The sequence below is a fragment of the Novosphingobium sp. G106 genome (genome assembly GCF_019075875.1).
Taxonomy (GTDB): Bacteria; Pseudomonadota; Alphaproteobacteria; order Sphingomonadales; family Sphingomonadaceae; genus Novosphingobium.
The window spans coordinates 1,815,834-1,872,464 of sequence record NZ_JAHOOZ010000001.1; the positions used below are offsets into that span (position 1 = coordinate 1,815,834).

Annotated in this window: 57 protein-coding genes and 2 pseudogenes (1 of these 59 cut by a window edge); 18 read left to right on the top strand and 41 right to left on the bottom strand. The window is 62.5% G+C overall.

Annotated features, from left to right (window positions below; genetic code table 11):
- Nucleotides 1-119: 119 nt before the first annotated feature.
- Nucleotides 120-1,031, bottom strand: coding sequence for an exonuclease domain-containing protein (locus tag KRR38_RS08715; RefSeq protein ID WP_309141000.1), 912 nt, complete (start codon nt 1,029-1,031; stop codon nt 120-122).
- 135 nt (nt 1,032-1,166) lie between these two features.
- Nucleotides 1,167-1,946 carry an MBL fold metallo-hydrolase gene (locus KRR38_RS08720; protein ID WP_217400609.1) on the bottom strand — a complete coding sequence of 260 codons (780 nt, stop codon included), beginning with the start codon at nt 1,944-1,946 and terminating at the stop codon, nt 1,167-1,169.
- A gap of 245 nt (nt 1,947-2,191) precedes the next feature.
- Here KRR38_RS08720 and KRR38_RS08725 point away from each other — a divergent pair, with 245 nt between their 5' ends.
- Nucleotides 2,192-2,371, top strand: coding sequence for a helix-hairpin-helix domain-containing protein (locus KRR38_RS08725; protein ID WP_217407175.1), 180 nt, complete (start codon nt 2,192-2,194; stop codon nt 2,369-2,371).
- Nucleotides 2,372-2,500: 129 nt separating this feature from the next.
- Here the strand turns inward: KRR38_RS08725 and KRR38_RS35895 are convergent, their stop codons facing one another.
- From KRR38_RS35895 to KRR38_RS08760, 6 genes and pseudogenes are all read right to left on the bottom strand, one after another.
- On the bottom strand, nt 2,501-2,875 hold the full coding sequence (locus KRR38_RS35895; protein WP_254514700.1) for a sterile alpha motif-like domain-containing protein: 375 nt from the start codon (nt 2,873-2,875) through the stop codon (nt 2,501-2,503).
- Between the two features lie 688 nt (nt 2,876-3,563).
- Complete coding sequence (locus tag KRR38_RS08735; RefSeq protein WP_217400611.1) at nt 3,564-4,757, bottom strand: IS91 family transposase; 1,194 nt, start codon at nt 4,755-4,757, stop codon at nt 3,564-3,566.
- A 6-nt stretch (nt 4,758-4,763) separates the two neighbouring features.
- Nucleotides 4,764-5,672, bottom strand: coding sequence for a site-specific integrase (locus tag KRR38_RS08740; protein WP_217400613.1), 909 nt, complete (start codon nt 5,670-5,672; stop codon nt 4,764-4,766).
- A 232-nt stretch (nt 5,673-5,904) separates the two neighbouring features.
- Complete coding sequence (locus tag KRR38_RS08745; protein ID WP_217400615.1) at nt 5,905-6,684, bottom strand: phytanoyl-CoA dioxygenase family protein; 780 nt, start codon at nt 6,682-6,684, stop codon at nt 5,905-5,907.
- Between the two features lie 97 nt (nt 6,685-6,781).
- Nucleotides 6,782-7,733: pseudogene (locus KRR38_RS08755) on the bottom strand (alpha/beta hydrolase).
- Between the two features lie 68 nt (nt 7,734-7,801).
- The gene (locus tag KRR38_RS08760; protein WP_217400621.1) at nt 7,802-10,270 is read right to left on the bottom strand and encodes a TonB-dependent receptor; all 2,469 of its coding nucleotides are present in this window, start codon (nt 10,268-10,270) and stop codon (nt 7,802-7,804) included.
- A gap of 205 nt (nt 10,271-10,475) precedes the next feature.
- Here KRR38_RS08760 and KRR38_RS08765 point away from each other — a divergent pair, with 205 nt between their 5' ends.
- On the top strand, nt 10,476-11,120 hold the full coding sequence (locus KRR38_RS08765; protein ID WP_217400623.1) for a TetR/AcrR family transcriptional regulator: 645 nt from the start codon (nt 10,476-10,478) through the stop codon (nt 11,118-11,120).
- 311 nt (nt 11,121-11,431) lie between these two features.
- Nucleotides 11,432-12,019 carry a DUF4118 domain-containing protein gene (locus KRR38_RS08770; RefSeq protein WP_217400624.1) on the top strand — a complete coding sequence of 196 codons (588 nt, stop codon included), beginning with the start codon at nt 11,432-11,434 and terminating at the stop codon, nt 12,017-12,019.
- Nucleotides 12,020-12,095: 76 nt separating this feature from the next.
- Here the strand turns inward: KRR38_RS08770 and KRR38_RS08775 are convergent, their stop codons facing one another.
- A complete protein-coding gene (locus tag KRR38_RS08775) occupies nt 12,096-12,362 on the bottom strand; it encodes a response regulator transcription factor (RefSeq protein ID WP_217400626.1) in 267 nt (88 codons plus the stop codon).
- 262 nt (nt 12,363-12,624) lie between these two features.
- Here KRR38_RS08775 and KRR38_RS08780 point away from each other — a divergent pair, with 262 nt between their 5' ends.
- The gene (locus KRR38_RS08780; RefSeq protein ID WP_217400628.1) at nt 12,625-12,852 is read left to right on the top strand and encodes a hypothetical protein; all 228 of its coding nucleotides are present in this window, start codon (nt 12,625-12,627) and stop codon (nt 12,850-12,852) included.
- Between the two features lie 119 nt (nt 12,853-12,971).
- On the opposite strand, the gene KRR38_RS08785 is transcribed toward KRR38_RS08780, so the two are convergent.
- From KRR38_RS08785 to KRR38_RS08830, 11 genes are all read right to left on the bottom strand, one after another.
- Nucleotides 12,972-13,931 carry an alpha/beta hydrolase gene (locus tag KRR38_RS08785; RefSeq protein WP_254514701.1) on the bottom strand — a complete coding sequence of 320 codons (960 nt, stop codon included), beginning with the start codon at nt 13,929-13,931 and terminating at the stop codon, nt 12,972-12,974.
- A 294-nt stretch (nt 13,932-14,225) separates the two neighbouring features.
- Complete coding sequence (locus KRR38_RS08790; protein WP_217400632.1) at nt 14,226-16,247, bottom strand: M3 family metallopeptidase; 2,022 nt, start codon at nt 16,245-16,247, stop codon at nt 14,226-14,228.
- A gap of 261 nt (nt 16,248-16,508) precedes the next feature.
- Entirely contained in the window at nt 16,509-17,345 is an 837-nt protein-coding gene (locus tag KRR38_RS08795; protein ID WP_217400634.1) for a transglutaminase family protein, read from the bottom strand.
- 129 nt (nt 17,346-17,474) lie between these two features.
- A complete protein-coding gene (locus tag KRR38_RS08800; protein ID WP_217400636.1) occupies nt 17,475-17,798 on the bottom strand; it encodes a hypothetical protein in 324 nt (107 codons plus the stop codon).
- Nucleotides 17,799-17,827: 29 nt separating this feature from the next.
- Nucleotides 17,828-17,959, bottom strand: coding sequence for a hypothetical protein (locus KRR38_RS36990; RefSeq protein ID WP_256449406.1), 132 nt, complete (start codon nt 17,957-17,959; stop codon nt 17,828-17,830).
- A gap of 383 nt (nt 17,960-18,342) precedes the next feature.
- Nucleotides 18,343-18,969, bottom strand: a complete 627-nt coding sequence (locus KRR38_RS08805) for a glutathione S-transferase family protein (RefSeq protein WP_217400638.1) — start codon at nt 18,967-18,969, stop codon at nt 18,343-18,345.
- Between the two features lie 434 nt (nt 18,970-19,403).
- Complete coding sequence (locus KRR38_RS08810) at nt 19,404-20,597, bottom strand: IS91 family transposase (protein ID WP_217400611.1); 1,194 nt, start codon at nt 20,595-20,597, stop codon at nt 19,404-19,406.
- A 6-nt stretch (nt 20,598-20,603) separates the two neighbouring features.
- Nucleotides 20,604-21,512 carry a site-specific integrase gene (locus tag KRR38_RS08815; protein WP_217400613.1) on the bottom strand — a complete coding sequence of 303 codons (909 nt, stop codon included), beginning with the start codon at nt 21,510-21,512 and terminating at the stop codon, nt 20,604-20,606.
- Between the two features lie 90 nt (nt 21,513-21,602).
- Complete coding sequence (locus KRR38_RS08820; RefSeq protein ID WP_217400640.1) at nt 21,603-21,848, bottom strand: hypothetical protein; 246 nt, start codon at nt 21,846-21,848, stop codon at nt 21,603-21,605.
- A gap of 232 nt (nt 21,849-22,080) precedes the next feature.
- Nucleotides 22,081-22,560: an SOS response-associated peptidase family protein gene (locus tag KRR38_RS08825; protein ID WP_375293453.1), complete on the bottom strand. Its 480-nt coding sequence runs from the start codon at nt 22,558-22,560 to the stop codon at nt 22,081-22,083.
- A 437-nt stretch (nt 22,561-22,997) separates the two neighbouring features.
- Nucleotides 22,998-23,627, bottom strand: a complete 630-nt coding sequence (locus KRR38_RS08830; protein WP_217400644.1) for a TetR/AcrR family transcriptional regulator — start codon at nt 23,625-23,627, stop codon at nt 22,998-23,000.
- Nucleotides 23,628-23,777: 150 nt separating this feature from the next.
- Between KRR38_RS08830 and KRR38_RS08835 the strand changes: the two genes are divergently transcribed.
- Both KRR38_RS08835 and KRR38_RS08840 read left to right on the top strand, forming a co-directional pair.
- Nucleotides 23,778-26,156 (top strand): glycoside hydrolase family 3 N-terminal domain-containing protein, encoded by a 2,379-nt coding sequence (locus tag KRR38_RS08835; protein ID WP_217400646.1) that lies wholly within the window; start codon nt 23,778-23,780, stop codon nt 26,154-26,156.
- 38 nt (nt 26,157-26,194) lie between these two features.
- Complete coding sequence (locus KRR38_RS08840) at nt 26,195-27,136, top strand: alpha/beta hydrolase (RefSeq protein ID WP_217400649.1); 942 nt, start codon at nt 26,195-26,197, stop codon at nt 27,134-27,136.
- Nucleotides 27,137-27,449: 313 nt separating this feature from the next.
- On the opposite strand, the gene KRR38_RS08845 is transcribed toward KRR38_RS08840, so the two are convergent.
- Entirely contained in the window at nt 27,450-27,620 is a 171-nt protein-coding gene (locus KRR38_RS08845; protein ID WP_217400650.1) for a hypothetical protein, read from the bottom strand.
- Between the two features lie 146 nt (nt 27,621-27,766).
- On the opposite strand from KRR38_RS08845, the gene KRR38_RS08850 reads away from it, so the two are divergent.
- A complete protein-coding gene (locus KRR38_RS08850) occupies nt 27,767-28,363 on the top strand; it encodes a sugar phosphate isomerase/epimerase (protein ID WP_217400652.1) in 597 nt (198 codons plus the stop codon).
- Between the two features lie 126 nt (nt 28,364-28,489).
- Here the strand turns inward: KRR38_RS08850 and KRR38_RS37700 are convergent, their stop codons facing one another.
- From KRR38_RS37700 to KRR38_RS08875, 5 genes are all read right to left on the bottom strand, one after another.
- A complete protein-coding gene (locus KRR38_RS37700) occupies nt 28,490-28,948 on the bottom strand; it encodes a cytochrome c (RefSeq protein WP_217400655.1) in 459 nt (152 codons plus the stop codon).
- A 415-nt stretch (nt 28,949-29,363) separates the two neighbouring features.
- On the bottom strand, nt 29,364-30,620 hold the full coding sequence (locus KRR38_RS08860; protein WP_217400657.1) for a hypothetical protein: 1,257 nt from the start codon (nt 30,618-30,620) through the stop codon (nt 29,364-29,366).
- A complete protein-coding gene (locus tag KRR38_RS08865; protein WP_217400659.1) occupies nt 30,617-31,390 on the bottom strand; it encodes a hypothetical protein in 774 nt (257 codons plus the stop codon). The genes KRR38_RS08860 and KRR38_RS08865 overlap by 4 nt, the downstream gene beginning before the upstream one ends.
- A gap of 2 nt (nt 31,391-31,392) precedes the next feature.
- On the bottom strand, nt 31,393-32,736 hold the full coding sequence (locus KRR38_RS08870; RefSeq protein WP_217400661.1) for a DUF1552 domain-containing protein: 1,344 nt from the start codon (nt 32,734-32,736) through the stop codon (nt 31,393-31,395).
- Nucleotides 32,726-34,453, bottom strand: coding sequence for a DUF1592 domain-containing protein (locus tag KRR38_RS08875; protein WP_217400663.1), 1,728 nt, complete (start codon nt 34,451-34,453; stop codon nt 32,726-32,728). The genes KRR38_RS08870 and KRR38_RS08875 overlap by 11 nt, the downstream gene beginning before the upstream one ends.
- A 156-nt stretch (nt 34,454-34,609) precedes the next feature.
- Here KRR38_RS08875 and KRR38_RS08880 point away from each other — a divergent pair, with 156 nt between their 5' ends.
- From KRR38_RS08880 to KRR38_RS08920, 9 genes and pseudogenes are all read left to right on the top strand, one after another.
- Nucleotides 34,610-35,605 carry a LysR family transcriptional regulator gene (locus KRR38_RS08880; protein WP_217400665.1) on the top strand — a complete coding sequence of 332 codons (996 nt, stop codon included), beginning with the start codon at nt 34,610-34,612 and terminating at the stop codon, nt 35,603-35,605.
- A 340-nt stretch (nt 35,606-35,945) separates the two neighbouring features.
- Complete coding sequence (locus tag KRR38_RS08885) at nt 35,946-36,401, top strand: transposase (RefSeq protein WP_217400666.1); 456 nt, start codon at nt 35,946-35,948, stop codon at nt 36,399-36,401.
- 206 nt (nt 36,402-36,607) lie between these two features.
- Nucleotides 36,608-37,144, top strand: a complete 537-nt coding sequence (locus KRR38_RS08890; RefSeq protein WP_217400667.1) for a hypothetical protein — start codon at nt 36,608-36,610, stop codon at nt 37,142-37,144.
- A gap of 17 nt (nt 37,145-37,161) precedes the next feature.
- On the top strand, nt 37,162-37,836 hold the full coding sequence (locus KRR38_RS08895; protein ID WP_217400670.1) for a tyrosine-type recombinase/integrase: 675 nt from the start codon (nt 37,162-37,164) through the stop codon (nt 37,834-37,836).
- Nucleotides 37,830-38,714, top strand: coding sequence for a tyrosine-type recombinase/integrase (locus KRR38_RS08900; protein WP_217400672.1), 885 nt, complete (start codon nt 37,830-37,832; stop codon nt 38,712-38,714). The genes KRR38_RS08895 and KRR38_RS08900 overlap by 7 nt, the downstream gene beginning before the upstream one ends.
- Before the next feature lie 132 nt (nt 38,715-38,846).
- Nucleotides 38,847-39,731 (top strand): tyrosine-type recombinase/integrase, encoded by an 885-nt coding sequence (locus KRR38_RS08905; protein WP_254514703.1) that lies wholly within the window; start codon nt 38,847-38,849, stop codon nt 39,729-39,731.
- Between the two features lie 89 nt (nt 39,732-39,820).
- Nucleotides 39,821-40,147 carry an IS66 family insertion sequence element accessory protein TnpB gene (gene tnpB, locus KRR38_RS08910; protein ID WP_217400674.1) on the top strand — a complete coding sequence of 109 codons (327 nt, stop codon included), beginning with the start codon at nt 39,821-39,823 and terminating at the stop codon, nt 40,145-40,147.
- A gap of 31 nt (nt 40,148-40,178) precedes the next feature.
- A pseudogene (locus KRR38_RS08915) lies at nt 40,179-41,749 on the top strand (IS66 family transposase).
- 23 nt (nt 41,750-41,772) lie between these two features.
- The gene (locus tag KRR38_RS08920) at nt 41,773-42,021 is read left to right on the top strand and encodes a hypothetical protein (protein ID WP_217400676.1); all 249 of its coding nucleotides are present in this window, start codon (nt 41,773-41,775) and stop codon (nt 42,019-42,021) included.
- A gap of 190 nt (nt 42,022-42,211) precedes the next feature.
- Here KRR38_RS08920 and KRR38_RS08925 read toward each other — a convergent pair whose 3' ends face one another.
- From KRR38_RS08925 to KRR38_RS08965, 10 genes are all read right to left on the bottom strand, one after another.
- A complete protein-coding gene (locus KRR38_RS08925; RefSeq protein WP_217400678.1) occupies nt 42,212-43,069 on the bottom strand; it encodes an SDR family oxidoreductase in 858 nt (285 codons plus the stop codon).
- Between the two features lie 133 nt (nt 43,070-43,202).
- Nucleotides 43,203-43,625: a GDSL-type esterase/lipase family protein gene (locus KRR38_RS37705; protein WP_375293454.1), complete on the bottom strand. Its 423-nt coding sequence runs from the start codon at nt 43,623-43,625 to the stop codon at nt 43,203-43,205.
- Complete coding sequence (locus KRR38_RS08935) at nt 43,597-44,076, bottom strand: GDSL-type esterase/lipase family protein (RefSeq protein ID WP_217400682.1); 480 nt, start codon at nt 44,074-44,076, stop codon at nt 43,597-43,599. Before KRR38_RS08935 ends, KRR38_RS37705 begins: the two co-directional genes overlap by 29 nt.
- A 103-nt stretch (nt 44,077-44,179) precedes the next feature.
- A complete protein-coding gene (locus KRR38_RS08940) occupies nt 44,180-45,631 on the bottom strand; it encodes an amidohydrolase family protein (protein WP_254514704.1) in 1,452 nt (483 codons plus the stop codon).
- On the bottom strand, nt 45,558-46,172 hold the full coding sequence (locus tag KRR38_RS35910; RefSeq protein ID WP_254514705.1) for a cytochrome P450: 615 nt from the start codon (nt 46,170-46,172) through the stop codon (nt 45,558-45,560). Before KRR38_RS35910 ends, KRR38_RS08940 begins: the two co-directional genes overlap by 74 nt.
- On the bottom strand, nt 46,124-46,795 hold the full coding sequence (locus KRR38_RS35915) for a cytochrome P450 (RefSeq protein WP_254514706.1): 672 nt from the start codon (nt 46,793-46,795) through the stop codon (nt 46,124-46,126). The genes KRR38_RS35910 and KRR38_RS35915 overlap by 49 nt, the downstream gene beginning before the upstream one ends.
- 23 nt (nt 46,796-46,818) lie before the next feature.
- Nucleotides 46,819-48,444 (bottom strand): GMC family oxidoreductase N-terminal domain-containing protein, encoded by a 1,626-nt coding sequence (locus KRR38_RS08950; protein ID WP_309141001.1) that lies wholly within the window; start codon nt 48,442-48,444, stop codon nt 46,819-46,821.
- A 76-nt stretch (nt 48,445-48,520) separates the two neighbouring features.
- Nucleotides 48,521-48,730 (bottom strand): ferredoxin, encoded by a 210-nt coding sequence (locus KRR38_RS08955; RefSeq protein ID WP_217400686.1) that lies wholly within the window; start codon nt 48,728-48,730, stop codon nt 48,521-48,523.
- 140 nt (nt 48,731-48,870) lie between these two features.
- Nucleotides 48,871-49,524: a TetR/AcrR family transcriptional regulator gene (locus KRR38_RS08960; RefSeq protein ID WP_217400688.1), complete on the bottom strand. Its 654-nt coding sequence runs from the start codon at nt 49,522-49,524 to the stop codon at nt 48,871-48,873.
- A gap of 310 nt (nt 49,525-49,834) precedes the next feature.
- Nucleotides 49,835-50,137 (bottom strand): polyhydroxyalkanoic acid system family protein, encoded by a 303-nt coding sequence (locus tag KRR38_RS08965; protein ID WP_217400690.1) that lies wholly within the window; start codon nt 50,135-50,137, stop codon nt 49,835-49,837.
- A 264-nt stretch (nt 50,138-50,401) separates the two neighbouring features.
- Between KRR38_RS08965 and KRR38_RS08970 the strand changes: the two genes are divergently transcribed.
- Nucleotides 50,402-51,706, top strand: a complete 1,305-nt coding sequence (locus KRR38_RS08970; RefSeq protein WP_217400692.1) for a cytochrome P450 — start codon at nt 50,402-50,404, stop codon at nt 51,704-51,706.
- Between the two features lie 164 nt (nt 51,707-51,870).
- Nucleotides 51,871-52,965, top strand: coding sequence for a 3-deoxy-7-phosphoheptulonate synthase (locus tag KRR38_RS08975; protein WP_217400695.1), 1,095 nt, complete (start codon nt 51,871-51,873; stop codon nt 52,963-52,965).
- Between the two features lie 185 nt (nt 52,966-53,150).
- Here the strand turns inward: KRR38_RS08975 and KRR38_RS08980 are convergent, their stop codons facing one another.
- The 5 genes from KRR38_RS08980 to KRR38_RS09000 form a co-directional block, all read right to left on the bottom strand.
- The gene (locus tag KRR38_RS08980; protein WP_254514707.1) at nt 53,151-54,182 is read right to left on the bottom strand and encodes an alpha/beta hydrolase; all 1,032 of its coding nucleotides are present in this window, start codon (nt 54,180-54,182) and stop codon (nt 53,151-53,153) included.
- A complete protein-coding gene (locus tag KRR38_RS08985; RefSeq protein ID WP_375293455.1) occupies nt 54,179-55,057 on the bottom strand; it encodes an aminoglycoside phosphotransferase family protein in 879 nt (292 codons plus the stop codon). Before KRR38_RS08985 ends, KRR38_RS08980 begins: the two co-directional genes overlap by 4 nt.
- Nucleotides 54,948-55,628, bottom strand: coding sequence for a nuclear transport factor 2 family protein (locus tag KRR38_RS37710; RefSeq protein ID WP_217400697.1), 681 nt, complete (start codon nt 55,626-55,628; stop codon nt 54,948-54,950). The genes KRR38_RS08985 and KRR38_RS37710 overlap by 110 nt, the downstream gene beginning before the upstream one ends.
- A gap of 306 nt (nt 55,629-55,934) precedes the next feature.
- Nucleotides 55,935-56,159, bottom strand: coding sequence for a DUF6961 family protein (locus KRR38_RS08995; protein ID WP_217400699.1), 225 nt, complete (start codon nt 56,157-56,159; stop codon nt 55,935-55,937).
- Nucleotides 56,160-56,401: 242 nt separating this feature from the next.
- Nucleotides 56,402-56,631, bottom strand: partial view of a TonB-dependent receptor gene (locus KRR38_RS09000; RefSeq protein WP_217400701.1) — the 3' portion only. The gene runs 2,245 nt beyond the window's last position; only the last 230 of its 2,475 coding nucleotides appear in the window; its start codon lies beyond the right edge, outside the window; the stop codon is at nt 56,402-56,404.

Here is a 56,631-nt window from a genome sequence, read left to right on the forward strand (position 1 = left end):
ACGCCCTCTGCGAAGCGTGGCCCCTATCCTTCGGCGATTTGATGTGAGAATTGCGCCTGCTCTGCGCAGGAAATTCAGGCGAGCCCGCGCGGCTCAGCCGCCGGGCGCCGGGCGCCGGCCTATTCGACCGAGACGACGATGCGCGCGATCCGCTCCCTGAGCTCGCTCTCCGCAACGATCTCGATCGCCTGTCCAGCATCTCGAAGCTCTTCGGCCCGCCGATGGGCAGGACTTGCGTGAAAGTAACGCCCGAACGGCTGATCTGAACTGACGACAAGCATGGTTGAAGTCGTCCCGACGGAAGCGACCACCCGGGCGCCCATCGCCGCCAACCAATGGCCCAGGGCTCGATCGCGCGCCGCGCCAAGGATCGCGATGCGCTCGCCTTTGAGCGGTCCGTCCGGAGCCGGCTTCGGGGCGCGTCCACCCTTGGGGTTAACCGGCGTCAGCCAGGCTGCGAGATCGATGCCTGTATGGTCGATGGCTTTGACAATCACCATCCCGGCGGCCCGGGCGTCGCTCAACGCGTCGTGGTGCTTGTGGCGCAGCCCAAGGTAACGGCTCAGCGCATTGAGCCGGTGGCTTGAAAGCTCGGGCCACGCGCGTTTGGCGACGCGAACACTGTCGAGCCAGGTCGTCTCGATATGAGGCTGGTCGTGGACGTGGCAGGCAGCAGCGAGGGCGCCCTTGTCGAAGAGTGAATGGGCGACGGTGATCCGGCCGGACAGATGCCCGTTCACGATTCCATGGATTTGTGCGTAGGTCGGCTGACCGGCCACGTGATCGCAGCTTATGCCGTGAATACCCGTGTTGAACGGCGAGAATTCGTCGCAAGGGTCGACCAGCGTCTCGTAGGCGAAAACCTCGGCTCCGTTGCGGAAGCCGACGATGCCGATCTGGCAGATGCTGCTGACGCGCGAACAGGCTGTCTCTACGTCGACAACGACGAAATCGGGACCGCTGTCTGTATCGGCCTCGGCAGCGGACATGTCTGCCGGAATTGGTGGCATCGCGATCATCCCATGGAACATACCCTGTCCGGCGCATTGAAACAGCGCCAGCGCAGGGACAACCCTCAACCGATATGCCCTCGAAGAGGATTTGCCCTCGAAGACGGGGCCCGGATCTTCATCACCCGAGCCGGGTGATCATGAGCGAGACCCATGTTACCGCCAGCGCTGCAGCGCCTCTTTGATCAGCGTGACGTGACGTTCTCGCCCGAAGCTCGGATCGTGTCCTGCATGAACGATCCGCACAGGAAGCTCGAGCAGGCGCTCGGGCGAGCGGACATAGGCCGGGATGCTCGAATGGTGGAGCGTGTCGATGAGCGGACCATCATAGAGCGCGTCTCCAGAAAACAGCATGCCGGTCTCCGCTTCGAACAGGCCGATTGACCCCGGAGAATGGCCAGGAAGATGGAGGACCTCGAAACGGCGATCTCCGATATCGACCACGTCGCCGTCTTCGACGGCTTCCACGTTGGCCGCTGGCCGAAGGCGGAAGGCTCGAAGATCGAATTGCGCCGATGGCAGGGCGTCGATGATCGGGCCCTCGATGGCATAGCCGAGCACCTCCGGAAACCGCAGGCTGGCCATTTCGAAGGGATCGAAATCCTCCCCTGCGAGCGTGAAGTCACCGCAGCAGGTGCGCAGCCCTTCCGCCTCGCAGCTGTGCACGATGCAGTGGTCGAATTCGTAGTGACCGCCAATATGGTCGATGTGGGTGTGCGTGGCGACGGCCGTAACCGGCTTATCGAGGATCTCGCGCGCGAACTCGCGCAGGTTGGCAACGCCAAGGCCCGTGTCTACCATAAGGTCCCGGTGGCGGCCTCGGACGTGCCAGATGTTACAGCGGAGCAGAGCCGGGACATGCGGCTCCCAGATGTGGGTAACGCCGTCCGCCAGCCTGGCGAGCTCGAACCATCGATCCGCGACCGTGAACGTCACTTGCTGCTCCGCTTAGGTGTGCGCCGGCAAACATTTCAGGCGCCCAAGAAGCGCCGGCAAGCCCACCTTCTTTTTACACAGCCCATTGGCCGCCGCCAGCATAGGCGGCGGACGGCATTCGAAGGAACTCCCGCAGATGCTCGAAGATACCGCAAGCCATGGCAACCGGCGCAAGCAAGCAGCGTTCTTCCCGGGTGGGCCGCGGCATTTTGTAGAGGCGAAAATGGGAACTCAAGCGGGTCGATATCAACCGGGCCACGGCCGCGGAACTCGACGCTGTTCCGTGCCTGAAGGGACACGGCTTCGAAATCGTGCGCTACCGCGAGGAACGAGGCCGCTTTGCGCAGGTGCGCCAGCTCGACGAAGTCCCGGGGCTCTCGGGCAAAGTCGAACCGGACGCAGGCCTCATCGCCGGAGCCCTTTGAACTCACCCTTGGCTTGCTTGCGAATGCCTTGATGACAGATCACCAAGCGACCAACTGGCAACCTTGGATGGTCGATCGCCTCCACGGCTCCGCCGGCCGCTGGTGAGCAGTTTACCCCCTCGGTCCACATCAGAAGCTAGCCCAGTCCAGCTCCGCATCGTCGAGCGCCTCGAACACATCGCCGTCTGCGCCCATCTGCTGAAGCCGTTTGCGGACCTCCTCCGGTCCGCCGCGCCTGGGAAAATCCCTGTCGGCCTTCGCTGCCTTGGCGAGATCACCTATCCATCCCTTGCGATCCCTTTGCCCGAGCAACCACTCCGCGAATGGCTGGCGAGGTTCAGGTTCAGGCGCCGGGGCAAGGTCCTCGAACTGCCCCATGACCAGCGGCAATTCTTCCGGAAGCGGCACCGGCTCGATACCTGATGCAAAATCGAACTGTACCTGCGGCTCACCTCCGATCTCTACAGCGACGGTGAGCGATTTGGCCTGCGGCGGGCGGTCCATTCCATGTCTCCTCAGCGAATCGGAGACCGAACGTAAGCCGAGAGCAGGACACCGTCATTATGTTTGTTCTATTTATGTTCCACGGAAGCGCCGTTATCGGAGCCGGAATGCAAACCTAGAGCAAGTGCTCGGCAACGAACTCACTCCAAGCGTAACCCCAGCGGATCGACGCTGTGATCAAAGTTGGGAGAACCGTGCGCCGTCACTTCGACTCCGAGCTGTTTCAGCTGGCGCGCGGTGGGGGGAAACAACAAGCCAAGCAACTACCTGGAGCAACGATTCCAACTCGAAGTCTTCTTCAGCCGTTGCCCCTCGATCGCGCGCGCCTTGGGACGTGAATGTATGGCCGGTTTCAGGGAAACCAAATGAGAATCCGAACGGCAGCAATGTCGAAGGGTTTCGGGCGCCGTCAGGCGTACTAAACCCTGACGTGTACGACCCGCGGAGCCGCAGGCGCTGGGCTATGGGGATTTAGGATTCCGGTGCAGCTCGCAAGCGGATGGCCGCGAGCCTGGCCGTATTGTCCAGCCACCAGAAGGCCGATCACGGCCCGGCCGCAAAGGCGCGATCAATGGGCCGACCCACCTTTTGATGGCCCTTTCTGGAAGAGAGTGGCGCATCGGACGAGCCGCATGCTCCCCTGCGATGCGGCTTTGGCAGGGATGGATTGCGTGCAGGCCATGCCGGGTCATGGCGTGGTCTCCCGGATGGGCAATGCTATCGTCGGTGGCGCTCTGGGCTGCTGCCAGCGCTGGAAGGCCTCGATGATGATCATGTGTCCGCCGCAGCATGGGCATGGCGGGCGCTGATCGGGCGGCTCGTCCGGGCTGGGCTCTTCCGTGCTCGCGGGAACGCAGAGAAGCTCGCGGGCACGAGCGATGCTGGCCTTGCGGGTAGAGCCGGCGAGCAGGCCGTAGTGCCGGATGCGGTGGAAGCCGCGCGGCAGGACGTGGAGCAGGAACCGCCGGATAAACTCGTCGGCGGGAAGCGTCATGACGCGCTGGCGCTCTGGTCCCTCGCGGCGATAGTCCTTGTAGCCGAACGTGACGCCGCGCTCGTCGAACGCGATCAGGCGGCGGTTCGAGATCGCCACGCGGTGGGTATAGCGGGATAGATAGGCGAGCACGGCCTGAGGCCCGGCGAACGGCGGCTTGGCGTAGACCACCCAGCGCTTCTTCCGGACCGGGGAGAGGTGGCGAAGGAAGGCTCGCCGGTCGGTCAGGCGCGCCCTCTCGCCGAAGAACGCGAGCCGGCGGGCGTCGTGCAGCTGGATCAGACGGGTGACGAAGATCCTGCGGAACAGCGCGCCGAGCACGCGCACCGGCAGGAGGAACGCCGGTCGCGACGATATCCAGCGTGCGCCATCCGGCGCGATACCGCCGCCCGGAACGATCATGTGCACGTGCGGATGGTGCGTCATCGCCGAGCCCCAGGTATGGAGCACCGCGGTGATGCCGATGCGCGCGCCGAGGTGCTTGGGGTCGGCGGCGATGGTCAGCATCGTCTCCGACGCCGCCCGGAACAGCAGATCGTAGACCACCGCCTTGTTCTGCCAGGCGATGTCGGCGATCTCGGCGGGCAGCGTGAAGACAACGTGGAAGTAGCCGACCGGGAGCAGGTCGGCCTCACGCTCGACCAGCCAGGTTCGCGCCGCCGCGCCCTGGCACTTGGGGCAGTGCCGGTTGCGGCAGCTGTTGTAGGCGATCCGCCAGTGCCCGCAGTCCTCGCAGGCTTCGACGTGACCGCCCAGCGCAGCGGTGCGGCATTTCTCGATCGCCGTCATCACCTTGAGCTGCATGAGGCCCAGATGCCCGGCATGGGCGGCCCGGTAGCCGGGACCAGCAGCGCGGAAGATGTCGGCGACCTCGAGCGAGGTGCGCAAGCCGCCTCAGCCGTCGGGCGCCGCCTGCGAGCCTGGGAACATGCTCAGCCGATCGAGCGGACTGATCACGTTCTTCACCGTCCGGGTCGCCACCCTCGTGTAGAGTGACGTGGTCGTCAGCTGGGCGTGGCCGAGCAGGACCTGGATGATGCGGATGTCCACGCCGTCTTCGAGCAGATGGGTCGCGAAGCTATGGCGCAGCGTATGTGGTCCGACCCGCTTGGTGATGCCCGCCGCATGGGCCGCTTCGGCAGCGATACGATGGACCTGCCGGTAGCAGATCGGCTTCAGGTAATGCTGCCCGGGGAACAGCCAACCGTCGGGATACATCACACCCTGCTGCCGACCGATCTTCCACCACTCGCGCAAAAGTACCAGCAGGTCGTGCGCCAGCATGGCGTTGCGGTGCCGACCGCCCTTGCCGCACTGAACCCGGAGCAGCATGCGCTCACTATCGATATCGCGGACCTTGAGCCTGGTCACCTCCGACGCGCGAAGGCCGGCTCCGTAGGCGACCGAGAGGATCGCCTGGTGCTTGATGCTCGTCGTGGCATCGAGCATCCGCATGACCTCGTCGCGGCTGAGCACCGTGGGCAGCGAGCGTGGGTGCTTCACCCGGTGGAGCTTGCGGGTCAGGTCCGGCCGACCCAGCGTGCGAGTGTAGAAGAACCGTAAGGCTGAGACCGCCATATTCATGGCCGGCGCCCCGAGGCCTGTCTCGCTCTGCTCGATCTGGTATCGCCGCAAATCCTCGTCGGTCGCCCGATCGGGCGGACGGCCCAGCCAGTTCGCGAACCGTGTAACGTCGCGGAGATAGTTGTGCTGCGTTGCCAGCGATAGCCGGCGCACGTTCATGTCTTCGACGAAGCGCTCGCGCAGCGACGTGGCGGGAATGTCAGAACTTGTGTTGATCATCGGTCGACTCCTTGTTGAAGGAGTCAGGAGCGTCCGCCCGCCTTGGGCTTCGCTCAACTGAAGCGCGAACCTCCCGCGGTCATCGCAACATCAGACCCAGGCACCACTCCCGCGCCAGCGGGTTCGTACATGTCGGCGGGAAAGGCCAGTTTCTCAGGAGCCGCCAAAAGACTGCCGCTGACCGGTTATCAGACTGCAGGTCAAGTTTTGCCAAGGGGCCTGTCTTGCTTGATCAGAGGCGCTGCATTCCGTTGACCCGTCCCATGACCTGCGGCCGAAAGCCCAGAAGCGTCTGCAGCGTCTCCGAGCCGAATTGCCGAACGGCGGGGTTGAGTGAAAGGAACCAGTTCTCCTGCGGCATGAATATCGGCAGGGTATAGACACTGAAAATGCCGGCACGGCGCGAGGCAGAGCGGTTTTCTCCGCTCGTGTGCCAAGTCCTGCCATCCAGAACCAGCGCGCTGCCAGCGGGCACCTCCACGCAAGACAATTCGATAGGTGCAGACCGATCGGGATTGCAGTTGTGCAAATGACTTCCAAACGCCACGCGCGTCGCGCCGTTTTCGGCCGTGAAGTCGTCGACGCAGAAACCGATGTTGATCACCATTGGTCGATCCCATCCCCAGGGCTCGGGGATCACACCCTGATCGGCATGCACCACCATGCTCGCCCCGCCGGGACCGGTTATGTTAGCGGCCATGCTGGACAGCAATGCCGGCCAACCCAACCCACGTTTTACGATCTCCAGGACCATCGGGAGTTCGGCGAGATGGCAGAACACCGGGTCCCGGCTCGGTAGGTTCCAAATACGCTGGTTGATGCCGTCGTCGTTGCCGTATTGGTAGGTATCGCCCCAACCGTACTGCCGGTCATTCTCCGACGCGCGATACACAGCGGTCCGGATTTCCGCGAGGAGTGAGGGCTCAAGCGCATCTGAAATAACGCAGGCGCCATAGTCGGCTAGGTCCGCGAAGCCATCATCAAGGCTCACAGTCGGCTGGGGGGCAGACAATTTCATCTCTCTCTAGGTTGAATCTGAAACTCGAAGAGGCAGGAAGGGGCATCCGCGATCATTGGCCAGCCCAATATGGCCCACGAAATAAAGCGGTCTATTTGCCCCGGGAGGAGTAAACCGTTTTCAGAAAGTCCACGATCTTCATCCGATATTTGGCGGCCTCGTCAGGAATGAGCTTGTCGAAGCCCTGGGAACCATGGAATTGACCCGCCCAGCACTGATAGGTCGTTGGGACGCCGGCGCCCGAGAGCAGCTGCGCATAGGCTTCGCCTTCGGGCTGAAGCTGATCATACTCCGCGCACATCACCAATGCGGGAGGCAGATCGTTTAGCCTTCCGGCGAGCAAGGGGGGATGCCAAGGGATTTCGAGCGTCCGCATCGCCCCGCAGATAGATTGGCGCATACTTCTTCGCGCTTTCGATCACTATGTCTTCGTCAGGGAAATCGAGGACCCGGTCACTGGTAAAGTCGGTCACCGGGATCTCCAGCACCTGCGCGACTATCGCGGGACCGTTCCGGTCACGGGCCATCTGGCAGACGACGGCCGCGAGATTCCCGCCCGCGCTACCTCCCCCGACCGAGATGCAAGATGCGTTGATGCGGAGCTCTGCTGCGTGGTCGGAGCTCCAGCACAATGCCGCATAAGCGTCTTCGACAGCCGCAGGAAAACGGTGTTCAGGTGCTAGCCGGTAATCGACCGAGATGACGGTGCAACCGAGATCAGAGGCAAGAGCGCGACATGCCGTGTCGCTGTGATCCAGCGTGCCGAGAAAGAAGCCGCCGCCATGATAGTAGACGTGGCAAGGCGTCTCGCTCTCGGAAGCTACTGCGCGATAGAGACGCAGCGCGATCTCACCCCCAGGTCCAGGAATGATGATATCCCGCTCAATTGCGACGGCCTCATGGGGAGTAGCGAACGCGAAAAAGCTCTGTTCCATCATCGCATGCATCTGCGAGCGCAGCTGGGCAGGTCCCAGGCCTGTTGGCATTGGCGGCGAACTTCTTTGCGCATCGAAAAGCGCTTTGAGCTTCGGCTGAAGAGGCATTGCGCGATCATATCCATGTTTGCAGCTTGCCCGAAAACGATGCGGGCAAGCTGCTGAAGTCTGAGGAACTAGAACTTGATGGTGAGGTCGGCACCGTACGAACGAGCCGGAATGTAGTTGGCACCGCCGGCGAACTTTAGATCGAGTGCGAAGCTCGCATATTTGCGATCGGTCAGATTGCGGCCCCAAATCGCCAATTCGGTATTTACGCCGCCGAGGTCCAGTTCCTTGAGCGCAATGCGGCCGTTGAAAATCCAATAGGCCGGCACGGAAGCGTAATTGCGCAGGAACGTCGAATATTCTGGCTGAGCCGGGTTTTGAGACAGAGACATGCGGGATTGGTAAAGCGCGTCACCACGAAACGACAGATAGGCCTCGCCCGCCCCAATAGGCCGGGTATCGAACTGTCCGTATGCACTGCCTGTCCATTCCGGTCTCAGCGAGGAGACGTAGGCCCCGCCATTTGCAGATAGCAAGAGCGCTGGAACATCGGAGAACTCGGTGTCCGTGAAGCCAAGACTGCCGCCTATCGTCAGACCTCTTACGGGCGCGGCCGTGACGTCAAGTTCGAAGCCCTTCGCCTTGATGGTACCTGCATCCACGACAAGGGTGCCCAGCGATGCCGCGAGGGCTGGATCGCCGGTGAGCGCTGTGATCTGCGAGGTGAAATTCGTCGCCGACTGCGCCGACTGAACATGCTTGTAGGTCACTTGGTAGACCGCGAGGTTGGTTCGAAGCTTTTTGTCGAGCATTTCGGCTTTGATGCCGGCCTCGAATGATGTTGCCGTTTCCGGCTCGAATGCGATCACCGACACCGTGCCGCCCGACACGAAAGCGGTAGAAAACTTGCCGTATAGCAACACGTCGTCGATTGGCTTGTAGTTCACGCCGAGCAGATAGTTGGGCTTAGTCTTGTGGTAGGAAAACGCGGTGTGCTTCAAAGCTGGCGGGTTGCCGTAGTCAAAGGTGCCAGACTTCTTATCGTCCGTCACACGTCCCCCGAGCACCACATCGAGCTGCGGTGTCAGGTGGAATTCGAGCTGCGCATAGGCGGCCAGTGAGGTCGCTTCATTGTAACCGCGCCCCGCACTTCTCTGCGGGATTACGCCGCCGGGAAACGGCGTGAACTGCGGAGTATTCTGGAAAAGATGCTCGGCACTGTAGTCCTTCGAATGGAAATAGATCGCGCCGACCGTCGCGGTGAGGAAGTCCGACGTGTAGTTGAGCTGAAGCTCGTCGCTCCACTGCTTACTGCGGCTTTGAGCCGCCGTCGCCAGCGCGACGAAAGGCAGGCCGACCAGACCGGAAGCCACCGACCGGATGATTGCGCCCTGGTTTGCAGACGGAAGTGTCGCGAAACCCGGTACCGTGGAAGCTGCCACGATTGGTGCGTAGGCAAGTGCGGCCTGCGACGTCAGCGGCAGCGCACTGAAGCCATCGAGCGCCGAGGCGCTGAATATTTCTGACTTGCGGTAGGCAGCGACATTCTTCGCCGACAGGCTGTCACTGATCTGCAGCGTACTGGTCAAGCTGTGACCCTCCACCCGTAGCCGCTTGGGGATCGCCCAACCGTTGTTGACTACGTCTGGGCGCTTGCCATCTGCGGCGAAATAGACCGGGAAAGGCTGGGTTGTCGTGATGGCGTTAAGAACGGCGCCCACGCCAGGAAAGGTCGGATTGATGCCCGCAGAGCCGGTGCCTTCGGGCGTTCCATCGTCTCGCGTCCGATCGTACTTGTAGACCGTGTTGAAATCACCGCTTTCGAACTTGAGCGCCCCAAAGAATGTGTCGGTGTCCCGCGTCCCTAGCCACTCGGGTGAGCGTTCCACTGTCGCAATCGGTGCATAGGCCGAGGCTGTGCGATTCCAGACCATGCCTGCATTGGCATTGCGAATGTCGCCCCGACGGTAGTTGTGCATGTAGCTCAAATAAGCACTAAATGGGCCGACTTGCGGCAGGTCCACACCCACACCGAAACGAAATTCGTCCTGGTTCCCATATGTTGCGGTGGCTTTTACGCCCACTTCGCCGGTGGGATCCCGTGTCGTGACACTCACCGCACCTGCCGTCGCGTTGCGACCAAACAGCGTCCCTTGTGGGCCGCGCAGGACCTCGATGCGCTGCACATCGGGGAGGTCAAAAATAGAACCGCGCGGCGACGAGATATACACCCCGTCTAGATAGACCGAGACCTCCTTGTCAGATCCAGGAACGACGCCATAGCTGACCGCACCACGCATCGTGAACGATGGAATCGCGGAACCGCCCGCGGCGGGGCGCACTGTCAGACCAGGCGCCAAGCCCGACAGATCTCCGACGTTTGTCACGCGATTGGCCTGAAGGGTGTCCGCTGAGAGCGCAGTGACTGCAATCGGTACGTCCTGCAATCTCTGCTCGCGCTTTTGCGCCGTCACGACGATCTCCTCGAGACCGGTAGATTCCCCGGTGGCGGCCTGCGCCAGTGCACAGGTGGGCATCAAGCCGATAGCGGCGGCGGACAACAGGAGACCCGTCCGGGTCGCCACGATTTGCGACATGCGCTTCCTCCCCTTTTTATTGCCCACGCCCTTGCTGGTGACAGGGTTGGGCCGGACTGATTGAAATGCAATTCATCCGATGCATTATGATGCCAACGGCGAAATTTAAAGTCAAGCTCCTTAAAATGGATTTCGGATTATCCGGCCGGCGGTTGACAAGGCAGGGCAGGTTCCTGATGGAAGGAGCATTCCCTCAGGTGTCTGGATGGCTCGCAAAACCGACGAATCTACGATCTGCCGCCTGCTGGACGTCGCCGAACGGCTCTACGGTCAGCTTGGTTTTGGTGCCGTCTCCCTGACTCAGATCCGGATTGCCGCCCGCAGTGGGAATAAAAACGTCATCCCGTACCACTTCGGCGATGCCAACGGCTTGGTGCGAGCAATCTTAGACAAGCGCCTTCCGGAGCTGGAAGCGCAACAATACAGTCTTCTATCAAGCTTGTCGGAAGATCAGCGATTTGATGTGCGAGCGCTCACAACGGTGCTCTATCGCCCCCTCCTTAATCACCGGGATGAAGCCGGCGACCGTACTCACGCACGATTTACCCTAGCCTTACTCGTGTCCGGCGATGTTGAACGCTTGGGAGAAGTATTTGTCAGGCTGCAAAGCACCGCCGGCTGGATAGTATCTCGCTTGAGCGAGATAACCGGCATCCCGCTTCCAATAATACTTGAGCGCGAGCGCCTAATCGCGATCATGGTTCTAACCAGCGTTTTCAACCGCCTCACACCTTTCGACCAGCCTTCATCGGACGAAGCCCTTATCGACCATGTTCTGGATGTGGCATCTGCTGCGGTAGCGACTCCCGTGAACCGTAGTATGTTATCTCTCGTCCATCCGGATCTTTAGCCCCTCGAATCAGATTTGTGGGCGCATGGCGAATTCATCACGCGAAACGAAATTTGGAGGAACAGGAGGAGGTGCCGCGGGCTCTCAATGTTAGGCCACGGGATTTTCGAAATCGCGGTGGGACAACGCGAGGATTTTGGCTGAACGAATGCCCACTAACAGGGACCTCAAAATGGCAATTGAACGGCGGCTAATCGGCGGTTCCCGCGCCCATCTCTCTCGATACACCGAATGCAGCGAGATCGCACCATTCGGTGTGGGCGGAGACTACTCATGCTATTCTGCGAGATCAGAATTTTGGGAGTCGGGTGATGCACGGTAGCTTCATAAGTGGAACCCGGATTTCAAAAAGCTGGCTTTTCACACCCCCGCTTCGCGGCACATGGGCGATCGCCGCCAGCCTTGTGGCTATTGCGGTTCCAGTGGCCTTCAGCCTCACCCTGGCCCCTGACATTAACGATCAGACATGCACAATCTTCTGTCCGTTCGTGTTGGCGACAACGATCCTCTGTGGATGGAGATATGCGATCGCGGTGGCAGTCGCCAGCGCGGTCGGCTGCAATACGGTCCTGATGGGCGTCCCTTACCATTTCCACGTCCAATGGTCGGAAATCGAACCCTTGCTCGTTTTCCTCACCTACTCCGCGTTCGTGATCCTGGTCGTTCAGTTCTTCAGGCTAACTGCGGCTAGATCGCTCCGTCAGGCCGGTGCGCGGGAGCGCATGAGCGGGATCGTTTTCAGTCTCGATGGGGGACAAGCATGGGCAAGCTGGTATGGCGTCGATGCTCCCGTGCGCCTCGGTCCACCAGACGAAGTCGTCGAAATGATGAAGGACTTCATCGCTCAGATGGAACTGGCCAAGCACTTCCCCGTCAGCTCAAACGATCCGCTTCGATAGGTCGGGCGCGGCCTGAATATACGACAGCTTACGGGTAAGAGAAAATCCGCCTCGAACGGCAGCAAAGTCGGCGCCATCAGCCGATTGCCCCTTGATTTGCCTGCTGCGAGCCTTGACGAATCTGAGTACTAGAAATCAGTCCAAGCTCGATTGCGATGGCAACCATATGCGTGCGGTTTCGTGCCCGCAGCTTAAGTCGCATAGTGCCGAGATGTGTCTCGACGGTGCGAAAGGCGATGCCGCACCGCTTGGCTACTTCCTTGGCGGAATAGCCAAGCGCAACGAGCATCAGGAGTTGCAATTCGCGGTTGGTCAGCGTGGGAATGTGCTGAATCACACTCATGTAGGCTCCCCCTAGAATAGTGCGGTAGCTTGGCGCCCCGCCTCGCCGGCCCACATTGCAACTATATGACCGATAACGATTTGTTCCGACAAATGGCCCTCAATTCGTAAAGAATTCAAGTACGAATTAGTCGCCCGGCGCACTGCCGTCCCGGATTGAGGCAGCGTCCCGGTAGATTTCAAGCTCAACTCATCGCGTTCAACGTGAGGACTCTCGCGCCCCAGGCCGTCTATGAGCGTTGTAGCTGCGTAAATGGGATTTCATGGTTTGGATTGAAAAGGCGCGTTTTCGCGTGCGCGACGAAAGAGGAGGCGTTCATATCATAGTCGAGATGAGCGATGGCAGGAGCAGCGAACCATCGAGCGGGCCGCCCAAGCGAATGCCGTCGACCTTCTATTTTCTGCTTGATGGACAGGACGTTAGGCGCGCGTCCGAGGAAACCTTCGTTAATCTTGCAACCGGCGAGATTCTGGTTCGCTTGGCGGATTGACCGCTGCGCGTGCAGAAATTGTCATTTGAATATACGGCAGGTATCAAGGAGTTGATTTGAGGTTTCGAAGGGCCGTTTGTCGGCGGGGCCTGACTCTCGCCCCCTCGCGTCAGCCAACCTCAATCCTTCTGCGCGTGCTTTTTTGAAAGCGCATTCACGAGTGCTTCCCTGATATCCCGCTCGTACCGGCGGTTCAGAGCAGTTGCTCCGGCCATGGGGAATCCGTGATATGCGCCGGGATATACGATCACTTCGACGGGGACGCCGGCGCGGAGAAGGCGCCGCGCATATTCAAGATTCTCTTCCAGGAAGAGGTCGAGCGAGGCTGCAATGATGAGGGCCGGCGGCAGGCCAGACAGGTCCACCGCACGCGCCGGCGCTGCATAGGGCGACACACCCTCACCTCCGGGCTCTTGACCCAAATAGCATGACCACCCGAACCGGTTGCTCCGGCTGGTCCAGACAAATTCCCCGGTGTGAGGATGAGGCTCGCACGCGGGGCGGTCGTCTATCATCGGATAGGTCAGGCATTGGAACGTCACGGGCACTTCGCCGCGATCCCGTGCAAGTAGGGCAAGGCCGGCGGCGAGTCCGCCGCCGGCGCTCTCTCCCTTCACGGCAATTCGAGCGCGGTCCACTCCAAGGTTCGAGGCGTTGCCGTGAAGCCATTTCAAGGCAGCGTAGCAATCCTCCAGCGGCGCCGGAAAAGGATGCTCTGGTGGCAGCCGATAATCTACCGAGACAATGATCGCCCCGAGTGCGGCCGCGTGAATGCGATTGGTGGCATCCGACATCTCTGGAGCGCCAAGGACCATACCGCCGCCGTGCATGTGCAGGATGGCTGGGCTGGCAACGTCCTTGGCGGTCGTACGATAGATTAAGACGCGAACATCCGGGCTTCCGTCATCGCACTTGATGTAATGCTCGGCCACACCGATCGCCTGGATGTCAGGAGATTCTGGATACGGGATTGAGGGAGCTGCCCGAACCGCCGCGAGATGCTCCGCATCCATTTCCGGTATCGGGAAATCGGTCAGAAATCGGCGCAGTTCATTATCTACAAGTCCGATTGTCGACATGTCCCTCTCCAATGCCATTCGGGTTCAGCCTAGAAGCGAGAACTTGCGATGAGAACGTAAGGCCGCTTCGATCGTGGGCACGATGCCAGATCGTTTTTCGCTAGCTGGAAATGAGCAGCGCCCGACTGTTGACGAACGGCCGGTTTCGGGAGGGCCGTAAGAAGCCCTGAACGGCGGGTAAGTCGGCGTCAATGCACGCTGAAAGGTTCTGACCATTTTCCGCCGATGCTGAAAGGCGTTGACTAGACCGCCCTCAAGCGAAGCAAGTCTCTTTATAGTCCCGAGGACGATAGATCATACATTTGCAAGCCCGCGCGCCTGCATCAGCGGCCCACCGTCTGGCCTGCGACCCCGGAACGCCACGAACGACTCCATCGGATCCCGCTTGTCGCCCTGGGCCAGAACCTCCGCTTTGAACCGCGACGCGGTCGCCGGATCGAATAGGTCGCCCGCCTCGACGAATGCGGCGAAGGCATCGGCATCGAGGACCTCCGACCACAGATAGCTGTAGTAGGCGCTCGCGTAGCCGCCATCGAACACGTGGGTGAAATACGGGAGGCGATGCCTCAGCCCGATCACTCCCGGCATGCTCAGCCTCTCCAGTTCTGCTTCCACAAATTGCTCGGGATCAGCACCACGCGCCGAATCTGAATGGAGCGCGAGGTCGATCAACGCGCAGGACACCAGCTCCAATGTGGCGAAACCCTGGCCGTAGGTTTCGGCGCGGCGTATCGCATCGATCAATTGGGGCGCAACGCCCAAGCTGCCCAGCACTTCGCGGCTGATGATCCAGTTTTCCATGAACTTGCTGGGGAACTCGACAAAATCCCTGGCGACTGCAGTCCCGGAAAGGCTCGGATAGGTAACGTCCGACAGCAAGCCGTGGAGGGCATGACCGAACTCATGAAACAGGGTCCTCGCTTCGTCGAGCGACAGCCGCGTGGCCGCGGTATCGGGGGGCGGCGCCGAGGCGAAGTTCGCGACCAGATAGGCGATCGGCAAGATGGGGCCATCGAGCTTTTCCTGGACGCGAAGACTGCCCATCCAAGCGCCACCATGCTTCTCTGGCCGCGCGAGATAGTCGGTCAGCAGTAGGCCAACAGTCGAACCGTCTTCGCGCAACACCTCCCAGACCCAGGCATCGGGGTGATAGGTCGCGATGTCCTCGCGGCGCGCAAAGTGCAGGCCGTAGAGCCGGCCCGCAACCTCGAAGGCAGCGGACCTCACGCGATCGAGCCGAAGGTGCTGCTGGATCGCGGCACCATCGAGGGCAAACCGGTCGCGGCGAACACGTTCGGCGTAGAAGCGCCAGTCCCAGGGAGCGAGCGCGAACGTCTCCTCATCAGCTTCGATAAAGCGCTGGAGTTCGGCTGCTTCCTCTGCCGCCCGCACCTTGGCGGGTTCCCAGAGCTGCATGAGAAGCGCCAGCGCCGCGTCCGGCGTCTTCGCCATGCTGTCATCGAGTTGATAGGCAGCATAGTCGGGGTAGCCGAGCAGTTGGGCGCGCTCATGTCGCAGAGCCAGCGTTTCCGCAATGCCCGGCCAATTGTCGTATCCACCGCCATCGCAGCGGCTCGTGAACGCCCGCCACAACCGTTCACGCAGATCGCGGCGCGCCGAAAATGCCAGGAAACCTTCGTAGTCGGTGCGATCGAGCGTAAAATAATATTGCCCGGCCTCGCCCGCGGCCAGGGCCCGGGCAGCGGCCGCATCACGCAAAGATTGGGGAAGACCGGCAAGGTCCTCCTCCCCAAGCGAGAGTGTCCAAGCGTTGGTTGCTGCCAGCACATTCTGTCCGAACATGACGGACAGCTCCGCGAGGCGTGCGTCGATGTCAGCGAAGCGCGCTTTTGCACCTTCGGCCAAGGCCGCACCGCCGCGAACAAAACTCGCATAGGTGTTTTCTACCAGTCGCTTTTGCTCGGCAGTCAGGCCCGCCGAACCGCGGTCTGCATAGACAGCTGCAATGCGCGAAAATAGCGCCGCGTCGTGGCTGATCGCCGTGCCATGACTGCTAAGCAGCGCGGACATTTCACCTTCGATCGCACGGATCGCTGGGGTGGCCTGGGCAGAGGCGAGTGTCCAGAAAAGCCGACGGATGCGCGCCAGGGTCGCGCCCGATCGCTCGAGCGCTGCGATGACATCGTCGAAATTGGCTGGCGCTGTGCACGTTACGATCGCAGCCAGCTCTTCATCATGGGAAGCAATCGCCTGCTTGCAGGCGGAGATAAAATCCTCCGGCAGGATTGCATCGAATGGTGGCGATCCAAGCGGACCGTCCCAGGCTGCAAGCAAGGGGTTGGCGGTCTCATTCATCAGCTGACCCTTGCTCAAGCGGCGATTACCGTCGGTACGCCTTGCACGCGATCGTCGCCATCCCGGATATGCCACCCCTGTTATGGTTTCGGCGAGAGGGCCGCAGACCTGGTGCGGCATCATGGCCTTCGCGGCGGCGCAACGATTGCGCCTCTTCATCACTACTTCCAGCCGCTACTCTCACCCTCAAAGGCGTGACGCGCCAGCCATCCGACCAGAGCGCCGCCCATCATCATCGCAACCGTCCACATGCGCCGACCTTCAGGCAGCCTGCCGCACTGCGTCCGGCTCACTCGCCACCTCGTCGGTGGTGACTTCGAACTTCTTGAGTACCGCCGGTCCAAACGCTGTCGTTATCGCAACGTCGGTAGCATCGCGTCCGCGGGCCATGACGATGCGGCCGATCCGAGGCTCATTGTGGCGCGCGTCATAGGTGTACCAGCCGCCGTCAACGAACACTTCGAACCAGGCCGAGAAATCCATCGGCGCATCGACCGGTGGCACGCCGATGTCCCCGAGATAGCCTGTGCAATAGCGCGCGGGAATATTTACCGCCCGGCACAGGGTGACGGCGAGGTGCGCGAAGTCGCGGCAGACACCGACCTGCTCGTTATAGCCTTCCCAGGCCGTGCGCGTGCACCGCGCATGATGATAGCCAAATTGGATGCGGCGATGGACCCAGTCGACGATGGCTTCCACCCGGCCGCGCGCCGAGCGAATGCCGCCAAACATCTGCCAGGCCGTGGGTATCAATTTCTCCGTCTCGCAGTACCGGCTCGCCAGAAGAAATGGGAGGGCGGTCTCGGGCAACTCTTCGATCGGAGTGACCGGTACGTCGGGCGCTGCAAGGTCGGGCCGGCCGCTATCCTCGATCAGAAATTCGCACCGCAGCCGGGCGCCGCCCTCGGGCAAGGTCAAGCGGGTGGCGAGATTTCCAAACGCGTCAAGATAGTCATAGATCGCGATGTCAGGGCTCACCGATATGCGATGCGGCGTCAGAAGATCGCGATTGCGGGACGGGTGGATACTGAGAAGCGCCGTCAACGGTACGCGCGTTGTCGTCTCAAACTCTATGTCAAATCCGGCCTTGATCAGCATGGTATCCTCGGGTCCCAGTCTCAGGAGAGTCGCCGGATAACGGGCAGAATCAGGGATCGTTCCTCAAAAACGCGACAAACCGCGAGCCCTCGCTAGTCTGAGATCTAACGGGCCAGCATCGCTGCGAGCCTAGAGCGCGCATTGATAGATCAGCAAACCGTGCTGCTCGATTGACGGCCAGGCTATCGCATCGCCCGGAAGAGCAACTTGCAAATCCACAGCGACCGGAAGGCGCCGCGAAAGGCTTGAGCGCATCTCCTTCAGATTTGCCGTTGCAAAAACAAGCTGGCTTTCAGCGGCATCGTCCGTGAGAACGATCTCTATGCCCAAGGGGTCCGCGCCCTGCGCGCCAGTGGCCCAGGGCCCGAATGCATAGGCCGCGGCGACCCTTGGCCACCCCTTCGCCCAAAGCCTGACTTCATCAAACCAATGTTCGGGGATCTGTCCTGTCACTGCAGCTTCTCCCAGGGAACGAAGATCGCTCAGGCAGCCTGTTGTCCGTCATCCTGACGCTTGGGCTGGGGCGGTTTGTTGGGATTGACCGGCTCTGTTTCCGGTTTTTCGTGTTCAGGGGCCGGCGTCAGCTTTTTGGGTCGCAAGGTCTCATCAGGCATGGATCACACTCCTTCGGCGATCTTCGTCCGATTAGAACGCGCGTGCGGTTCAATCCTTCCGATTGCGCATTCGAATTTTTCGTGCCGGCCGTCGGCAGTGCTGCAAATTGCAGGGCTTCGGTTGCAATCGACTCACGATCACAAACTGGCGTGAATCCGGCGGACTTGAGCTGAGGAACGTCGAGCGCCCTTCCGGGCCGGCACGATCGCGATCGCCTCACCTCGACATATGCCACCCGGCAGCATGTAACTTGCACGGTGTTCGTGTATCCGCTCGGCGAGCTTAATGAGCGGCTGCTTTCGACGAGCCGCAAATAGGTTTCCAAATGTCAGCAATGTCGGCGTCTCTCGTCTCACGCCCCAATTAGCGGAGCACCCAGAGGTTAGGTGCTCACCCCTTCGTGCGAACGTTCCGTGGCGCGCCTATAGGCGTCGCGGCCTGTCGTGCGGGCGATGTAGGCTTGTTCGGCGTCGCCCAGAGTGATGCCGCAGTTCCTTTGACCCAGGTTCAAGGCGTAGGTGACCGATATGTCAGCGGCAGTGAAAGCCTCGCCCGCTAGGTAGGGCGAACTGGCGAGCCGCCCGCTGACCAGCTTCAGCCTTTTTTGGAACGACCGCAGGCACCAGGTCGCGCCCCAGTTCTCCCTCTCGGTCTCGGGCGCGATGAAGCGGCTGACGACGACGGGCATCATTAGAGTTGCGAGGCCGGCTTCACCGAGGTGCAGAAACTGCTGGTACGCGGCAAAGTTCGGATCGTGCGGCGCCGGCGCCAGCGGCGTCGGCCCGTAGCGTGCCATGAGGTACTCCATGATTGCGATCGACTCCACCATGGTGACGTCGCCGTCCTGAATCGCCGGGATGTAGTCGGCGGAGTTGACCGCCAGAAATTCGGGGTCTTGCTCGGCGGCCAGCATGTCGACCTGCCGCACACAGTAGGGAAGGCCCATCTCCTCCAGCACCCAGACGACCCGGATCGATCGCGAGGTCTGTCCACCCCAAACGGTAATCATCGACTGACCCTTTCCAACAACCACTGACGATAGCCCCTAGCAAAGCCATTTGACCTTGGCACTCCAAGCAAGCGCCTTCAAATTAGCGAACGACAGATTTGGAGGTCACCCGAAGGGACGCGAATGTCCGCAATGTCGAAGGGTTTCGGGCGCCGTCAGGCGTACTAAACCCTGACGTGTACGACCCGCGGAGCCGCAGGCGCTGGGCTATGGGGATTTAGGATTCCGGTGCAGCTCGCAAGCGGATGGCCGCGAGCCTGGCCGTATTGTCCAGCCACCAGAAGGCCGATCACGGCCCGGCCGCAAAGGCGCGATCAATGGGCCGACCCACCTTTTGATGGCCCTTTCTGGAAGAGAGTGGCGCATCGGACGAGCCGCATGCTCCCCTGCGATGCGGCTTTGGCAGGGATGGATTGCGTGCAGGCCATGCCGGGTCATGGCGTGGTCTCCCGGATGGGCAATGCTATCGTCGGTGGCGCTCTGGGCTGCTGCCAGCGCTGGAAGGCCTCGATGATGATCATGTGTCCGCCGCAGCATGGGCATGGCGGGCGCTGATCGGGCGGCTCGTCCGGGCTGGGCTCTTCCGTGCTCGCGGGAACGCAGAGAAGCTCGCGGGCACGAGCGATGCTGGCCTTGCGGGTAGAGCCGGCGAGCAGGCCGTAGTGCCGGATGCGGTGGAAGCCGCGCGGCAGGACGTGGAGCAGGAACCGCCGGATAAACTCGTCGGCGGGAAGCGTCATGACGCGCTGGCGCTCTGGTCCCTCGCGGCGATAGTCCTTGTAGCCGAACGTGACGCCGCGCTCGTCGAACGCGATCAGGCGGCGGTTCGAGATCGCCACGCGGTGGGTATAGCGGGATAGATAGGCGAGCACGGCCTGAGGCCCGGCGAACGGCGGCTTGGCGTAGACCACCCAGCGCTTCTTCCGGACCGGGGAGAGGTGGCGAAGGAAGGCTCGCCGGTCGGTCAGGCGCGCCCTCTCGCCGAAGAACGCGAGCCGGCGGGCGTCGTGCAGCTGGATCAGACGGGTGACGAAGATCCTGCGGAACAGCGCGCCGAGCACGCGCACCGGCAGGAGGAACGCCGGTCGCGACGATATCCAGCGTGCGCCATCCGGCGCGATACCGCCGCCCGGAACGATCATGTGCACGTGCGGATGGTGCGTCATCGCCGAGCCCCAGGTATGGAGCACCGCGGTGATGCCGATGCGCGCGCCGAGGTGCTTGGGGTCGGCGGCGATGGTCAGCATCGTCTCCGACGCCGCCCGGAACAGCAGATCGTAGACCACCGCCTTGTTCTGCCAGGCGATGTCGGCGATCTCGGCGGGCAGCGTGAAGACAACGTGGAAGTAGCCGACCGGGAGCAGGTCGGCCTCACGCTCGACCAGCCAGGTTCGCGCCGCCGCGCCCTGGCACTTGGGGCAGTGCCGGTTGCGGCAGCTGTTGTAGGCGATCCGCCAGTGCCCGCAGTCCTCGCAGGCTTCGACGTGACCGCCCAGCGCAGCGGTGCGGCATTTCTCGATCGCCGTCATCACCTTGAGCTGCATGAGGCCCAGATGCCCGGCATGGGCGGCCCGGTAGCCGGGACCAGCAGCGCGGAAGATGTCGGCGACCTCGAGCGAGGTGCGCAAGCCGCCTCAGCCGTCGGGCGCCGCCTGCGAGCCTGGGAACATGCTCAGCCGATCGAGCGGACTGATCACGTTCTTCACCGTCCGGGTCGCCACCCTCGTGTAGAGTGACGTGGTCGTCAGCTGGGCGTGGCCGAGCAGGACCTGGATGATGCGGATGTCCACGCCGTCTTCGAGCAGATGGGTCGCGAAGCTATGGCGCAGCGTATGTGGTCCGACCCGCTTGGTGATGCCCGCCGCATGGGCCGCTTCGGCAGCGATACGATGGACCTGCCGGTAGCAGATCGGCTTCAGGTAATGCTGCCCGGGGAACAGCCAACCGTCGGGATACATCACACCCTGCTGCCGACCGATCTTCCACCACTCGCGCAAAAGTACCAGCAGGTCGTGCGCCAGCATGGCGTTGCGGTGCCGACCGCCCTTGCCGCACTGAACCCGGAGCAGCATGCGCTCACTATCGATATCGCGGACCTTGAGCCTGGTCACCTCCGACGCGCGAAGGCCGGCTCCGTAGGCGACCGAGAGGATCGCCTGGTGCTTGATGCTCGTCGTGGCATCGAGCATCCGCATGACCTCGTCGCGGCTGAGCACCGTGGGCAGCGAGCGTGGGTGCTTCACCCGGTGGAGCTTGCGGGTCAGGTCCGGCCGACCCAGCGTGCGAGTGTAGAAGAACCGTAAGGCTGAGACCGCCATATTCATGGCCGGCGCCCCGAGGCCTGTCTCGCTCTGCTCGATCTGGTATCGCCGCAAATCCTCGTCGGTCGCCCGATCGGGCGGACGGCCCAGCCAGTTCGCGAACCGTGTAACGTCGCGGAGATAGTTGTGCTGCGTTGCCAGCGATAGCCGGCGCACGTTCATGTCTTCGACGAAGCGCTCGCGCAGCGACGTGGCGGGAATGTCAGAACTTGTGTTGATCATCGGTCGACTCCTTGTTGAAGGAGTCAGGAGCGTCCGCCCGCCTTGGGCTTCGCTCAACTGAAGCGCGAACCTCCCGCGGTCATCGCAACATCAGACCCAGGCACCACTCCCGCGCCAGCGGGTTCGTACAAGTCGGCGTTCGTAGACGTTCGCCTTCCCCCACACGTCGGCGATTGCCTCGACGACAGGCATCGCCGCCGCCTGAGCGGCGGCCGAAAAAACGGGACCCCGCGCGGCGCAGCCGGACAGGCGGCGCAAGGTCGGTTTCGCACTGGCGGCGATCGCCGACAGGGCGAAAGCGGGCGTGCCGCCCGGCTGCGACGCGCGAGTGCCCACGGGGCCCATATCAGGCCCCGCACCCTGCCGCGGCCCGCGCAGCGGCCCGGCAGTGTGCGTCCCTGCCCCGCTCCAACAGGCCGGCCCGGCCGGCCCGCGCCAGCGATCGCGACCGTTAGGCCGAGACCGGCTCCGCCGGGCTCGGTGGCGCAGCCATAGAGCGCGGTCGCGCGGACGCCGGTCCGCGCGAGGCGCCGCAGTCAGGTGACAGGGTTTGCGAGGGTCATTCCCGTCAGAGCGCGAGTTGCCTCTGCACCGGCTTCCGCTTTCGGGATCTGCCGCCGATCTCCTCGATCACAAACATGTGCGCCGGCGGCGTCGCCAGCAGTTCGCCTTCGGGCACGGTGCCGTCGAGCCAGTCCATGACCTGGCGGCGCAACACGATCGCGCCGTGCCGGTCCTGATAGTGCGACACCTCGGCATTGGCGGCGATGGTGATCACCCGGAACGCCAGCGGCCAGCCGTTCATCGCCGGCTCCCAAAACCCCGCGAGATAGAAGAAATTGCCGTCGTCGAGCGTGACCCGGTAGTCCTTCTTGCCAACCTTCATTCGGAATTCCGAAGCGGGGATCAGGCAGCGATGCGCGGGAAAGGTCTTGCCCTCCGATCGAACGAAGCGGAACTCGACGCCGTCGCTGAACCGCGGGTTGGAACCCCAGTGCGCATTGACCACTTCCTTCTTGCCTGAACCGTCGCGCTTGTATCGAATGATCGGACGAAGGGTGCCCTCCGCCGCATCCGAGGCGAACGGGGTTGCGGTGTTTCGTCGAAGGCCTGCGGCTGAACCTCGGTACCGAGATTCCGATCGCGAGCCTGGCGCTCACGGACACGGGCGAACAGCCACCGCCATCTTCCTTGAGCGGAACCACTGGGATGCGGATTACAGCATGGCTCTCGCCGCGCTGATGGCTTCGCCAGGTGTCGAGCACGCCACCTGGTCGCCAGGGCGCAGCCTGGCTCCGGCACGGGCCAGATCTGCCGCTGTGCCACACCGCGCTAACACCACCCTGAATTAGCAGATCAGTACTTGTGTTGGCGCTCGTAGAAATCCCGATAGTGTGGACGCGGGAAATTCCGGAGCGATCGACCGCGCGCTGGCAGGAGGTGGTCACGAATTTCCGTTTCTTCACGGCTTTGGGCGTGCTCGGGTCATACGCCGCCCAACGCCTGGTCAGATCGGTTCTCACCGAAAATCCTGTCGGCGGCGCGATCCCATTCCGCAACCAGATCGATGCCCTGCTGATCGCGCAACCAGATATCTTCCAGGCCCCCCATCAGGCCAAGCAGGTGGATCGCGACGGATCGCGGTGCATCAACCTTATCCTGCAGCATCGCCGTAAACGTCTCGAGCGCCATCGCTGTACGTTTCTGAAAGTAGTCGAACGCAGGATGTTGCGGATAGACCGCTTCCGTCCGCAACATCGAATAGAGGCGCACCAGTTCAGGCTGGCCGCTATTGTGCGCGACGATATTGTGCAGGATCGTCCTGACATCGGTGAGCGAGAGCTGATCGGCCGCAGCGTCCGCCGGGATCGCCATCCCGGCAAACGCCAGGCGGGAATCGCGTTCGTCGCGGTCTTTCAACAGCGCCACAAGCAGCGCGACCTTTGAGCCGAAATGGTGCAGCACCCCGGCGACGGTCAGGCCGCAATTGTCTGCCAGCTCCTTGATTGTGAAACCGTAATAGCCGCGCTGGCCGATAATCCGGATTGCCTCGTCCAGGATCATTCGCGGCCGCGCGGTGAAGCGTTTACGCTGCAGGGTCAAGGCGTCGGTCATCCCGGCGAGCGATCAATGGTAGGGCACGGTGGCATGGTCACCAGCGTTCTAGGTCCGTCCTGAGGCCTTGCCAACCTCCTAAGTGCTCAGTAAGTTACCCGGAAGAAAGCCCGCGCTGGCGCAGGGTATGCAAGGGCGAGGGGGATCACGATGGCTCGGACATTATCGCTGACGCGCAGGACGCTGCTGGGATCCTGCGCTGCGCTGATCGCGAGCCGCGCGGCGGCAGCAGCGGACATGGCTTATCGTAACACGCGCGTGCCGATGGAGGACCGCGTCCGCGACTTGCTCGCCCGCATGACGCTTGAAGAGAAGGTCGCGCAGGTCCGCTCGATGTGGATGTCGAAGAGCCGGCTACTCGACGGCGACGTCTTCTCGCCCGAAAAGGCGGCAGCGGCGATCGCCGACGGCATTGGCCAGATCGGGATGCCGCACGATACGATCGGCAGCGCGCGGATGCCGCGGACGATCTGGGCGACACGCAAGGAGGCGGTCGATTTCGTCAACGGGGTGCAGCGCTTCCTGCTCGAGAAGACCAGGCTCGGCATTCCCGCGCTGTTCCATGACGAGGCTGCGCACGGTTATGTCGCCGATGGCGCGACGATCTTCCCGAGCCCGCCGGCGCTGGGCAGCACCTGGGATCCGGCGTTGGTCGAGCGCGTCTTTACTGTCGCCGGGCGCGAGGCACGGCTGGGCGGCGCAACAATCGTCCTCGCCCCCGTGATCGATCTGATGCGCGAACCGCGCTGGGGGCGAGCGGGCGAAACGTTTTCCGAAGACCCGCACCTCACCGCGCAGATGGGCATCGCCGCAGTGCGCGGGTTGCAGGGGCGGACTCGACCGCTGGCGCGCGACCGCGTCTTCGTGACGCTCAAGCATTTCGTCCACGGATCGCCCGAGAACGGAGTCAACATCGCGCCTGCTGACACCAGCGAGCGCAATCTGCGCGAGAACTACCTCGTGCCGTTCGCAGAGGTCATCAAGGCGACCAATCCGGCGGCGATCATGCCGTCCTACAACGAAGTGAACGGCGTCCCCGCACATGCGAGCCACGAGCTGCTGACTGTGACAGGACGCGAGCGGCTCGGGTTCACAGGGGCCTATCTCAGCGACTATGGCGGCGTCACGAACCTCGTCACCGATCATCACGTCGCCACCGACACCGGCGAAGCGGCGATCCTCGCGCTGAAGGCCGGCGTGGATGCGGAGCTGCCGGACGGCGAGGCCTTTGCCAGGCTCCCTGCACTGATCCGCGCGGGGCGTGTGTCGGCGACGTTGCTCGATGCCGCGGTCGCGCGCATCCTGACGCTCAAATTCGAGGCTGGGCTCTTCGAGAATCCCTATGCCGACGTCAGGCTGGCGACGCGAGGCACCAACATGGCGGCGGACATCGCGCTCGCGCGTACCGCGGCGCAGAAGGGCATCGTCCTGCTCAGGAACGATGGCGTCCTGCCGCTCGATCCCCGCAAGAAGACGAGACTCGCGGTGATTGGGCCGAATGCGGTCGAGCCGATGTTCGGGGGCTATTCGGGCATCAACGCAAACGCGGTCGGCATTCTCGATGGGCTGATGGCCGCTGGCACCGCGCTGTCGATCGAATATGCCGAGGGCGTTCGTCTGACCGACGCGGAAACGGGACCCAGCGTGCTCGGGCCTTTCGCTGCGCTCGCCGGACCCGCGGTCATTCGCACTTCGCATGCAGACAATGCGGAACGCATTCGCAGAGCGGTCGAGCTGGCGCAACGGTCCGACATCGTCCTGTTGGTGCTCGGCGACAACGCCACGATCACGCGCGAAGCCGTCCTGAACATTCGGCCGGGCGACCGCGATACGCTCGGCCTGTACGGCGATCAGGACGAACTGGTCGAGGCGATGCTTGCACTCGGCAAGCCGGTCGTCGCCTTGCTGCTCAACGGGCGGCCGCTGGCGGTCACGCGGCTTGCGGAAAAGGCTAACGCGCTGCTCGAAGGCTGGTATCTCGGGCAGGAGGGCGGAAACGCCTTTGCCGATATCCTGTTCGGCAAGGTGTCGCCCGGCGGCAAGCTCACAGTGTCGATCCCGCGCGCCGTCGGCGATCTTCCGGTCTTCTACAATCGCCACCCGTCGGCGCGTGCGCGCCCCTACATCGAAGGCGATCCAGCCCCGCTCTATCCGTTCGGACACGGGTTGAGCTATACGACCTTCGACATGTCGCCACCGCGCGTCGGCAGCGCCGAAGTCCGCAGCGGCGATGGTACGACGGTCGAGGTCGAAGTCACGAATAGCGGCAACCACGTGGGCGACGAGGTCGTGCAGCTCTATATCCGCGACGAAGTAAGCTCGGTACCCCGCCCCGTCATGGAACTGAAGGGGTTCGAGCGAGTGACGTTGAAGCCCGGCGAGAAGCGCGTCGTTCGCTTTACCATCACGCCAGACATGCTCGCGTTCTGGGATATCGACATGAAGTGGACGGTCGAGCCTGGCCTGTTCACGATCTCGGCCGGTGCCAGTTCCGCTACGCTCAAATCGACGAAGCTGCGCGTGCTGTGACGCCGGCAGTATCCCACCCGCTTCGAAGGAATTGCTCGATGACGACCAAGTTGCTGAAATTGACTCGCGCGACCGGCCTGTTCGCGGCGCTCCTCGCGCAGGCCGTGCCGGCCGCGGCGCAGATGCCGGAGTTCAAGCGCATTCCAGCCCCTGTCGATGCGGCGGCGATCCCGCTCTATGCCGGCCAAGCGCCGGGCTCCGAAACGCGCACGGAACCCGAAGTCTGGGACATGATGTCGGGCAACCGAGTCGTGCGCAATGTCGGTCGCCCGACGATCACTCCCGTGCTGCCCGCAGCGGGCAAGGCCAGCGGCGCCGCCGTCGTGATCGTACCGGGCGGCGGGTTCAAGTTCCTTTCGATGGACGGTGAAGGCTGGCCGATCGCGCGCTGGCTGGCGGATCACGGCATCGCCGCGTTTGTCCTGAAATATCGGCCGAACGAGACGCCGGGCGACGAGGCCACCTTCACGCAGAAGATGATCGCCGATTTCATGAAGGCGATGTCGGATCCGAACGCCACGCTGCCGCTGAACGAGCCGCTCGCTACAGCCGACACGTTGCAGGCGATCAAGCTGGTCCGCGAAGGTGCGGCGAAGTGGCAAATCGATCCGGCACGGGTCGGGCTGATCGGCTTTTCGGCGGGCGCGGTCGCGACGTTGGAGGCGGCCACGGCCTCGCCAGTCGCGGCGCGCCCAAACTTTTTCGGCTACATCTACGGGCCGATGGCGGCGGCCGCGGCGGTGCCGGCAGATGCGCCGCCAATGTTTGTCGCAATCGCGATGGACGACAGCCTGTTCGGCAAACAGGGCTTCGGGATCGTCGAGAGCTGGCGCGCGGCCAAGCGCCCAGTCGAGCTGCACGCGTATGAAAAGGGCGATCACGGCTTCGGCTTAGGCAAGCCAGGTACGACGACGATGATGATGATGCCGGAATTCAACGCTTGGTTGGACGCGCGCGGGCTGCTGAGACCGGCGAAATAGGCTCGCTAGGCAGGGGCGTTCTGACGGATCGGCGCAAGGGAGCCTCGTCACGACATCGGTCGGAGCTACGACGCGTCGCGCCGGCGCCCCATGGCGCCATGGGATCCGTGACCGTAGCCGGCTGGCGCTCCGGTGCAGCCGGCGATATGCCAGCCGGAGCGGCGATGCTCGCAGGATCGGCGAGCTGGTCCACTACCCCCGCTTTTCCCCGAAATGGCCTCGGCGCACTTGCGCCGGGGCCTTCTTTTCTGCTGTCGCCTCGCTAGGCCTGTGCCAGTCCGCGCCGCAGCACCGACCCGGCACACGAGAGCCGTTAGCTGACGATCCAGCCCCCGCCCTCCGGCTCGAAATAGTCGCGGTCGCGAATGTCCATCTCGATGCCGAGCAGTTCGGAGAGGTGTCCGAGCTCCCGGCCGACAAGGTCGTCGAATTGCCGCCCGATCTTCCGAAGTAGCGCGGACCGCGCCTCGAGCGTTTCAAGCATTGGACGCACCGTTCCCTCGGCGAAGCGGCGCGCCCTTGCCCCTTCCAATCCGAATGCCGCGAGAAAAGCCGTCATGTGGCCGGGCCGGAACGAATGGTCATTAAAAAGCGAACCACCCGCTGCCAGGCTTGGAAAGGATCCGTCCCATGCACCCGTCCGTATCGATCAATACCTTGTGTTTCCCGCCGGCGGAGCTGGGAAGTCACGTGGATGCAGTTGCTCGGCTCGGTGCACGTGGCATTAGCCCTGATCTGGAGCAGATAGTTCAGATCGGGTCAGCTACCGCAGCCCAGTTGCTGCGCGACGCGAGTCTGTCGGTTGCGACGCTGACGCATCGTTCCTTCGCGTTTGCGCTTCCCGATGAGGCGACGGCGGCCAGGGCTCGCCTGGAACGAACGCTCGAGATCGCCGCCGAAATCGGCGCGGAGACGGTCATCATGACGACCGGCGGGCGCGGCGACATGATCTGGCCAGACGCAGTTGATCGGTTTGCTGAGGCCGTTGCACCTTGCGCAGAAAGAGCGCGGACGGCCGAGCTGACTCCCCGTTACGACGTTGATTGTCTGCGGAACATCCTCAAGCGATTCGTCCTTGCGGCGCGCCGTCACAATGATGTCGCCGCTGGCGACGCTGGACAGGCCTTCGTGACCAGATCGCTCCGCCCCAGCAGCATCTTTGGATGCAGACTTGCGCCGCTGCCGGTGATGCCATCAACCCGAGAACACTCGCCGACGCGTAAATAAGTGCAGCATTCTTCATATCCCGCCCCCGTTTTTGATTATTACAAACTACACGTCGAAAGATTTTCCTTATATCCGAAAATTGTAGTTTGACTTTCTCTCAACTTAGATACTTCGGATTATCTGCGATCACTCCTTTACCCGATATCGGTCATGACAAGCAGCGCACGATCGGCCCACGACACGAACCTGATTTCGTGCTCCTACGAAATCACCGCTTTGGAGCAGAGCCTGCAGCTGCCGGGAACTTTGGACCGCAGCACCCAGCAGCTGATCGAAGCGCGCTCGTTCGGACCAGATTATCGGCAGAGCATTCGTCTTCACGCCCGTCGCCCGCGCGCTTCCGACAGGAAAGTTGGCGCCGACCTGACTGAGATTATTAACGACCTTTGTCGAAGCTCGCGTGACAACGATCTTGATTGGCACGTCCTGCCGCAACTGATCGTTGATCTGCTTGAACGCCGCGCCGATCTCCATGAACTGTGATTTGCGCGCGGCAATAATCTCCGCATTCGTCCGTGCCTGCGCGTAAGCAGCGGATGCCGTCATGACAGTCAGTGCAAGTGCAACGAAAACTTTGGCCCTCATCAACTCGATATCCCTGGCGTTAAATTCAACTCGGCAAACTTTCACCGATTAGCTCTTGGGTGAAAATGAATCGCAGACGCTGGCCGGCGTCACCGCCCCGCCGCTGAGCAGAACGCATTTCCCGCAAGTATCCGACGTCGGCGTGAAAAAGCCGCAGAGCTCGCACCTGCGCTTGGGGTCCGACGATGTCGCATGGTAGCCGATTGAGCGCCGCAGTCCCTGATCGCGGGGATTTCCGGTGGGGCAAGGCAGAGCCTGCGCCTGCGCTGGTGCCGCGACCGGTGCGAGCACCGCTCCGATCGCGGCGGCGGCCATACCTCCGAGCAAGCCACGCCGCGCCGAGCATGCCTTACTGCGGCCATCTTCGCGAGCCTCTGGCTGCAACTCGCTCCCTTCGTCGTTCATTATCTGCCGATTACCTCGATTTCGCGAACGTCTGGACCGGCGCCTTGTCCGGCCTCACGATGAAAGCCGGGATCGCCTCGATGCGAAAAGCCGTGGAGATCGTCGTGCACTTGCCGGTCTTGGCATCGCGCCCGCCGTCGGCGAATTTCTGCATGTTCCACCACATGCCGTTGCATGGAATGCCCGTGTACGGCTCGCCGATCGCGTCGCCGCCGCCGCTGCGCAGTGTTGGTTCGATGGGCTTGTACCCGCCGAGATAACCCTTCGCATTGCCGTTCGCGAGCAAGTTCAGCTTCAGACGCGGCCGATCGAGCTGCATCGGTGGGAACGAACTGGTCAGCATGATGTCGGGAATCAGCATCCGCGAGATCGGCGTGGTTTCCAGCACGCCGTTAACGATCCGCCCCTTGAGCTGCGCGTGGAGCCGGGGGTCGGTCTTGGGCGCTAGGCTTGCGTTGGCCAGCACGTTTCCGGTCGGGTCCTTGACCATCGTGTCTTCGCCCGCGAACAGATCGACGGTGACATCCGGATCGTTGCGACGATCGTCGACATTGCTGATCTGGATCAGCATCGACCACATGCCGTCACGCATGACCTGTGTGAAATAGGGCGTGAGAGTGCCCTTCTCGCGCGTACCGCTGGTGCACGCCATCAGGCGCCCGTACTGATTGTCGATGCCGGGTTCGTTGTTCTCGCCGATATACTGCTTGTGGCCGCACGAATAGCCGTCGTCGGGCGCTTCGGAGGTCGACCCATCGAGGTTGAGCCCGTCGTTGCGATCGCCCGAGAGCGAGATCATGTTCGGATCGTCGCCCTTCCAGGGTTCGCGGCATACGTTGATGCCGGGCTTGCCTTTCTCGTTCATCAGCCGGGCCAGCTCACGCATGTTCTCGCGCTTCAGCAGGCGGTCACGCTCCTCTTGCGGGAACTGCTTGAGGAACTCCGCGGAAGTCACGATCTTCTGCATGCCTTGCGGACAGGCCTCGGGACCCTGGTACATGGCGTAATAGAAATAGGTCGCGACGAAGCCCATCTGCCGGCCCGGCGGCGTGCCCGCCGCGACGAGTTCTGGCTGCAGCGCTGCCGCTGCGACCCGAACGCCGGCGGAATCGGCGGTCGCCGGCGCACCGCCACCGAACGCCATGACGCCGACCGCGAACGAGGTACCCATGGCAGCGACCAAGCCGCCGACCCGGGCGTACCGGGAGACGGTGTGATTCAGCGAAACGCGCACTCGCGAGACCTTCTCGGCAAGCGTCCTCGTCATGGGGTGGCTCCTTTCACTTGCTTGGCATCACCGCGGTCCGCGACTTTGCGCGTCGATCGTCGATCGGCAGGAATCTGCACCGCCTTCCAGACTCCGCCGGCATCGGCGCCGCGAACGTCGCCCGGGACGAGATCGTCGCTGTAGGTGTAGACGAGCTTCTTTCGGAACGCCCACTGACGGATCCCGTCAGGACGATTCACAGGCTGCCAATCACCGACCGGTCGTACGAGTTCGGGCGCCGGCAGCGGTTGCCATATCTCGAGGCACTCGGCGAGGCAGGCTGGTTGCCTGCCATCGCGAGAGAACGTGTAAAGCGTGTGCCCGCGATAGTCGGCAAGGAAGAAGGCCCTGTCGCGCTGGTTGATCTTCGCCGCCGGCGGCGTGACCAGCGCCGGTGCCCGCACGTCGTACTCCAGCTGATGCCAGCCGCGCACCTTCTCCGGGTCGGCTGCGCTGGGATTCAGGCTGCGCACGGAAAGATAGACCGGTCGGCCCTTATAGGCCCATTGGGTAGGCCGCGAGGGGCGCGTCACCGGCTTCCAGTCGCCAATGCCCGGATCGGCGGACACCGCGAGAAACGGATACCACATGGTCAGGCACTCGCCGACGCAATCGTTTCCATTCGTATCGCCATCGTAAACATAGAGCCGCGCGCCGCGGGTCCCGACCGGGAAGCTCACATCGCCGTGAACTTCGGACTTCACCTCGGGCGGCAGGGGACCGTCGCCGACTATGACCGCTGTGGCAGCCGCGAAAACGAACGCGAGCACGGCTAAATCAGCAGTTCTGATATGGGGCTCGACACGTCGAGCGACTGAGAGCCGAACGATCCCGCTCGGACGCCCATCGCGTGCATTGCGGTAAGACCCGTTTTGGTCACCGCAGCGCCCGGCTGCCGGACGTGGACACCAGGTCGCAGCCGGCCTCCGGCGCGGCCGATGAAGAGCACGGGAAGCTCATCGAGCGCGTGCTCCTTGGCATAGGACGTGTCGGAGTGGGCATAGATAAGCATGTTGTCGAGCAACGAGCCGGCGCCTTCCTTCGCGTCCTTCATGCGCGACACGAAATAGGCCAGCGCCTCGACGCTCTGGCCCGAGAACCAGGTCGCATCGACCTGGTATCCGGTCTTTTCGTCGACCGGCTCCTGGTGCGTCAGAACGTGATGGGTATCTGCAGATCCGGCCTTGCGCAGCGTCGAATTGGACGGCGAGAAGACCATGTTGAAAACCTTGGTCTGATGGCACTTCAGAGCCATCACGAGAACGTCGGTGAACAGCTTGTGATTGGCGATAACCTGGCCGATCTCGGTGCTCGATTCGGTCAACTTCGGCGCACCTTTCGGCACTTCGCAAAATTCTGCCGGAGCGGGCTTCTCGAGTTCGAGCGACAGCTGCTGTTCAAGTTCGCGAACCGACGTGAAGTATTCGTCGAGCTTGGCGCGATCCGCGATCGAGGTCTGGCTCATGAGCGCCGTTCGCTCGTCCTGGAACGACGACAGCACACTCCGGCGCAGCATGACCTTCGGATCGGGGGTGAACGTGGCGGAATTGGGATCGACGAAGCCCGGGCCGAAAACGCGCGTATACAGCGCCAGCGGCGATAGCTCTGGCGTCGCGAACGACCCCGCGCCCGTCGTGCTGTAGGTATCGGTCTTGCCGCCGGCCGCCGCCATGTCGAGCGTCCGGAACCGCACGCCGCCACCGATCGCCTTGGCGATCAGCGCATCGAACGAGGGATCCTGGATATCTTCCTTGGTCCGCGGCGCATGCCCCGTGCGCAGGGCCCAAACCGCCGAGATGTGTGGCTCATTTGCACGGCCATCGAGCAGCGCGGCATAACCGGTCGCCACCGACATATCCTTCTGAAACGCCGCAAGCGGCTGCAATTCCGGCGTGATGGACCAATTGGCACCGGTAGCCTCTGGGGTCCACCGTTCCGGGTTCATGCCGCAGCCCCAATGCCAGGTGCCGAAGCGGACAGGAATCGGCGTACCCGTGGCTGCGAATGCGGTGCCGCTGTCGTTCAGCGCCATGTCCAGCAAGGGCAGCGCGAGCGTGACGGCGGCACCATTGAGCGCAGAGCGGAAAAAGCGCCTGCGGGTAATGTCATGAACCATTGGAAGACTCCGTTGTCTTACGGACCTGATCTGCGCGCGCCATTGCCGCGCCGCCCGCGGCAAGCATTTTGCGAAACTCGCTGCTGAGCGCGACGGCTCGGAAGACCGCCCGAAGCTTAAGGTCGCTCGGAAGAGCGCCCTGCGTTTCACCGACAGCCTTGATGAGCGGCTCGTCATCCGGCGATCGACCAAGCGCGTAGCTGTAGGCACGGCTGACCAGGCACTGTCCGGTCGAAGGGTCGCTGGCCATCGCCTTGCCAAGACCTTCCATGCTCGAGAACTTATGCACGCCAAGTTCGCCGGACGCATCGATGGGGACACCATTCTCGGCGGTCCGCATACCCGCGCCACCATCGAAATTCTCCATCGCCAAGCCCAGCGGGTCCATCAGCTTATGGCAGCCGGCGCACATCGCTTCGCTATTGTGTGCGGAAAGCCGCTGGCGTGCCGTCGCAAAGCGCGGATCCTTGACGTTTTGCACGATCGCGAAATCGACGTTTGCGGGCGGTGCCGGCACTTGCTGGCAAAGCAGTAGCTCACGAACTGCCTTGCCGCGTAGCGTCGGCGAGCTGCGGCCCGGATGGGAATGCCCCATCAGGAAGGCAGGCTGGGCGAGAATGCCGACACGTGGATCGTCAGCGGCGAATTCATGGGCCTCCCAACCCGCCCGGGAGGTGACCGGCAGGCCGTAAAGCACGCCGAGCGACCGCGAAAGAAACGTGCGGCGCGTGGTGAACAGCGTGCCATAATCCTCATTTCGGCGGACGAGCACGTCGACGATAGTACGCAAGGTCTGCTCACGCGCGTCGAGCGCGATTCGCGAATTGAACCGCGGGTAGATCTGCGGATCCTTTTGCAGGGAATCGAGATCGGACAGAGCCAGCATGTCGGAAAAGAACGCCCGGGTTCCAGCCTCAAGCCGCGGCGAGGCCAGCAGCCGATCGACCTGCTTGGCCAGACCGGCGTCGGTCGCCAGCTCGCCGCGCTCCGCCGCGTCGAGCAGCTGATCATCCGGGGCCGCGTTCCACAACATGAAGCTGAGCCGGGAAGCGATTGAATAGCTGTCGAGTATGAGCTCGCCGTTGCTTCGCACGGCTCGTTCTGTGCGAAACAGGAACGGCGCGGAATCGAGCATGGCGACGAGCGAGGTCGAGATACCTTCGAAAAAGTCCTTCCTCGACTCCGCGCCCATTCGTGCAAGCTTGACGAACTTGTCAGCCTCTGAAGGTTGCAGCGGACGACGATAGAGAAAGCGTCCAGCGCGGATCAAGAACCTACGCGCACAATTGTCGTCGGCAGATTTCGTGTCGGCCGGTTCACAGGCAATCAAGGCGCCGCGATGCGATGGATCGATGATCTGCGCCGCGATTTCTTGAGCGGCAGCGTCGTACATCGCCAGACCCGACGTGTTGATCGATGTCCGCGTCGTACCGATCGCGATAAGCCCGTCGCGGCGGGCGTCAGGCTGAAGGCGACCGGATATCTTGATATCAGCGCCGAAAATGTCGCTAATCGACCGGCGGTACTGTTCCTCGGTCAGTCTGCGGATGGACACAATTTCATCGGAATTTTGAGCCGATGGCACATCGGCAGACGCAGCTCCTCCCTGCATCGTCGATGCAATCGAAGCAATTGCCGCGGCCGCACAAAGCAGCAGGCTAGACCTTCCGAAACGCCTCAACCCCATGTCCAACCTTTTGCTCAGGATGCATTGCATTATTGGGATTTCCGGACCTCTCTAAGGTCCAATTCCGAGGCCATCTTTGGCTTCGTTTCATGCCAAGTCCAATGCTAGTTAGCACTAGAGGCATAGCAGGATTACATATATAGCCGCCAAAACGCCCGGCTGCGCGCCACGATATTGGAGCATATGGTGCTGGAATTCTACCTGCTAAGGCACTTCATAGCGGTCGCCGAAACCCGCAGCTTCACGCGCGCCGCGGCAGCGCTTAATTCAACGCAGCCCGTTGTCAGTCGAACGATCAAACGGCTTGAGGAAATCGTCGGCACGCCACTGCTACATCGGACTACTAGAAGCCTGAGCCTTACACCGGCCGGTGAAGCATTTCTGGGCGATGTCAGACTGGCTGTCGATCAGATTGCCGTTGCGACGGAAAAGGCAAGGCGGATTGGTCGGGGGCCGCGTGCGAAGTTGCGAATCGCGGCATGCCCGTCCGTCGATCCGCTGTTCTTTGCTGGCGGCCTACAGGATTTTCGTAGCCATTGGCCTGACGTTGAACTTGAGCTCAAGCCGATAAATGGTCTGCTTCAGGAGCGGGCTTTGCTTTCGGCTGAGATAGACATCGGCATTTGCCATTGCTCGGCGTCCGAGCGATCACCTGACCTCGATTTCGCCTACTTGGCTCGCGAAGCTCCCATGGTTGTCGTGCCCGCTATTTGGAAATTGGGTTTGCAAAGTGCGCGGCTCGAATATTTTCGCGAGACGCGATGGATATTTCCTGATCGAGAGGTAGCGCCACGGGAGTTCGAGAGACTTTTGCAGATTTGCCGAAAGTCCGGGTTCGAACCAAACATCGTTGCTACGGCATGTAATAGTGCCGAAAGCGCGCTCTTGCTTTCGACTGGCTACGGCGCGATGTTCGCTTTGCGATCGGAGTCTGGGCCTGACCCGCTTCGCGGATATGACTTCATCGAAATCGAAGATTATATTGATGACTATCGCGATATTTATATAGCCTGGGTGCAGTCCGCGTCCTCGGAAATAATCGCCGATTTCGTTAATCGCGTCGTGCCAGATCGCAATCCGCCAGTTCATACTGAGAGATTGTCACTCGCAGCAAATTTTGCACTCGTTCCAACTGCTCTAGTCGCCTACCTTTCGTTGGGGGAAATGATCCCATTTTATTGATGAGATTGAGCTCGTGCGAGAGCGCTGGTTTTCGCTATTACAGCCGAAACAACGATCATCAATAGGTGCGAAAAACAGCACGGCTATGAGGAGCGCGTGAAGAACGGTATGCTTCCAGGCATAATTCACCATATCTAGGCATATAGATTTCAAATGCGCCGATAATTGATGCCCCCCCTCAATCAGGACGCCTGATGTTCGGTCCCGGGGTTTGATGGTGCGGGTCTGATGTGACGCGGTGGGCTTCATTTGTCGTAAGCGAAGGCTGAGCCCCACCTTGCGGGTGTGAGCCGCATGGCCGAGTTTCACCGCCTTTGATCAGGCGGAGGTCGTTAGTGCTATGACGATGTCATGTGACGATGCTGGCACTAGCGGGGTTCAGCGGTTCGAGGTCTTCACCGGCGCGGGGAAGCGTCGGGACTGGCTACCCGAGGTCAAGGTCTCGATCGTCGCGGAAAGCTATTCCGGCCAAGAGTCCGTCAGCGCCGTTGCTCGGCGGCACGGCATGATCCCCTCGCAGCTTTTCACCTGGCGCCGTGAACTGCGCAAGCAGATGGAAGCCCAAGGTTTCGCGCTTCCGGTTGCCCCGGCGCCCGCATCTCTCTTCGTTCCCGCAGTGATAGAACCGTCGCCGCCGAGCGAGGTGCTTCCCGTTGTCAAGCGTCCGCGGCGTCGGCGCCGATCGTCTCCGAGCGCGGTGGAGCTGGAGATAGATGGTGTGGCGGGGAGGATCGCCCGCGGTACCGATAAAGGGCTGATCGCCGCGGTGATCGAAGCGCTCAAGGGTACGCGATGATCGGACCTCGTGTTGGCGCGCGCGTCATGATCGCAACGCGGCCAGTGGATTTTCGCAACTATGCGGCGACCATAATTATGCGGAGCCCTAGAACGCTGATTGATAGATTAAGGCGTATTTACATATAGTTGATTGACAGGGCGTCTGCTCGCACCCCGCATAACTATGCTCCCTCGCGATGGCTCAACATCGTGAGGAGAGCAAAGATGGACGCCGATAATCATAATCACTGGTTTCTCGATCCGGGACCTTTGTCGTCATGGATCGATCACTTCGCAGCCGATCTCGCCGCTCAGAGATATGCCTCCCTGACTATTGAAGGTTACGCGGCCTCGGCGCGTCATTTCGCGACGTGGCTCTGTAGCGCAGGCATCTCAGTCGATGCGATCGACGACGAAGTCGTTCGCCGCTTTGCGGAACATCGGTGCCGATGCCCCGGTGGGCGGCGATGGCAGAGCGTATCAGGCGACTATTGGCGTCGCGCCAGGCGGTTCGTTGGTTTCCTGCGACAGGTCGGTGTTGTGCGACCGCCCTTGGAGAAGGCATCACCGTTTCCCCCGCTTGAGGACTATCGAAGCTGGTTGCGCGTTCACCGGGGCCTGTCGGAACGGACCATCGCCCGTCATCTTTACCACCTGCATAGACTGTTGCCGGCGCTGGGTACGGCGACGCGCGACTATGATGCCGCCCGGATCCGTAATGTTGTCCGCGAGTGGCGCGAGCAAACCGGGCGGCCGACCTGAGGACCATAACGAGCGCCTTGCGCAGCTACCTTCGCTTCCTCGCGGGCGTCGGCCTGTGTCGGCCCAACCTCGACCACGCCATCCCGCCCGTCTTGCAATGGCGCCTTTCGTCGTTGCCGCGGTATCTTGCCGCCGCAGATGTCGAACAGGTCATTACATCCTGCGATAAACTCACCAGAGGGCGCCTGCGGGACCGTGCGATCCTGCTCCTGCTGGCACGCCTGGGACTGCGGGCCGGGGATGTCGCGGGGCTCAGACTGAGCGATAGCGACTGGACGTCTGGTATGCTTCGCTTGAGCGGCAAAGCGCGCCGCCAGGTTCGGCTACCGTTGCCGCAGGATGTCGGTGATGCGCTTCTCGCCTACATCGAGCAGGAACGACCGCGCGTTGGTCAGGATGCTGTCTTTCTCATGATGGTCGCGCCCTACCGATCATTCGCGCAGTCCAGCCATGTTTCCACGATCGTAGCGCTGGCGCTGAAGCGTGCGGGCATTTCCGATGCTCCATCGACTGGAGCCAGCCTGCTGCGCCACTCTGCGGCGACCTCGATGCTGCGCTCGGGCGCCACGCTCGAGGCTGTCGGTACGGTGTTGCGTCATCGTTCGCTCGATATGACCGCGCATTACGCCAAGGTCGACATTGCGATGCTGGAGCAGATTGCCCAGCCCTGGCCGGGAGAACCGGCATGCTGAGTCAACTCCTCGCCGATCATGCAGCGCTGCACCGCGCGCTGGGATTCAAGTTCCGGACACCCGGCATCCTGTTGCGCAACTTCACCTTCGCCGAGCGGCGCGGTGAGTGTGTCGTAACGACGGAGACCGTGCGCGAGTGGGCACTGCAGGCGCCATCGCCCGAACAACGACGTAACCGCCTTCTGACAGCGCGCCGCTTCGCGATCGCTATGAACGCCGAAGATCCGCGCCATGAGGTACCCTCGGCGGACCTTTTCGGCCGCGCCAGTCACCGACGCCGCACGCCCTATATCTACGATCCCGCGGATATCCGCCGGCTGATCAATGCCGCGCATCGCCTTGGTCCCGATGGTTCGATCCGGCCGCTCACCTACGCCACGATGTTCGCGCTGATCGCGGCAACCGGCATGCGCATTTCCGAAGCGCTCAGTGTCCGGCTGCCGGACGTGACCGACGATGGGCTGATCATTGCCCAGACCAAGTTCAAGAAGAGCCGGTTGCTGCCGCTCCACCCGACGACCCGACGCGCCTTGGACGGATACATCAAGACTCGCCTGAAGGAAGCAAGTCAGAGCGATGCACTTTTCATTTCGCATCAAGGGACGCCACTCGCCTATCCGACAGTAATATCAGTTTTCCTGCAGATCGTTCGCTCGATCGGCTTGCGCGCCGATGCGGGCGCGCGAGGACCGCGGATCCACGATCTGCGCCACACGTTTGCCGTCCGATCTCTCGAACGTTGTGCGCACGATGCCGAGGCGGTGGCCCGGCATATCACCGCCCTCAGCACCTATCTGGGCCACGCTCATGTGACCGATACGTACTGGTATCTCCAGGCAACGCCGGAACTAATGGCCCACATGGCGGCGGCCGGCTAGGCCTTGCGTCGGGGAGTGCCGGCATGACCCAGCTCGCCCCGCACCTCGCCGCGTTCCTTCGAGAACATCTTCCCCGCGAACGACGCGCAAGCGTTCATACCTTGCGATGCCTATGCCTACAGCTTCCAGCTGTTGGTCACGTTCGCCGCGCAACGATTGGGCAAGCGCCCCTGCCTGCTACAGATCGAGGATCTCGACGTGCCGATGATCCTTGCCTTCCTAGAACACGTCGAGGAGGCGCGGGGCAACAAAGCCCGTTCGCGCAACGCAAGACTGGCTGCCATGAAGTCCTTCTTCCGCTATCTGGAGCACCGCGTACCCGCGGTGCTGGATCAGGCCCTTCGGGTGCACGCCATTCCGATGAAGAAGATAGGCGAGGCGCTCGTGGCTTCGCTTTCGCGTGCCGAGGTGCAAGCCCTGCTCGACGCACCGGATCGGCGGACATTATCCGGCATCCGCGATCGAGCCATGCTGCATCTGGCTTTCGCCGGCGGCCTTCGCGTTTCGGAACTCGTCGGTCTCGCGCTCGACCAGTTCGACGGGCGGTCGCCGGCCAGCATCCATATCATCGGCAAAGGACGACGCGAGCGCGTGCTACCGCTCTGGCAGGAGACCGCTGCCGCGATCCGCGCCTGGATCGCGGTCAGACCCAAGGATGGCGACACAGCGCTTTTCCTGAACAACGCCGGCCGGATGATGACGCGCTCTGGTTTCGAGTACATTCTTGAAAAGCACGCCGCGGTCGCAGCCAGCGTCGCGCCCACGCTGGCGACGAAGTCGATATCACCCCACGTGCTGCGGCACAGCTGCGCCATGCACATGCTTCAGGCAACGCGTGACATTCGCAAGGTTGCGCTGTGGCTCGGCCATGCCACTCTCCAAACCACAGAGATCTACCTGCGTGCGGACCCGACCGAAAAACTCGAGATGCTCGACGCCTTGGCACCGCTCGGCATCAAACCCGGCAAGTTCCGACCGCCGGATAAGTTGATCGCAATGCTGGCAGCGACCGGATAGGACATAGTTAGGCGGAGTTGACTGCCGCCTCAGGCCAGAATTTCGCCCGCCAGCGCACTGAACTCCGCATAATCATGGTCGCCGCATAGTTGCGATTATGTGGAGCACCACATAATCGCAAAGGGCCGGATGCTCTGGCTGCACTCGTCGGTGCCGAGTACGGCGGCGATCCCTTTTCCGGGGTCATCTACGTCTTCCGGGCGAAGCGGGGCGACCGGACCAAGCTGATCTGGTGGGACGGCACTGGTCTGTGCCTGATGGCGAAGAAGCTCGAGCAGGGCGGCTTTCGTTGGCCTGGGATACAGGACGGCGTGATGCGTGTGACGGCGGCCCAACTCGGCGCTTTGCTAGAAGGTTTGGACTGGCGCCGCGTACATGGTGGGCGCCGGCCGCAGGCGCCGCAGATTGCCGGTTGACGGGGCTTTCGCCTACTGATTCACTGCCTCCATGCTCACCGAAGCGGACCTACCCGAGGACGTTGCCACGCTACGCGCGTTGGTCCTCGAGCAGTCCTGGATGCTTGCCGAGGTGCAGGTCGCAAGGAGGCCCAGGTCGCTGAGCTGACCCTCGCCAAAGGTGAGGCCGATGCCGAGATCGAGCGGCTAAAGGTGATTATCGACGCCTTCATGCGCCACCGGTTCGGCCCCCGTTCCGAGCAGCTCGATCCTGACCAGCTCCAGCTTGGCCTGGAGGATGTCGAGACGGCGCTAGGTCAAGCACGCGCGGTCCGCGATGCGATCTCGCAGCTCGCTCAAAGCCATGAGCCGCGCAAGACCAACCGCGGCTCGCTTCCTGCCCACCTCGAGCGGATCGAGCAGGTGGTCGATGTAGAGGACAAGGCCTGCCCCTGCTGCGGCGGCGCGCTGCATGCGATCGGCGAGGACGTCTCCGAACGCCTCGACGTCGTGCCAACCACATTCCGCGTCCTTGTGACGCGTCGTCCACGCTACGGCTGCCGTTCTTGCGAAGGGGCGGTCGTCCAGGCGCCGGCTCCGGCCCGGATAGTCGAGGGCGGCATTCCGACCGAGGCGCTGATAGCCCAGGTTCTGGTGTCGAAGTACGCCGACCATGTTCCCCTGTACCGGCAGGCGCAGATCTACGCCCGCCAAGACATTAAGCTCGACCGTTCCACCTTGACGGACTGGGTCGGCCGAGCAGCCTGGTACCTGAGGCCGCTGCGTGATCGCACGCTCGAGGAGCTACGTAGATCGCAGCGCCTCTTTGCCGACGAGACGACGGCGCCGGTGCTAGAACCCGGACGTGGGCGCACCAAGACCGGCCAGATCTGGGCCTACGCCCGCGATGATCGACCATGGGGTGGCAGCGATCCGCCGATGGTCGCCTACGTCTACGCCCCCGACCGCAAGGCCGAACGGCCCGACGCCCATCTCGGAGACTTCGCAGGCATCCTGCAGGTGGATGGCTATGGCGGGTATACGGCGCTTGCCAAGCGTCGCCAGCAGGTCAGCCTCGCTTTCTGTTGGTCGCACGTCCGGCGTAAATTCTTTGAGCTCGCGGATAAGTCGCCAGTCGCGACCGAGATTCTGCGTCGCCTCGCCATGCTCTATGCCGTCGAGGATGAAGTACGGGGCACGTCGGCCGAGCAGCGCCGCGCCATGCGTGCTGAACATAGCCGTGTGGTGGTGGATGACCTGAAGCTCTATCTGTTAGCGCGGCTCCGGCAGGTGAGCGCCAAGAGCAAACTGGCCGATGCGATCCGCTATGCACTAAGCCGCTGGGACGGGCTCTCTCGCTTCCTCGACGACGGCCGCGTCGATCTCGACACGAACACCGTCGAGCGGTCGATCAGGCCTCTTGCCCTCAATCGCAAGAACGCCCTCTTCGCCGGTTCAGACGAAGGCGGCGACAACTGGGCGGTGATCGCCACGCTCATCGAGAACTGCAAGCTGTCCGGCATCAATCCGCACGACTGGCTGACCCGAACCCTCGTCGCTCTAGCTAAGGGTCACCCGGCTAACCACCTATCCGAGCTCATGCCCTGGACGGCCGTGCTCTGAGAACATCGCTTACCGCGCATCGCTTGAGCGACACCCTTCGGATTGCCCAGGCGGCCGGCATTTCCGTTATAATCGATACCTTTGCTTGCTGGTTCGATGCCGACATAGAGGCTGCGATCATCGCCGCGGCACCCCGCACCGCCCTCGTCCAGGTAAGCGACTATGTCTTCGGTGATCGCGGCTTGCCATGCCGCGCCGTTCCGGGTGACGGAAACAGTGGCCTGGATCGGCGAATCCCGGCGATAGCGGCCGCAGGCTATTCTGGTTGGTAAGATTTGGAGATCATCGGCCCGCGAATTCTGGCCGAGGGGCACGACTTGGCGCTCACCCGCGCGGCCGCCTTCGTGGCATCCCTTGTCGGATCCGGCTGACCACCGCGGGTAGGGATCAGAGCAACCGGGAAAATAAAGTGACCCGCCAATTTCCCGGTCGCTAGAATCCATGGCAGATCGGCAAGACGCCCTATTGCGGCCCACTCGATGCCATCGCTGCCTTGATTGCCGACGTGGCGCCGCCGTCAACGAGCAAATCGATGCCGGAGATGAAGGAAGCCGAGTCGCTCGCGAGAAACTGGGCAGCCAGGGCAATATCCATGGCGGTGCCGCCTCGACCCACGGGAGCCGCCTCGAGAACCTGTGCTGCCCCCGCGGTCTGTGCAATCTCCGACCGGCCCATGGGGGTCAGGATCATGCCTGGCGAAATGCTGACCACCCTTACGCCTCGCGGCCCCCACTCGATGGCCCGGCGCTGTGTCAGGGTGTGCACGGCCCGCTTGCTCAAGGTGTAGCTCAAGCCACCCATGCCGCCCGGGGAAGCCTCGCCGCCCATGCCGGCTATGACCGCCGCGATCGCATCGAGGAAGCCTGGCTGCAACGGATCAGCGAGCACGGCGTCCACCTGCGGGACCGCCGGCATCATGTGACCCGCCGAGGATGCGATCAGAATCGCGACGCTGCCTGGCATCAACACCGGTTCGACCGCCTGAAGCAGCAGTTCCGTAGCGACCAGGTTCACCTGCATGATCGATCGCCAGTCCGCGAGCGATGGCGACAATCCAGCCGTGTGCACCAGGACAAACGGTTGCTCGCCGCGTAACTCGCCAACAAGCTCGTCCAGGAGGGTCGCATCCGACAGGTCCCCTGCATGGGCGGCCGCGCTATAACCGTCGGTCCGAAGCTCGTCAGAAAACGCCTCCAGGCTCGCAGCCATCACGTCCGTCAGAACAAGATCGGCGGTAGTACCGAAGAGACGGGCGCAAGCCCTCCCCATGCCACCGGATGCCCCGGTTATGAGCACCTTACGGCGCGGCGTTGCGGGCATGTTGATCCTCCGTGATTGTCGAGAATAGTGGCTGGTGAGCATTCACCGGTGGTTTATTGCGGACAGAAGCGGTCTTGGGGGTCGCACGATTCATGGCTGCCAGCGATGTGTAGGGCCCTGTGCAGATCGGTTTTCAAAGCCGGGACTCTCGGAGTGCGTTCGCTATTTCTCGAGCAGTGGCACGCGCTCCTTCAAGGGTTGGATGAAAGTCCGCACCGGATTCGGGGCGAAACCCGTTGACCCATGGAGCCGCGCTGCAAGCGCTGTGCGCAGCCGAAAGTCGAGCCATGTCCACCAGGGTCGCATCTGCCTTCTTGGCCGCGGCACGCGTAACGTCAGTCAGTTTCTCCCCGACCGCGCGCATCAAGACGGCCTGCTCATCGGTAAGCCCGAGGGGACCGCAATTTCCTTCGGCAGGAATGATGACCGGATACGTAACTACGATTATTCGGGCTTGCGGCGACCTACGCACGATCTCCTTCAAGAGCGCTTGCAAATTCGCCTCGAACTTGGGGAAACCGCGGTCGTCAACCGACCTCGCTCCGGCCCAGAACATAGAGGCGAGCGAACCCGTCACCCCCTCCTCGGCGCTTGAACGCCATTATCGTGATGTCGCCGACGTAGCCGACGTCATTGCCCCCCGCAGTTAGCGTCACGAGACGGGTGCCGGGTCCCAGGGCGTCGATTTGGGGTGGCAGCAGCATCTGACCGCCCAGCCAGACATGCATGACCGTGGCGCCGGAGGACGACATGTCGGTAAAGGACGGGACATTGAGCAACCTTGCCAGTTGCTGCGGATAGCCGTTGCTGCTGCGCTGGGAGATGATTGGACTTCCTGGCGCGCGCGGTCCCAAGCCCAGGCCGGCCGCAAAGGAGCTTCCCAAAGCCACGTAGTGAAAGTTGGCAACCGGAGCGCGGCGCACATCATAGATGTAGGCCGCTCCCGTGACGACCGCGGCGCCCGCCAGCAGTGCCGCGCCTCCTTTCAACAACCGACCAGGACCCATCAGACCTTCATCCCATCCGCCCTTGCTCTGCCTCGATCCTGGCGGAGCCTTTTCACGCCTCGCCCGGGTGGCCAGCAACCGGATGAATGCCGGCGCCGTCCCGTCAGGCCGTTTCCGCGTGCTTCATGAACATCTGCACTATGTCACCCGAGGTGACGGCGCGCGCGTCGGCGCCCGCGTCCATCGGTCGTGCTCCAGCACTGGATCGCACCGACGTATCGACGCCTTGCTCAGCGGCCTTGCGGCGCAAGGCCGCCACGGTCAGGTCCTCGCGGGCATGGTGCTGGAACAGGTCGAACTTGAAATCCCGCATGGCGTTTGCGTGCGTGATCTTGTCAATCTGCGCGTCCGTGAGATGCTGGGTGGTCTCCCACAGCCGCTCCGGGACATGCGGCCAGAGTGTGTCGGAATGCGGATAGTCGCATTCGTAGGCAATGTTGTCCTCGCCGATCGCATCGATATTGTTCAGGCCGTAGGCATCGTCGATGAAGCAGCTCAGGAAGTGCTGGCGAAATACTTCGCTCGGCTTGCGGTCGCCGAAGATGGTGTTTGAGTTGGTCCACGCCTTGTGCTGCTCGTGGGAGAAGTCGGCTCGCTCCGTGAGATACGGGATCCAGCCGATACCGCTTTCCGAAAGGGCGATGCGAAGCGCCGGAAGGTCTGCAAGAGCCTTGAGATTGAGCCAGTCGGCCGCGCCAATGGAGACGGACATCGGCATCGTCGTGATCCATGCTTCGATCGGTGTTTCCATCGAGGCGTGCGGTGCGGGATTGCCCCCTCCGATGTGCAGACACAGCGTCGTTCCCAGCTCGGCCGCCGCTGCATAAAGCGGACGCCAATAGTCATTGTGGATGCTGGGCAAGCCGCGCACGGTCGGGTTGTCGTTCAAGGACACCGCGTGGCAGCCCTTGTCCGACAGCCGCCGGAGCTCGGTCACAGTCGCATCCATATCCCAGACCGGAAGCAATCCACACGGAATGAACCGGCCCGGATAGGCGCCGCACCATTCGTCAACGTGCCAGTCGTTATAAGCCTGGAGGTGGATGAGCGCCCGCACCTTGTCGGGAGCGTCGATGAAGAGGCCGCCGTCGATCATCGGGAAACTGGCAAAATTGAGAGAGGCGGCGATCCCGTTGACATTCATGTCCTCGATGCGCGCGTGGACATCGAAGCATCCGCGACGAAGCTGGTCGAACGAGGTCGGCTCCATCCCGTATTCATCGCGCGGACGGCCGACCACCGCGTTGAGACCCACGGACGGGATCTTCTTGCCCTGGTATTCCCAGAAGTTGGTGCCGTCGGTCTTTGTCCGTAGCTTTGGCGCCGTATCCAGCGCTTCTCCGGCGAGATGCCGATCGAACATGTCGCCGGGTTCGGTGATGTGGTCATCAACGCTGACGATGACGAGGTCTTCCATACGCATCGCATTCTCCAATGCTTGTGGCCAACGGCCTTTGTTTGGGCGGCAATCGGCGCGACGTTCAGTCCCAGCGCAGCGGGAGCGAGTCGATGGCAATGATATTGCCGGCGTGGAACGTGGTCGGCTTGTCGGCATCGATCCGGAACGCGGGAAGCCGCGCCAGCATCTGTTCGTAGATCACCTGAAGCTCGATCCGCGCGAGGTGCGAACCGAGGCAGCGGTGCGGGCCCACGCCAAATGCGATGTGGACGTTGTTTTCGCGGTCGAGCGCGAAGACTTCGGGGTTCTCGAACTCCCGCTTGTCGAGATCCGCGCCCGGAAGGAAGAGCATGAGGCGCTCGTCCGCCTTCATGCTCACACCGGCGAAATCGACATCGCGCGTGATCCGGCGTGTCGGCACGGTGAACGTGTAGCGGCGCAGCAGTTCCTCGGCCGCCTCGACGATGCGCTTTGGGTTCGCCCGCAGTTCATCCTGGAAGTCGGGGTTCGAAGCTATGTGGCGAATGCCGTAGCCCATGCCGTTGATCACGGTATCGAGGCCCGCGATGAAGAGCAGGACGGCGAAGTCCTCCATAAGCTCCATTGTCATCGCCTTCCCGTCGATCTCGGACTGCCAAAGCAGGCTGATCAGATCGTCCTTGGGTTCGGTCCGACGGGCCTCGATGTCGGAACGCATCGAATCCGCGACCTTGCGCATGCGAAACAGCGATCGATCGGCTCGCCCGGCGCCATGAATTCATGCACCAGCTGGCGAAATTCCGCCATTCGCTCGAGCGGCAGACCCATCATCTTGAGAAAGACCTGGACCGGCAGGGGTTCGGCAATGTCGGGGATGAAGTCGCAGTGCCCCTGCTCGATCACCCGGTCGATGAGCGAATTTGCGAGATCGCGGACCTCCTCCTTGCGCGCCATCATGGCCTTGGGCGAGAATGCGGACTGGAGCGGTGCCCGGTAGATCGTGTGGGAAGGCGGATCCAGATTGATCGGCGTGGGCAGCGGAATATGGCCGAAATCGGCCGGCAGCATCGGCCGGATCATTTCGATCATCGCGCGCGGCTGTATCTCGCTCGAAAAGACCTCGGTATCGCGCGAGGCTTCGTAATTTTCCTTGAAGCCCGTGACCACCCAATGGCCTCCGTTGCGCGGCGTCCAGAAAACCGGCGGTGCCACTTCGACGAGTTCGCGGATGCGCTCGTGAGGATCGCTGAGGAGGCCGGGGTCGAGGAACATGTCGAAATCATAGGTCGCGGAAGCCGGAATATGATCGGGCTTTGCAACCGCGGGGCTGAGGTCGGACATGGGTCTTGTTCCTTATCGAAATGCTAGTGGGCGGTAGAGTTCTGGCCGCCGGCCAGGATGAATTGCGCGGCTCGCAGACCGATCATCATCGCCGGCCCGTTGGTGTTGCCCGAAACAAGGGTCGGCATGATCGAGGTATCGGCCACGCGGAGCCCGGTCACGCCGCGAACGCGCAGCTGCGGGTCGACGACTGCGCGCTCGTCCGAGCCCATGCGCGCCGTGCCGGCCGAGTGGAAACACGATCCACTCAGGCTCATCGCGTTCACCAGGATATCCTCGTCGCTCTGAAACGCGCTGGTCGGCGCGCATTCTTCCACCACCCAGTCGCTGAGGGCAGGCTGCGCTGCCAGTCGCCGGTTCCAGCGGAATGCCGCGACGAAGCGCTGGCGATCAATTTCGGCCGAAAGGTGATTGACGTTGATGTAGGGCGCGGCGCCGTCGGCTGGCGATACCAGCCGCACTTCGCCCTGGCTTTCCGGACGCGTGAAATAAGTCACGAACGTGATCCCGGGGAACGGATCGAGCGCGATGTCGCCGCTCTTCCCCGAACTGCTGGCCGATACGGTCATGAGGCCGAACTGCAGATCGGCATGCGGCAATTTAGGATCGGACTTGGCGAACCCACCGATTTCGTGCGCCGAATGCGTCATCGGCCCCTTGCGCCCGGCCAAGTAGCGAAGCATCGAGAGGCCCGCTCGCCATCCGCCGAGATCGCGATTCTGGCTGTGGCTGCGCACCTGCAACCGGAGGTCGGCATGGCGATGCTCCCGCAGATTGCGGCCGACTTCCGGCGCATCCACGACTACCGGTATCCCGAGCGACAGCCCCAGCGCTCCCGGCCCGATGCCGGACTTCTGGAGCAGGAGCGGGGTTTGAATGGCGCCGGCGGAAATGATCACTTCGCCATCGGCGCCGACGCTTCGCTCACCCTTCTCGTCACGGATGCGGACCCCGGTGGCGCGCTGGCCTTCGAATTCCACGCGCAACACGTCCGTGTTCGTCGCGATGTGGAGGTTTGGCCGCCCGCGAGCACCGTCGAGGAACGCGCGCGCGGCGCTGAAGCGCTGGTTCTGCCACCTGGTCGAAGGTTGATACCCCATGCCGCCGCTGCGAACCGCTTCGGTGCCGTTGACGTCTGCAACTCGCGCGATTCCCATCTCCCCGGCCGCATCGAGAATTGCTTCACAAAGGGGATCACCGGCTGGATGGGTGGTAATCCGCTGCGGTCCGCCCGCCCCCCGGTCGGCTCCCGGACCAAGATCGTGGTCTTCGAGCGTCCGGAAGACGGGAAGGACATCTTCCCAGCCCCAGCCGTCGCATCCCGACGAAGCCCAGCCATCGTAGTCGAGCGGGGCCCCCCGCATGTAGATCATACCGTTCACCGAACTGGACCCGCCGAGCGTTCGTCCTCGATACCAGCGCTCGGCCGGATAGTTACCGCCCGTCTCGACCTGGTAATCCCAGATGTATTTGCTGCCCGGGTTGAGCAGCAGGCCCAGCCCGCGGGGCATGTGCACGAACAGGCTTTTGTCCGCAGGTCCGCTTTCGACCAGCAGCACCGATCGCGATGGGTCCGCGGAGAGCCTCTCGGCAAGCGGGCACCCCGCTGACCCCGCCCCTACCACGATGTAGTCATAGCGGTCTTTCACGACACGCTGAATCTTGCCGGAAGCGACATGCCCGACGAACCTGGCTGGCGGTTGATCCACACGGTACCGATCAGCATCAGGCGGTCTCCTCCAGGAAAGTGATGATACGTTCGGGACAGGATCGTGCGCCCCGGCGCGCGAGCGCTTCATCGCCCGGGGCCACGTCGAAGCCCTCTGTCGCGACGTATCCGTCTTCGTCGAGGGGGAAGAGAACCTCTGCGACCGCATGGCACCGGGCATTCCCGACGCACTGCGCCTTCTCGATCCGGATTCTCGCTTGTCCCATCACGCTCTCCCGAATGCGCGCCGCTGCATGCTCACATGGTGATAGCATGGAGCCACCAACCGATGCAAGCATTGCACCTTGTGATGTGCATTATGCGGTATCGGGGCATTCAGTGAGTAGGGAACGGGTCATACCCGGCCTTACGGCAACCCCGACTGTGAGGACGCGCCTCCCGCCTGATGTTGCTTCAGCCATCCAAGCAGGGCCGCTTCGGCGTCGTCGTGCCCGGTTGCCAGGCCGAGGCTTGCCTCGATCGCGATCAAGGAGGCCAGGGCCTGCAGGAGCACGGCCGTAGCGCCGGGAGAGGTTGGCAGGACTATGCCATGCGACCTCGCATAGATTTCGAGGATACCTGCCATGGCGTGACGGAACCTCTCGGTATAGATCTTGTACTCGCCGGCGATAGAGGGATGGCGGATCGCCAGCCTCATCAACTCCAGAATGACAGCAGCGGATTGCCTGATGTTGTCCCAGAGCAGAACGAGCGCGTCGCCGGTCTTGGCGGCCTCTCGCAAAACCTGCTCCGAACGCGCACCTTCTTCACGCATCACTGCCACGAAGACCTGTTCCATGGTGCCGAAGTAATAGTGGACGATGTGGCGCTGTAGCCCGACCTTGTCGGCCAGGCGCCGGGCCGTGACCGCGCTGGCCCCTTCATCCCGCAGGATATGGACCGCCGCCTGGATCAATTCTGCGCGGGTCCTCGAACTTTCGGCGCCGGTGCGGCGTTTGGGAACTGGTGTCACGTCGAAAGCCCCTGAAAATAATGACCCGCCGCCCGGACGGGCGGTCATCGGTATCTCTTAGCACCCGGGCTTTCGCATCGGCAGTCCAACGTCATCAGCGAATTCGCCCGGCGGTGAAGCGGACCGCCGCTTCGAGGGTTTCACCGGACGGCATGAATGGCTGGTACTGGCTCCCTAGGCGATACCTTCTACCCCGTGACTTCAAACCGTGACATTGCAGCTTTCGCCATGTCGGCGACGAGCCCAGCAATGATCCAACTACGGCAGGCAGGCTAATTGATCTGCGCGACCCTGGTTGCACTGGCGCAAAGAACTGCTGACGTGCAGCATCATCAACGGCAGGCTTCCCGTGACCAGGTTATGTCAGCAGCTTTGTGCCCATCAACTTGAGCTTATCGATGATCGTGCCGGCGAAAAGAGCGATCGTGGGCGGCAGCTCGATTTCGGCGTGAACCCTCGTATCGATCACCTCGATCTTCGTTCCAACGCGCTGCCCAACCGCCTCGATCACAAAAAATAGCGTATCCCCATCCCAGTAATGCTCTTTCAGCGAACCGCCTGGTATAATCCCGGCAATCTGACCGACGCCGTTCCCAAGCTTCTCACGCGCCGCGGCTTTGCCGACCTTGTGCGGGATGTCGAACGTGATTGGATCGGGCACCGGGGAGCGGACTTTCAATCGTCGTATAGGTGAGCGGCAGGAGGTTCGTCGGGATTTTTCTGCAGTCGCCTATCGAATTGGGCGGGTGGGACGAGCTCATAAATCGGTATTCAGCCCCGCCTTTGCAGTTATACCCACCAGGTATTCAAGGCATCTCGCCCCCCCTGCCCCATTGTGGTCGCCAGCCCGATATAATCATGCAGCCGCAAATTCGTTGCTACGCCCTCCCCGCTTTGGCAAGTCGGGCACCGAAATCGAGGCCGCATGCTCTATCCGTCACGCAAGATACTGCCCGACCACGTGCCGCCCGAGCTGGTCGTCGACTACGACACGTTCTCGGTCGATGCGCCCGACGGCGACTTTGCTGCGGCGATGGTCCGGCTGCGCGATTCGGGCGTGCCGGCGCTGTTCTGGACGCAGCGAAATGGCGGGCACTGGGTAGCCACGGGCAGCAGCCAGGTCCGACAGATCCTTGAGGACGCCGCGAATTTCTCGAGCCGCGCCATGCGTGTGCCCAAATCAGCCAACCCGGTTCCGCCGATCATCCCGTTGATGCTCGACCCACCTGAGCACCACAAATATCGCCGCCTGATCGGCCCCGCGATGACACCCAAGAAAGTGCAACAACTCGAGGATCGGGCGCGGATCCTGTCGGTCGACCTGATCGAAACGATTGCACCGCTGGGCCGCTGCGAATTCATCTGCGATTTCGCGCAGCAAATGCCGATCGCGATCTTCATGGGGATGCTCGATCTGCCGGCGGGTGACCGGGACCACATCATGGCTGTCGTCGACCGGATCATCAGGCCCGACGTGCCCGAGACGCGTATGCGCGGTTTCGAGGAACTGGCGGACTATACCATGGCCAAGGTCCGTGAGCGCAGGGCCAGCCCCGGCGAGGACCTGGTGAGCCAGCTTGCGCTAGCACAGATTGATGGCGAGCTGCTCGACGACGCGGCGTTGCAAGGACTCATGAGCGTGCTGCTCCTCGCCGGGCTCGATACCGTGGCGGGTATGCTGGGCTTCATCGTCCGTTTCCTCGCTACGAGCCCGGCTCACCGGCGGCAGCTGCGCGAGGAGCCTGCCCTCATCAGTTCGGCAATCGAGGAATTCCTGCGTCGGATGGCGATGGTCAACCTTACCCGCGAAGTAGAGCGAGACGTTGTGCTAGACGGCGTCTTACTCAAGCGCGGCGACCTCGTCGTCGTATCCACACCGCTCGGTAATTTCCCGCAAGACGGACAAGACTGGCTCGCCGTCGATTTCCATCGGCCACGCATTGCCCATACCACCTTCGGTGCGGGACCGCACTTTTGCCTCGGCGCCATGCTCGCTCGGGCGGAGATCCGGATTTTCCTCGAAGAATGGTTGAGCCGCATCCCAGACTTCGAAATTCCCGAAAGTGCAGAACTCAAGGTTCAGGTCGGTGCGGCCGCAATGATACCCCAGCTGCCACTGATCTGGTCGCCGATCGAGAAAGACGCTCCCACCGTATTTGCCGGGACGATCTCGAATAGCAGCGCCGGCTTGCCAACGATGCGCCATCCGTCTAGCTCGGCGGAGCGATGACGAACCAGCCGGTCCAGTTTTTTTGGTACTTTAGCTATCCGACGCCCACGGCGGACGGAGGTTTCGGCTTGGCCTGATCATTAGGCAAAAACGATACCAACGAGCCGCCAGCCCTGGCGGCTTTTTTTGTCGCCGGTCTGCCCACTCCCAAGACGGGAAAATCCATGTCACGGTCCACAGACGACGTCCGTATCCGCGCAATCCAGGAATTGAGCTCGCCCGCCGAGGTCATGGCCGAGATCGCTCGCACCCCGCCCATCGCGGCGACTGTCGCTTCGGGCCGGCGAGCCGTCCACGACATGCTCGAGGACAAGGACGATCGCCTGCTCGTCGTGGTCGGCCCCTGTTCGGTCCATGACCCCAAGGCAGCGCTTGAATATGCTCGCTTGCTCGCGGGGCAAAGGCATCGGCTGCGCGAGGACCTCGAAATCCAGATGCGGGTCTATTTCGAGAAACCGCGCACGACCGTTGGGTGGAAGGGCCTGATCAACGATCCCGGCCTCGATGGCAGTTTCCGGATCAACGAGGGCCTGCGCCAGGCGCGCGGCCTGCTTCTCGCGATCAACGAGATGGACCTGCCGGCGGCCTGCGAATTCCTCGACGTGATAACGCCCCAGTACATTGCCGACCTTGTCAGCTGGGGCGCGATCGGAGCACGCACGACGGAAAGTCAGATCCACCGCGAGATGGCCTCGGGCCTGTCCTGCCCGATCGGCTTCAAGAACGGCACGGCCGGCGATATTCAGATCGCCATCGATGCCATTGTCGCGGCATCGCAGCCGCACCATTTTTTGGCGGTCACCAAAGCGGGCCGCGCGAGCATCGCCAGCACGAGCGGCAACGATGATTGCCATGTCGTTCTGCGCGGCGGAAGCGTGCCGAACTATGACGCCGCGGGCGTGGCGGCGGCCTGCGCAGCGCTAGGCAAACGCGGCCTCAGGCAAAAAGTGATGATCGACGTCAGCCATGCCAACAGCGCCAAGCGTCCGGAAAACCAGCCAGGCGTCGTTGCCGACATCTGCGCGCGTCTCGAGCGCGGCGATCATCGCATCATGGGCGCCATGATCGAAAGCAACTTGGTCGCGGGACGCCAGGACCTCACGCCAGGCCGCGCTTTGACTTACGGCCAGAGCATCACCGACGGGTGTATCGATTGGGAGACGACCGCCGCGCTGCTAGACGATCTCGCGAAGGCCGTCCGCGCGCGGCGGGTAGCCGGCATCGCCGAACCGCGATCCAAGGACCGGTTGCTCGCATGAGAATCAGACCTCGGCAGACCAGCGATGCCCGCGGCCAGGTATGTCGATCCTGCTAGCCATCGAACGAACGGGGTCGGCTATGATAACGCGGCACAGATCGTCGTTCGCCCAGTCAACTGGACCCGAGGCTTTAGCCTCGAGCTCGCGGTCAGGGTTTGCGCAGCAACCCGCGCGCTGCCAGCCATTCATAGAATTGCGGCAGCAACATTGTGCTCGTCGTGCCCGGCTTGCCGGCGCCGGAATCCGTGCCCGCCCTGCTCGTAAGCATGGAGTTCCGCCGGCCTTGCGGCCTTGTGCCAGGCGCTGACCAGCCCAAATCCCTGGTTTCCGAATAGAGGGTCGTCGAGCGCTAGCGCAATGAACATCGGCGGCGCTCCTGCGGGAACCGAAACCTCCCGCATTGGCCCGTAGATGGAAGCGAAGAATGCAGGCCGTACTGCCGGGTCAGCGGTCAGAACGACGTCGCGCGTCGCCATAGCCCCTGCCGAAAAGCCGATCATGCCGACGCGTGCAGGGTCGATCTTCCATGTTGAAGCACCTGCCCGTAGCATTTTCAGGGCCTGGACCGCGTCGGCGACCGCAGGCGGCGCAAGCGGCACCATCGTCTTTTCCGGGTCGGTCATCAGGGCCGCCATCGAGGTGGCCAGGCTGCCCATCAGGGCTTTCTCGTCCGCTGGGGTTTGCGCGGTGCGATATTTGAGTACGAAGGCCGCCACGCCGCGCTCGGCAAGCCAGCGCGCAATCGCCCAGCCTTCGGCGTCCATCGACAGCATGGTGAAACCGCCGCCGGGAAGAATGAGGACTGCCGCGCCGGTCGCCTTCTCGGGTGCGGGCAAGAAGGGCGTGATAGTGGGCCTGGTGACATTGCGGACAACGGGATGGCTTCCAAGCATGCGATCCCAGACTTCGTTCTGAGAATCCGGCGCCGGCGCCGGCGCTTGGCTGGGGTAAAGGAGCAATTCTGGCGCAGGCGACGGCGGCGGCGCGATCCGTTCGAACATCGCAGGCGCGGCGACCTGCTGTGCTGAGGCTGGAACAGCAGCCAGCGCCAAGGCCATCACGCCTGCACCGCGCATGACGCCCGCGAGGGTAGCCAAGGAACGCCTGCGTTTAATTGCGTTTCGCATTTCAAACTCCCAATGCGATCCTGCCTCAAACGCCTGACTTGGCGTTTCGCGGATGCCCCACCCGGCTCCATGCCGAGCGATATCCTTCATCCGATCGCTGCGAGGCCGTGCCAGTCCGACACGGCAGCCGTGTTACGGGCTACGAGCGTGCAGAGGAGCTCCGCATTGTGCTCGGTCCGCTCGACGTAGGCCGCGGCGATCATCGTCATCCACAGCCCGGAGACGATGTTGCGCCGATAGCTCTCCAGCGCGGCCTCGAGCGTGTAGGTGGGATCGGTTTCGGCGACCAAGCGGCAGTGCTCGGCTATGAGGTCACGCTCGCAGCTGCGACGATCCTCCGGGCTCAGGCTTCCGCTCAGGAAGTAGGCTACGTCGTATTGTGGATCTCCCGCTCCCAGGCTCTGCCAGTCTATGAGACAGGCGCCCAAACCTTCAGGCCGCTCCTCGAACAGAATGTTGTCCACGCGCGCGTCGCCGTGGATGAGCGTCCGGCGCGCAGGAGGCCGAGCCAGCCACTGTCCCGCCAGGCCGGCGAAGCGGTCCACGACATCGAGGGCCTCCGGCGACAGGCGATTTCCCAGCCAGTCGCGCAGCACCGACGCGCCCTTCGCGCAGGCCGGTAGCAACCGTTCTGGCCGCGTCAACCAGTCGAGGCCAAAGACATCGGTCGACGCCAGATAGGCGCGGTGGAAGCGCGCAAGCTCACCAACGACCGCGGCCGCCTCGGGGATCGAACATCCGGCGATCTGATCTCCTGCCCGGGCCATGCCGGAGAGGTCTTCAAGCAGAAGGTTGCACAGACCCGTTTCGTCGCCAGCGCCGAAGTAGAGCCGAGGAATGCGGAACGGGGGCGATTTACCGAACAGGCCGAAGGCATTCCGCTCGCGCTCGAACGGGCTGGTGGCGCTCAGCATGCCGTTCGCGGGTCGCCCGATCTTGCAAATCGTGGATCGCGGCGCCGTTATGTGACCAACGTTGTAGGACATTCGCACGCGCAGCGTAGCGCTCGTCGTGCCGTGGCCGATGGCCGTTATCTCCGGCTCCATGGCGATCCGTTGAGGCGTGACGACGCCCCCCGCTGCCAATGCCTTCTCGAGCCAGTTGGCTGTGATGCCCTCGGGTCCTGTAACCAGCACTGGTTCCCCCCAGAGCAGCAGGATCGAATTCGTCTCCATCCTCGCCCCAGAAACCCTTTTCGTAGGAGGAATTCCAGCAGCGAGTGAGCCGGCCGTCTTCCGCCTCGAAAACCTCAATGCCGCAAAGCCTGATGTCGCGGCCATCGCCGCTGACCATATTCCACACCGAGGTCACGAAGCGATCATCAGCGTGAACGACCCGGTGGGTAAAATGGGGCTTGAGCGCTACCGAGCGTTTCACCCTCTCGATCTGTTCGTCATGGCCGAGCCTCGTCACGGCGCCCGGGTCATGTCGCACGATCGGGTCGGCACAGACCTCGCGGACGAGTTCAACCTCGCCGTTGTTGTAAACCCGTTCCCAGTAGATTTCGATCAACTCCCGGGGTGAGCGGACTGTCATGCAAAGATCCCTCACAATTCCGCGACTGAATGAACATGCGACATGGCACTCACCGAAGCCTAATGCAATTGCCTACGCGCATTCTTCGCCGGCATAGACGGAACCCTTTGATGGGTGGACTGCGGCACGCGATGCAGAGCCTCCTCACATCCGGTCGTCAGGCATCCATACCCGATGCCGAAGATCCCGCACCTTCCGGTGGCACCCCCAAGAGCGGTCCAGGATTCTCGTGATGATGTGCAAGCGGCCGGAGTTGATTGCCCACTTCCAGGATGCCAGCACCGCGCGATGTCGAAACACTTGGGCTCACTGCCAGGCGCAGTCGCCCCCGGCGCCGAGGACGCCAATGCGCAGATGTATCGCTCTCCAGGCCCGCGCCCCTTCGAAGGCTCCTAGCGCTTCGAGCTCGTTCGCGCGCTGCAATGCGAACGAGGATGCGTCCTCGCCGTGCTGACGTTCGACCTCGAGCGCGCAGGCCCACAAATGCCGGTTCTCGGTCATCTGCATGTCGAGGATCGGCCTGGGAGACATGGTCTGGGAGGCTACCCACACTCTAAAGCGATCGCAACGGCATGGCCGTCATCCCAATATTTCCCGGGGGTGATGGGCATGACCTGCTTCTATCTTCCAGTCATGCCGGCCCCAGCAACAGAGCTCGAAACCTCCCGGTGGCCGGAGCCCAATGCGCGTGTGGCAGCCGAAGCATCGAACTTCGGCGCCCTCACGCGCATCGGCAATTCCCTGGCTTGTTCAGTCAGGCTTATTCAGACCGATCAGAATTTGAAGCCGACGGTGCCCCCGTAGGTTACCGGCTCACCAACCGGAATGTAGGTGCTGGCGCTCGGACGGTAGTGCGTCTTGACCGTGATGTTGGTCAGATTGTTGCCCCAGGCGCGGACGTAGTAATGATTTGTCGGATCCGTCCACGTGACCGAAGCATTGACCAGGGCATAGGCGGCCTGACGCGCGCGCTCCTTGCTTGCAAAGCTGACATAGGGCGTAC

Coding starts and splice junctions, on each gene's coding strand:
- KRR38_RS37710 (WP_217400697.1), bottom strand. CDS start 55,628: ATGACAGTCCGCTCACCCCGGGAGTTGATCGAAATCTACTGGGAACGG.
- KRR38_RS08890 (WP_217400667.1), top strand. CDS start 36,608: ATGGACGCCGATAATCATAATCACTGGTTTCTCGATCCGGGACCTTTG.
- KRR38_RS08835 (WP_217400646.1), top strand. CDS start 23,778: ATGGCTCGGACATTATCGCTGACGCGCAGGACGCTGCTGGGATCCTGC.
- KRR38_RS35910 (WP_254514705.1), bottom strand. CDS start 46,172: ATGCGTTCCGACATCGAGGCCCGTCGGACCGAACCCAAGGACGATCTG.
- KRR38_RS08830 (WP_217400644.1), bottom strand. CDS start 23,627: ATGACCGACGCCTTGACCCTGCAGCGTAAACGCTTCACCGCGCGGCCG.
- KRR38_RS08775 (WP_217400626.1), bottom strand. CDS start 12,362: ATGAGTGTGATTCAGCACATTCCCACGCTGACCAACCGCGAATTGCAA.
- KRR38_RS08845 (WP_217400650.1), bottom strand. CDS start 27,620: ATGCTTGAAACGCTCGAGGCGCGGTCCGCGCTACTTCGGAAGATCGGG.
- KRR38_RS08850 (WP_217400652.1), top strand. CDS start 27,767: ATGCACCCGTCCGTATCGATCAATACCTTGTGTTTCCCGCCGGCGGAG.
- KRR38_RS08795 (WP_217400634.1), bottom strand. CDS start 17,345: ATGCTGATCAAGGCCGGATTTGACATAGAGTTTGAGACGACAACGCGC.
- KRR38_RS08760 (WP_217400621.1), bottom strand. CDS start 10,270: ATGTCGCAAATCGTGGCGACCCGGACGGGTCTCCTGTTGTCCGCCGCC.
- KRR38_RS08935 (WP_217400682.1), bottom strand. CDS start 44,076: ATGGGTCCTGGTCGGTTGTTGAAAGGAGGCGCGGCACTGCTGGCGGGC.
- KRR38_RS08770 (WP_217400624.1), top strand. CDS start 11,432: ATGCACGGTAGCTTCATAAGTGGAACCCGGATTTCAAAAAGCTGGCTT.
- KRR38_RS08970 (WP_217400692.1), top strand. CDS start 50,402: ATGCTCTATCCGTCACGCAAGATACTGCCCGACCACGTGCCGCCCGAG.
- KRR38_RS08900 (WP_217400672.1), top strand. CDS start 37,830: ATGCTGAGTCAACTCCTCGCCGATCATGCAGCGCTGCACCGCGCGCTG.
- KRR38_RS08940 (WP_254514704.1), bottom strand. CDS start 45,631: ATGCCGACAAGCCGACCACGTTCCACGCCGGCAATATCATTGCCATCG.
- KRR38_RS08790 (WP_217400632.1), bottom strand. CDS start 16,247: ATGAATGAGACCGCCAACCCCTTGCTTGCAGCCTGGGACGGTCCGCTT.
- KRR38_RS37700 (WP_217400655.1), bottom strand. CDS start 28,948: ATGAGGGCCAAAGTTTTCGTTGCACTTGCACTGACTGTCATGACGGCA.
- KRR38_RS08765 (WP_217400623.1), top strand. CDS start 10,476: ATGGCTCGCAAAACCGACGAATCTACGATCTGCCGCCTGCTGGACGTC.
- KRR38_RS08805 (WP_217400638.1), bottom strand. CDS start 18,969: ATGATTACCGTTTGGGGTGGACAGACCTCGCGATCGATCCGGGTCGTC.
- KRR38_RS37705 (WP_375293454.1), bottom strand. CDS start 43,625: ATGTTCTGGGCCGGAGCGAGGTCGGTTGACGACCGCGGTTTCCCCAAG.
- KRR38_RS08980 (WP_254514707.1), bottom strand. CDS start 54,182: ATGAAGGATATCGCTCGGCATGGAGCCGGGTGGGGCATCCGCGAAACG.
- KRR38_RS08955 (WP_217400686.1), bottom strand. CDS start 48,730: ATGGGACAAGCGAGAATCCGGATCGAGAAGGCGCAGTGCGTCGGGAAT.
- KRR38_RS08875 (WP_217400663.1), bottom strand. CDS start 34,453: ATGCAATGCATCCTGAGCAAAAGGTTGGACATGGGGTTGAGGCGTTTC.
- KRR38_RS08960 (WP_217400688.1), bottom strand. CDS start 49,524: ATGACCGCCCGTCCGGGCGGCGGGTCATTATTTTCAGGGGCTTTCGAC.
- KRR38_RS08975 (WP_217400695.1), top strand. CDS start 51,871: ATGTCACGGTCCACAGACGACGTCCGTATCCGCGCAATCCAGGAATTG.
- KRR38_RS08870 (WP_217400661.1), bottom strand. CDS start 32,736: ATGGTTCATGACATTACCCGCAGGCGCTTTTTCCGCTCTGCGCTCAAT.
- KRR38_RS08860 (WP_217400657.1), bottom strand. CDS start 30,620: ATGACGAGGACGCTTGCCGAGAAGGTCTCGCGAGTGCGCGTTTCGCTG.
- KRR38_RS08715 (WP_309141000.1), bottom strand. CDS start 1,031: ATGTTCCATGGGATGATCGCGATGCCACCAATTCCGGCAGACATGTCC.
- KRR38_RS08815 (WP_217400613.1), bottom strand. CDS start 21,512: ATGATCAACACAAGTTCTGACATTCCCGCCACGTCGCTGCGCGAGCGC.
- KRR38_RS08885 (WP_217400666.1), top strand. CDS start 35,946: ATGACGATGTCATGTGACGATGCTGGCACTAGCGGGGTTCAGCGGTTC.
- KRR38_RS08925 (WP_217400678.1), bottom strand. CDS start 43,069: ATGCCCGCAACGCCGCGCCGTAAGGTGCTCATAACCGGGGCATCCGGT.
- KRR38_RS08740 (WP_217400613.1), bottom strand. CDS start 5,672: ATGATCAACACAAGTTCTGACATTCCCGCCACGTCGCTGCGCGAGCGC.
- KRR38_RS35895 (WP_254514700.1), bottom strand. CDS start 2,875: ATGGACCGCCCGCCGCAGGCCAAATCGCTCACCGTCGCTGTAGAGATC.
- KRR38_RS36990 (WP_256449406.1), bottom strand. CDS start 17,959: ATGCCTGATGAGACCTTGCGACCCAAAAAGCTGACGCCGGCCCCTGAA.
- KRR38_RS08995 (WP_217400699.1), bottom strand. CDS start 56,159: ATGTCTCCCAGGCCGATCCTCGACATGCAGATGACCGAGAACCGGCAT.
- KRR38_RS08840 (WP_217400649.1), top strand. CDS start 26,195: ATGACGACCAAGTTGCTGAAATTGACTCGCGCGACCGGCCTGTTCGCG.
- KRR38_RS35915 (WP_254514706.1), bottom strand. CDS start 46,795: ATGTCCGACCTCAGCCCCGCGGTTGCAAAGCCCGATCATATTCCGGCT.
- KRR38_RS08780 (WP_217400628.1), top strand. CDS start 12,625: ATGGTTTGGATTGAAAAGGCGCGTTTTCGCGTGCGCGACGAAAGAGGA.
- KRR38_RS08785 (WP_254514701.1), bottom strand. CDS start 13,931: ATGTCGACAATCGGACTTGTAGATAATGAACTGCGCCGATTTCTGACC.